This window comes from Lactococcus sp. S47 (assembly GCF_016517475.1).
In the GTDB taxonomy this organism is placed as follows: domain Bacteria; phylum Bacillota; class Bacilli; order Lactobacillales; family Streptococcaceae; genus Lactococcus; species Lactococcus lactis.
Map to the genome: position 1 here is coordinate 288357 of NZ_JACVUB010000001.1, position 57671 is coordinate 346027.

General features: G+C 34.3%; 48 protein-coding genes (2 of these 48 cut by a window edge). 45 read left to right on the top strand and 3 right to left on the bottom strand.

Annotated elements, in window-relative coordinates:
- The 6 genes from IAE52_RS01385 to IAE52_RS01410 all read left to right on the top strand — a co-directional run.
- Positions 1 to 1328, top strand: the 3' portion of a protein-coding gene (locus IAE52_RS01385; RefSeq protein ID WP_109990873.1) for an NAD(P)/FAD-dependent oxidoreductase. 280 nt of this gene lie to the left of the window's left edge; only the last 1328 of its 1608 coding nucleotides appear in the window; the start codon falls outside the window, past its left edge; it ends in the stop codon at positions 1326 to 1328.
- A gap of 1 nt (position 1329) precedes the next feature.
- A complete protein-coding gene (locus IAE52_RS01390) occupies positions 1330 to 1950 on the top strand; it encodes a class I SAM-dependent methyltransferase (protein WP_033899551.1) in 621 nt (206 codons plus the stop codon).
- A gap of 65 nt (positions 1951 to 2015) precedes the next feature.
- Positions 2016 to 3188 carry an AI-2E family transporter gene (locus IAE52_RS01395; protein ID WP_153241470.1) on the top strand — a complete coding sequence of 391 codons (1173 nt, stop codon included), beginning with the start codon at positions 2016 to 2018 and terminating at the stop codon, positions 3186 to 3188.
- Positions 3189 to 3215: 27 nt separating this feature from the next.
- On the top strand, positions 3216 to 4472 hold the full coding sequence (locus tag IAE52_RS01400) for a tetratricopeptide repeat protein (protein ID WP_109990874.1): 1257 nt from the start codon (positions 3216 to 3218) through the stop codon (positions 4470 to 4472).
- Positions 4473 to 4627: 155 nt separating this feature from the next.
- Positions 4628 to 6292 carry an acetolactate synthase AlsS gene (alsS, locus tag IAE52_RS01405; protein ID WP_109990875.1) on the top strand — a complete coding sequence of 555 codons (1665 nt, stop codon included), beginning with the start codon at positions 4628 to 4630 and terminating at the stop codon, positions 6290 to 6292.
- A gap of 256 nt (positions 6293 to 6548) precedes the next feature.
- The gene (locus IAE52_RS01410) at positions 6549 to 7484 is read left to right on the top strand and encodes an AEC family transporter (protein ID WP_033899552.1); all 936 of its coding nucleotides are present in this window, start codon (positions 6549 to 6551) and stop codon (positions 7482 to 7484) included.
- Between the two features lie 186 nt (positions 7485 to 7670).
- On the opposite strand, the gene IAE52_RS01415 is transcribed toward IAE52_RS01410, so the two are convergent.
- Together IAE52_RS01415 and IAE52_RS01420 are read right to left on the bottom strand one after the other, a co-directional pair.
- The gene (locus tag IAE52_RS01415) at positions 7671 to 8261 is read right to left on the bottom strand and encodes a YoaK family protein (protein WP_200136630.1); all 591 of its coding nucleotides are present in this window, start codon (positions 8259 to 8261) and stop codon (positions 7671 to 7673) included.
- A 196-nt stretch (positions 8262 to 8457) separates the two neighbouring features.
- Complete coding sequence (locus tag IAE52_RS01420; RefSeq protein ID WP_109990876.1) at positions 8458 to 9927, bottom strand: helix-turn-helix domain-containing protein; 1470 nt, start codon at positions 9925 to 9927, stop codon at positions 8458 to 8460.
- A gap of 456 nt (positions 9928 to 10383) precedes the next feature.
- Between IAE52_RS01420 and IAE52_RS01425 the strand changes: the two genes are divergently transcribed.
- The 25 genes from IAE52_RS01425 (at position 10384) to IAE52_RS01545 (ending at position 40088) form a co-directional block, all read left to right on the top strand.
- The gene (locus IAE52_RS01425; RefSeq protein ID WP_162551441.1) at positions 10384 to 12675 is read left to right on the top strand and encodes a bacterial Ig-like domain-containing protein; all 2292 of its coding nucleotides are present in this window, start codon (positions 10384 to 10386) and stop codon (positions 12673 to 12675) included.
- Between the two features lie 36 nt (positions 12676 to 12711).
- On the top strand, positions 12712 to 13047 hold the full coding sequence (locus IAE52_RS01430; protein WP_058203812.1) for a hypothetical protein: 336 nt from the start codon (positions 12712 to 12714) through the stop codon (positions 13045 to 13047).
- The gene (locus IAE52_RS01435; RefSeq protein ID WP_058203811.1) at positions 13044 to 13571 is read left to right on the top strand and encodes a hypothetical protein; all 528 of its coding nucleotides are present in this window, start codon (positions 13044 to 13046) and stop codon (positions 13569 to 13571) included. Before IAE52_RS01430 ends, IAE52_RS01435 begins: the two co-directional genes overlap by 4 nt.
- A 75-nt stretch (positions 13572 to 13646) precedes the next feature.
- Entirely contained in the window at positions 13647 to 14657 is a 1011-nt protein-coding gene (locus IAE52_RS01440; protein WP_162551442.1) for a DUF916 and DUF3324 domain-containing protein, read from the top strand.
- A 350-nt stretch (positions 14658 to 15007) separates the two neighbouring features.
- Complete coding sequence (locus IAE52_RS01445; RefSeq protein WP_109990878.1) at positions 15008 to 17476, top strand: Cna B-type domain-containing protein; 2469 nt, start codon at positions 15008 to 15010, stop codon at positions 17474 to 17476.
- Between the two features lie 287 nt (positions 17477 to 17763).
- Positions 17764 to 20394 (top strand): sensor histidine kinase KdpD, encoded by a 2631-nt coding sequence (locus IAE52_RS01450; RefSeq protein ID WP_109990879.1) that lies wholly within the window; start codon positions 17764 to 17766, stop codon positions 20392 to 20394.
- Positions 20384 to 21094 (top strand): response regulator transcription factor, encoded by a 711-nt coding sequence (locus IAE52_RS01455; RefSeq protein WP_109990880.1) that lies wholly within the window; start codon positions 20384 to 20386, stop codon positions 21092 to 21094. Before IAE52_RS01450 ends, IAE52_RS01455 begins: the two co-directional genes overlap by 11 nt.
- Before the next feature lie 246 nt (positions 21095 to 21340).
- Entirely contained in the window at positions 21341 to 21421 is an 81-nt protein-coding gene (kdpF, locus tag IAE52_RS11670) for a K(+)-transporting ATPase subunit F (RefSeq protein ID WP_072285303.1), read from the top strand.
- A 9-nt stretch (positions 21422 to 21430) separates the two neighbouring features.
- A complete protein-coding gene (locus IAE52_RS01465; protein WP_109990881.1) occupies positions 21431 to 23158 on the top strand; it encodes a potassium-transporting ATPase subunit KdpA in 1728 nt (575 codons plus the stop codon).
- A gap of 8 nt (positions 23159 to 23166) precedes the next feature.
- Entirely contained in the window at positions 23167 to 25233 is a 2067-nt protein-coding gene (gene kdpB, locus IAE52_RS01470; protein ID WP_103054739.1) for a potassium-transporting ATPase subunit KdpB, read from the top strand.
- Between the two features lie 17 nt (positions 25234 to 25250).
- Complete coding sequence (locus IAE52_RS01475; RefSeq protein WP_033899568.1) at positions 25251 to 25880, top strand: K(+)-transporting ATPase subunit C; 630 nt, start codon at positions 25251 to 25253, stop codon at positions 25878 to 25880.
- Positions 25881 to 26687: 807 nt separating this feature from the next.
- Positions 26688 to 27032, top strand: coding sequence for a helix-turn-helix transcriptional regulator (locus tag IAE52_RS01480; RefSeq protein WP_021721680.1), 345 nt, complete (start codon positions 26688 to 26690; stop codon positions 27030 to 27032).
- A gap of 34 nt (positions 27033 to 27066) precedes the next feature.
- Positions 27067 to 28587 carry a MucBP domain-containing protein gene (locus tag IAE52_RS01485; RefSeq protein ID WP_058206567.1) on the top strand — a complete coding sequence of 507 codons (1521 nt, stop codon included), beginning with the start codon at positions 27067 to 27069 and terminating at the stop codon, positions 28585 to 28587.
- A 100-nt stretch (positions 28588 to 28687) separates the two neighbouring features.
- Positions 28688 to 30685 (top strand): ribonuclease R, encoded by a 1998-nt coding sequence (rnr, locus tag IAE52_RS01490; protein WP_033899574.1) that lies wholly within the window; start codon positions 28688 to 28690, stop codon positions 30683 to 30685.
- Positions 30686 to 31155: 470 nt separating this feature from the next.
- Entirely contained in the window at positions 31156 to 32238 is a 1083-nt protein-coding gene (gene hisC / locus IAE52_RS01495; RefSeq protein ID WP_003131105.1) for a histidinol-phosphate transaminase, read from the top strand.
- Positions 32226 to 33212 (top strand): ATP phosphoribosyltransferase regulatory subunit, encoded by a 987-nt coding sequence (locus IAE52_RS01500; protein WP_200136631.1) that lies wholly within the window; start codon positions 32226 to 32228, stop codon positions 33210 to 33212. The genes hisC and IAE52_RS01500 overlap by 13 nt, the downstream gene beginning before the upstream one ends.
- Complete coding sequence (gene hisG, locus IAE52_RS01505) at positions 33205 to 33831, top strand: ATP phosphoribosyltransferase (protein WP_200136632.1); 627 nt, start codon at positions 33205 to 33207, stop codon at positions 33829 to 33831. Before IAE52_RS01500 ends, hisG begins: the two co-directional genes overlap by 8 nt.
- Entirely contained in the window at positions 33815 to 35110 is a 1296-nt protein-coding gene (hisD, locus tag IAE52_RS01510) for a histidinol dehydrogenase (protein ID WP_200136633.1), read from the top strand. Before hisG ends, hisD begins: the two co-directional genes overlap by 17 nt.
- A 95-nt stretch (positions 35111 to 35205) precedes the next feature.
- On the top strand, positions 35206 to 35952 hold the full coding sequence (locus IAE52_RS01515; protein WP_233610935.1) for a bifunctional 2-polyprenyl-6-hydroxyphenol methylase/3-demethylubiquinol 3-O-methyltransferase UbiG: 747 nt from the start codon (positions 35206 to 35208) through the stop codon (positions 35950 to 35952).
- Positions 35949 to 36551, top strand: a complete 603-nt coding sequence (gene hisB, locus IAE52_RS01520; protein ID WP_109990883.1) for an imidazoleglycerol-phosphate dehydratase HisB — start codon at positions 35949 to 35951, stop codon at positions 36549 to 36551. The genes IAE52_RS01515 and hisB overlap by 4 nt, the downstream gene beginning before the upstream one ends.
- Positions 36552 to 37154 (top strand): imidazole glycerol phosphate synthase subunit HisH, encoded by a 603-nt coding sequence (gene hisH, locus IAE52_RS01525; RefSeq protein WP_033899582.1) that lies wholly within the window; start codon positions 36552 to 36554, stop codon positions 37152 to 37154. It begins immediately after the preceding gene.
- The gene (gene hisA, locus IAE52_RS01530) at positions 37155 to 37874 is read left to right on the top strand and encodes a 1-(5-phosphoribosyl)-5-[(5-phosphoribosylamino)methylideneamino]imidazole-4-carboxamide isomerase (RefSeq protein ID WP_012897810.1); all 720 of its coding nucleotides are present in this window, start codon (positions 37155 to 37157) and stop codon (positions 37872 to 37874) included.
- Positions 37864 to 38643, top strand: a complete 780-nt coding sequence (gene hisF / locus IAE52_RS01535) for an imidazole glycerol phosphate synthase subunit HisF (RefSeq protein WP_012897811.1) — start codon at positions 37864 to 37866, stop codon at positions 38641 to 38643. Before hisA ends, hisF begins: the two co-directional genes overlap by 11 nt.
- A complete protein-coding gene (gene hisIE, locus IAE52_RS01540) occupies positions 38640 to 39278 on the top strand; it encodes a bifunctional phosphoribosyl-AMP cyclohydrolase/phosphoribosyl-ATP diphosphatase HisIE (RefSeq protein WP_017864485.1) in 639 nt (212 codons plus the stop codon). Before hisF ends, hisIE begins: the two co-directional genes overlap by 4 nt.
- Entirely contained in the window at positions 39279 to 40088 is an 810-nt protein-coding gene (locus tag IAE52_RS01545) for a histidinol-phosphatase (RefSeq protein WP_033899588.1), read from the top strand.
- Positions 40089 to 40101: 13 nt separating this feature from the next.
- Here the strand turns inward: IAE52_RS01545 and IAE52_RS01550 are convergent, their stop codons facing one another.
- Positions 40102 to 41061 (bottom strand): rhodanese-related sulfurtransferase, encoded by a 960-nt coding sequence (locus IAE52_RS01550; protein ID WP_033899590.1) that lies wholly within the window; start codon positions 41059 to 41061, stop codon positions 40102 to 40104.
- A 426-nt stretch (positions 41062 to 41487) separates the two neighbouring features.
- Here IAE52_RS01550 and IAE52_RS01555 point away from each other — a divergent pair, with 426 nt between their 5' ends.
- The 14 genes from IAE52_RS01555 to topA all read left to right on the top strand — a co-directional run.
- Positions 41488 to 43029, top strand: a complete 1542-nt coding sequence (locus IAE52_RS01555) for a 2-isopropylmalate synthase (protein ID WP_109990885.1) — start codon at positions 41488 to 41490, stop codon at positions 43027 to 43029.
- Between the two features lie 11 nt (positions 43030 to 43040).
- On the top strand, positions 43041 to 44078 hold the full coding sequence (gene leuB / locus IAE52_RS01560; protein ID WP_109990886.1) for a 3-isopropylmalate dehydrogenase: 1038 nt from the start codon (positions 43041 to 43043) through the stop codon (positions 44076 to 44078).
- Positions 44079 to 44231: 153 nt separating this feature from the next.
- Complete coding sequence (gene leuC / locus IAE52_RS01565) at positions 44232 to 45614, top strand: 3-isopropylmalate dehydratase large subunit (RefSeq protein ID WP_017864490.1); 1383 nt, start codon at positions 44232 to 44234, stop codon at positions 45612 to 45614.
- 19 nt (positions 45615 to 45633) lie between these two features.
- Positions 45634 to 46209, top strand: a complete 576-nt coding sequence (leuD, locus tag IAE52_RS01570; protein ID WP_003131129.1) for a 3-isopropylmalate dehydratase small subunit — start codon at positions 45634 to 45636, stop codon at positions 46207 to 46209.
- A 13-nt stretch (positions 46210 to 46222) separates the two neighbouring features.
- The gene (locus IAE52_RS01575; RefSeq protein ID WP_017864491.1) at positions 46223 to 47002 is read left to right on the top strand and encodes an ABC transporter ATP-binding protein; all 780 of its coding nucleotides are present in this window, start codon (positions 46223 to 46225) and stop codon (positions 47000 to 47002) included.
- A 121-nt stretch (positions 47003 to 47123) separates the two neighbouring features.
- Positions 47124 to 48836: a dihydroxy-acid dehydratase gene (gene ilvD, locus IAE52_RS01580; RefSeq protein WP_014570601.1), complete on the top strand. Its 1713-nt coding sequence runs from the start codon at positions 47124 to 47126 to the stop codon at positions 48834 to 48836.
- A gap of 10 nt (positions 48837 to 48846) precedes the next feature.
- Positions 48847 to 50574 carry an acetolactate synthase large subunit gene (locus IAE52_RS01585; protein WP_109990887.1) on the top strand — a complete coding sequence of 576 codons (1728 nt, stop codon included), beginning with the start codon at positions 48847 to 48849 and terminating at the stop codon, positions 50572 to 50574.
- Entirely contained in the window at positions 50567 to 51043 is a 477-nt protein-coding gene (ilvN, locus tag IAE52_RS01590; protein ID WP_010905839.1) for an acetolactate synthase small subunit, read from the top strand. Before IAE52_RS01585 ends, ilvN begins: the two co-directional genes overlap by 8 nt.
- Positions 51044 to 51088: 45 nt before the next feature.
- Positions 51089 to 52111, top strand: coding sequence for a ketol-acid reductoisomerase (gene ilvC / locus IAE52_RS01595; protein ID WP_017864494.1), 1023 nt, complete (start codon positions 51089 to 51091; stop codon positions 52109 to 52111).
- A gap of 55 nt (positions 52112 to 52166) precedes the next feature.
- Complete coding sequence (ilvA, locus tag IAE52_RS01600; protein WP_033899597.1) at positions 52167 to 53417, top strand: threonine ammonia-lyase IlvA; 1251 nt, start codon at positions 52167 to 52169, stop codon at positions 53415 to 53417.
- 115 nt (positions 53418 to 53532) lie between these two features.
- Positions 53533 to 54243, top strand: coding sequence for an acetolactate decarboxylase (budA, locus tag IAE52_RS01605; protein WP_033899624.1), 711 nt, complete (start codon positions 53533 to 53535; stop codon positions 54241 to 54243).
- Positions 54244 to 54283: 40 nt separating this feature from the next.
- On the top strand, positions 54284 to 54664 hold the full coding sequence (locus IAE52_RS01610) for a RidA family protein (RefSeq protein ID WP_033899622.1): 381 nt from the start codon (positions 54284 to 54286) through the stop codon (positions 54662 to 54664).
- Positions 54665 to 54809: 145 nt separating this feature from the next.
- Positions 54810 to 55658 carry a DNA-processing protein DprA gene (gene dprA / locus IAE52_RS01615; RefSeq protein ID WP_200136634.1) on the top strand — a complete coding sequence of 283 codons (849 nt, stop codon included), beginning with the start codon at positions 54810 to 54812 and terminating at the stop codon, positions 55656 to 55658.
- Between the two features lie 260 nt (positions 55659 to 55918).
- Positions 55919 to 57671, top strand: the 5' portion of a protein-coding gene (gene topA / locus IAE52_RS01620; RefSeq protein ID WP_033899618.1) for a type I DNA topoisomerase. The gene runs 380 nt beyond the window's last position; 1753 of the gene's 2133 nt are visible here — the first part of the coding sequence; its start codon is at positions 55919 to 55921; the stop codon falls past the right edge of the window.

Sequence of the window (57671 nt, forward strand, 5' to 3'; positions counted from 1 at the left end):
TTCATCGGCCTGTAGTCATTGGATTTGGTCCCGCAGGAATGTTTGCGGCTTTATTATTGGCTCAAAATGGTTATCGACCAATTATTCTTGAAAGAGGTCAAGCTGTTGATGAGCGTGTAAAATCAATTGATAAGTTTTGGCTTGAAGGAAAACTTAATCCAAAATCGAATGTTCAATTTGGTGAAGGTGGAGCAGGAACTTTTTCTGACGGTAAATTAACGAGTCGTGTTCGTGATTTGCGTGGTCGTAAGGTTTTGGAGGAATTTGTACAAGCTGGTGCCCCAGAAGATATTCTTTATAAGGCACATCCTCATGTCGGAACCGACTTACTTCGTGATATTGTTAAAAATATCCGAAAACAAATTATTGAGTTGGGCGGAGAAGTTCATTTTGATGCTCAAGTTGAAGAATTTTTAATTGAAGATGAAGAATTACAGGCTGTAAAACTTGCTGACGGAAATATTATTAAAACAAATCAGGCTATTTTAGCCATTGGTCATTCGGCACGTGATACTTTCTCAGAACTTTATGATAAAGGGGTAACGATTACAGCTAAACCCTTTGCTGTTGGAGTCAGAATTGAACATCCCCAATCTTTAATCAATAAAGCACAATATAAAGAATTTGCTGACCATCCACGTCTTGGAGCAGCAGAATATCGCTTAACTTATAAGGCATCATCAGGGCGTGGCGTTTATACTTTCTGTATGTGTCCAGGAGGACTGGTTGTCCCAGCTGCATCAGAAGAAGGTGGCCTTGTAACTAATGGGATGTCTGAACATGCTAGAAACCAAAAAAATGCAAATTCTGGACTTTTAGTCCAAGTTTTTCCAGAAGATTTCCCAACTGACCATCCACTTGCTGGAGTAGAGTTCCAAAAGGAATTAGAACATAAAGCCTTTGAATTAGGTGGTTCTAATTATCAAGCACCAGCTCAACTTGTTGGAGACTTTCTTGATGGAAAAGCCTCTAAAGCAATGGGAACAGTTGAACCTAGTTATGCTTTAGGAGTCAAACCAACTAATCTTGAATCGCTATTCCCAGACTATGTTACACAATCTATGCGTGAAGCGATTGTTGGATTAGATAAAAAAATGCATGGCTTTGCCCTTTCTGATGCTGTAATGACAGGGGTTGAATCTCGTTCATCTTCACCGGTCAGAATTAATCGTGATGAAGAAAATTATCAATCTGTTTCGACAAAAGGAATCTATCCTTCAGGTGAAGGGGCTGGTTTTGCTGGCGGAATTGTCTCAGCCGGTATTGACGGTTTAAAATGTGCTGAGAGCATGATTGCAGAATTCGCTAAACCTTTGATGGAGGACTAAAATGGCTCAAAAGACTCATGATTACGAAAGAGAATCTGAAGACTTTTATGACCATATTGCGAGTCGTTTTGATTATAGTTTTGATGGATTTTTAGCCAGTTTTTTCAAGAGATTTATTATAAAACATTTAAAAGTTGAAAAAAATTCAAGAATCTTAGATGTTGGTTGTGCTAATGGAAATCTTTTGGCAATGTTAAATCGAAAAGAGAAAATTTTTGGAAGTGGCTTAGATATTTCGTCAGAAATGATAAAAATTGCTCAAGTTAAGCATCCTAATTTTACTTTTAAGCAAGGCTCTGCTCAAAAAATTCCCTTTGAGGATGCTAATTTTGATTTGATTATTTGTTCAGCGAGCTTTCATCATTTTCCTTTGCCTGAAGTTTTTTTAGCAGAGGCTAAACGACTGCTGGCGCCGGAGGGGAAATTGGTCATCGCTGAGATTCATATTCCATTTATTACAAAAGCCTATAATTGGCGACTTAATAAATTTTCAACAGAAGGAGATGTAAAAGTCTATCAGCCAAAAGAACTGACAAGAATTTTTAATCACAACGGTTGGAAAATTACTGACAAAAAGTTTTTTTTACAGATTCAATATTATGAACTAGAAAAAAATTACTGACAGAAAAACAAAAAGACTTGAACAATATCTGTCAGTAATTCTAAAAAAAGAATTAGGAAAAAAATATGGAACAAGAACAACACCGAGGTTTCAAAGCCTCTTGGTTTTTCAAGTGGTTTATTAATAATAAAGTAGTTGCAGCTTTAGCAATCGTCCTTCTCTTATTACTGAATATTCTCTTACTCAATAAAGTTGGATTTATTTTTAAACCTGTAGGAGAATTTATAACGGTTATCTCGCTGCCCGTTATTTTGGCAGCTGTATTTTATTATCTTCTTAACCCAATTGTTGATTTTTTGGAAAAGAAAAGAGTCCCACGAGTTGTTACGATTATTGTTCTTTTCTTAATAATTGCAGCTTTGATTGCTTGGGGCTTAATTGTTGCTATTCCTAATATTATCAGTGGAGTAGATAATTTTGCTTCGTCAGTCCCTCACTATGTAAATACTGCTCAAAAAGAGATTAATGCTTTAGCAAAAAATCCACATTTTGAACAATTTCGACCACAAGTTGACCAGTTTGCTAAGTCAATTGGTAATCAATTGATTGATTGGTCAAAAGCTTTCTCTGTTAATGCTGTTACGACTCTTTCACATCTCATCAGTAAAACAACAAGTATCTTAATTTCATTAATTGTATTCCCTTTTGTTCTTTTTTACTTATTGAGAGATGGTCAAAGATTAAATGGATTTGTCACTCATTTATTGCCAAATGATTGGCGTAAAGAAACTTCAAAAGTTTTGCACGAAATTAATAGTCAGCTTTCAAATTATGTCCGTGGCCAAGTTTTGGTCGCAATTGCGGTTGCTATCATGTTTATGATTGGTTTACCTATTATTGGTTTGCGTTATGCTGTTGCTTTAGCAATCACCGCTGGATTTTTGAATTTAGTTCCATTTTTAGGCTCATTTTTAGCTGCTATCCCAATGGTAATTGTTGGTTTAGCAATTGGTGGACCTTTGATGCTTGTAAAAGTAATCATTGTCCTTATTATTGAGCAAACACTTGAAGGAAGATTTATTTCTCCTTTAGTTCTTGGAAAACAAATGTCAATTCATCCAATTACAATATTATTTGTTTTACTGACAGCAGGTCAAATTCTGGGTGTCTGGGGAGTATTACTTGCTATCCCATTCTATGCAACTTTGAAAGTTATTATTGTCCATGTTTACGAATGGTATCGTGAAATTTCAGTTCTTTATCGTGAAGAAACGACTACAGAAGAAGCAAATGAGTAATTAATAGAATAAAAAATAAGGAGAAAAATGTCTTATTCAGAAGATACAATTGATTTCTTACATCAGGGAGATCTGATTGGAATGCAAAATTCACTTGCTAAAGCATTAAAAAATGATAATAGTGAAATGTTGGCTGACCTAGCCGAATATTTGCAAATGATGGGTTTCATTGATGAAAGTCAAAAAATTTATGATCAAATTATGTCAGAAGATCCGGAAACAACTGATTACCTGATTAACTTAGCAGAAATTGCAGAAGATAACGGTAATTTGGATGAAGCATTAAATTACCTTTATCAAATACCGGTGAATGATGAAAATTATATTGCTGCTTTAGTCAAAATTGCTGACTTATACCAATTTGAAGGTGATTTTGAAACAGCAATTTCTAAGTTAGAAGAAGCAAGAGAATTATCGGATTCTCCTCTGATTACTTTTGCTTTGGCTGAGTCCTACTTTGAACAAGGTGATTATTCAGCTGCCATTACCGAATATGCAAAACTTTCAGAACGCAAAATTTTACATGAAACAAAAATTTCTATTTACCAAAGAATTGGTGACTCTTATGCCCAATTAGGTAATTTTGAGAATGCCATATCATTTCTTGAAAAATCACTTGAATTTGATGAAAAACCGGAAACCTTGTATAAAATTGCTCTTCTTTATGGAGAAACTCATAATGAAACAAGAGCCATTGCTAATTTCAAATGGTTAGAAAAAATGGATGTTGAATTTTTGAACTATGAATTAGCCTATGCCCAAACCCTAGAAGCTAATCAAGAATTTGAAGCTGCACTAGAAATGGCAAAGAAAGGGATGAAAAAAAATCCTAATGCCGTTCCTCTCTTACACTTCGCTTCAAAAATTAGTTTCAAACTTAAGGACAAAGCTGCAGCAGAACGTTATCTCATGGATGCTTTGAATTTACCAGAATTACATGACGAAACAGTCTTTTTGCTTGCTAATTTATACTTCAACGAAGAAGATTTTGAAGCTGTCATTAATCTTGAAGAGCTTTTAGAAGATGAACATTTATTAGCGAAATGGCTTTTTGCAGGAGCACATAAAGCTTTGGAAAATGATTCTGAAGCGGCTGCTTTGTATGAAGAACTCATTCAAACCAATCTGTCAGAGAATCCAGAGTTTTTAGAAGACTATATTGATTTTCTTAAAGAAATTGGTCAAATTTCTAAAACAGAACCAATTATTGAACAATATTTGGAACTTGTTCCAGATGATGAAAATATGAGAAATTTACTGATAGACTTAAAAAATAATTACTGACAAAGCTGTCAGTAATTATTTTTTATTGTAAGCTAGAAAATTCACAAACTTGCGTCAAAATAATTGTAAAAGGTTCTATTATCTGATAAAATGATTGTGAAGTAATCCAAGAGATTATGAAATATGAATTAGAACAAATAGAGGTAAAATAAAAAATGTCTGAGAAACAATTTGGGGCGAACTTGGTTGTCGATAGTTTGATTAACCATAAAGTGAAGTATGTATTTGGGATTCCAGGAGCAAAAATTGACCGGGTTTTTGATTTATTAGAAAATGAAGAAGGCCCTCAAATGGTCGTGACTCGTCATGAGCAAGGAGCTGCTTTCATGGCTCAAGCTGTTGGTCGTTTGACTGGCGAACCTGGTGTAGTAGTTGTTACGAGTGGGCCTGGTGTATCAAACCTTGCGACTCCGCTTTTGACCGCGACTTCAGAAGGTGATGCTATTTTGGCTATCGGTGGACAAGTTAAACGAAGTGACCGTCTTAAACGTGCGCACCAATCAATGGATAATGCTGGAATGATGCAATCAGCAACAAAATATTCAGCAGAAGTTCTTGACCCTGATACACTTTCTGAATCAATTGCCAACGCTTATCGTATTGCAAAATCAGGACATCCAGGTGCAACTTTCTTATCAATCCCCCAAGATGTAACGGATGCCGAAGTATCAATCAAAGCCATTCAACCACTTTCAGACCCTAAAATGGGGAATGCCTCTATTGATGACATTAATTATTTAGCACAAGCAATTAAAAATGCTGTATTGCCAGTAATTTTGGTTGGAGCTGGTGCTTCAGATGCTAAAGTCGCTTCATCATTGCGTAATCTATTGACTCATGTTAATATTCCTGTCGTTGAAACATTCCAAGGTGCAGGGGTTATTTCACATGATTTAGAACATACTTTTTATGGACGTATCGGACTTTTCCGCAATCAACCAGGAGATATGCTTTTGAAGCGTTCTGACCTTGTTATTGCTGTTGGTTACGACCCAATTGAATATGAAGCTCGTAACTGGAATGCAGAAATTGATAGTCGAATTATCGTTATTGATAATGCCATTGCTGAAATTGATACTTACTACCAACCAGAGCGTGAATTAATTGGTGATATCGCAGCAACATTGGATAATCTTTTACCGGCTGTTCGTGGCTACAAAATTCCAAAAGGAACAAAAGATTATCTCGATGGGCTTCATGAAGTTGCTGAGCAACACGAATTTGATACTGAAAATACTGAAGAAGGTAGAATCCACCCTCTTGATTTGGTCAGCACTTTCCAAGAAATCGTCAAAGATGATGAAACAGTAACCGTTGACGTAGGTTCACTCTACATTTGGATGGCACGTCATTTCAAATCATACGAACCACGTCATCTCCTCTTCTCAAACGGAATGCAAACACTTGGAGTTGCACTTCCTTGGGCAATTACAGCCGCATTGTTGCGCCCAGGTAAAAAAGTTTATTCACACTCTGGTGATGGAGGTTTCCTTTTCACAGGGCAAGAATTGGAAACAGCTGTACGTTTGAATCTTCCAATCGTTCAAATTATCTGGAATGACGGCCATTATGATATGGTTAAATTCCAAGAAGAAATGAAATATGGTCGTTCAGCAGCCGTTGATTTTGGCTATGTTGATTACGTAAAATATGCTGAAGCAATGGGAGCAAAAGGTTACCGTGCACACAGCAAAGAAGAACTTGCTGAAATTCTTAAATCAATCCCAGATACTACTGGACCAGTAGTAATTGACGTTCCTTTGGACTATTCTGATAACATTAAATTAGCAGAAAAATTATTGCCAGAAGAATTTTACTGATAAGAATCAAATAGTTTGTAAAAAAATAAAAAACCTTGAACCTTTAAGAATTCAAGGTTTTTTTATTACGTATATTAGGTTTAAACATTAGAATAGTTTTAAGTTTGGTATAATAAATTTTTAAAAAAAAGATAAATAACAAGTATCGTTGTACATTATTTGTATATTGCTATGTCATATTATTTCCTCTATCATATTATTATATAGAAAATGAATTTCTATTCAGTAAATAAGAATTCATATTTAGGAGGTAATATTGTTTTTAACAAATTTATTATTGCAAATTATTATTATTTTTATTTTAATGCTGGTTGGTGTATTTTTAAAAAAAATTGGCTTTCTCAGAGATACAACTAATACTGATTTAACAAAAATTATTTTATATTTTATCTCTCCATGTGTAATCATTAAAGCTTTTGAGCAAAAATTTACTGCGGATCGTATGATAACCTTTTTGATAACTAGTATCGGTGTTTTCGCTATTTATATTATTTCCATAATTATTTCAAAACTCATCTTTTCTAAAGTAAAGGATAAAAACTTACAACGAACTTTAAAATATGGAAGTGTATACCCAAATTCAGGATTCATGGGAATTCCATTAGCTCAGGCACTTTTTGGAAGCCAAGGTGTATTTTTTAGTGTTATCTCAGTTTTAGCTTTTAACATATTTTCTTGGAGCCATGGTGTAAGTCTATTTAACGAGCAAAAAGGTTGGAAAGAGTTATCACGTGATATTTTGATGAATCCCAATATTATAGCTATTTTACTAGGGATTTTTGTATTTGTTTTTTCAATACCTATCCCTAACGTAGTTAACCAATTACTAGATTATATAGCTGCGATGTTTGCACCCCTGTCCATGATTATAATAGGTTGTAGTTTAGCAGATATTCAGTTAAAAGCTTTAAGTTTTAATCGATTATTAATTTTAGCTATCCTTTTGAAAAATTTTATATACCCAATTTTTTCTATATTTATTTTAATATCATTGGGAGTCACGGGTACCTCACTTTTAACAACAGTAATATTGACTTCTTGTCCAGTTGCTGGCTTAGTTGTTTTATTTACATTGGAATCGAAAGGTGATGCAGAACCAGGAATACTCTTGGTTAGTTTGTCTACGATTTTATCATTAATAACAATCCCATTCATCATTTTTTTCCTTAATTTTTTGCATCTAAATTCCTAATGTTGAACCTCTACAATTGTGATATAATATTATATTCTAAAGCAGTCTGCTAACGGTTTGAAAAAATAGTTCTTATAAAAAATATAAATAGAAATACTCCCTGATAACTCTCCGGGAGTATTATATTTTAGAAATATAGATTAAGTACTTAAAACTAGCTCCGTATTTGTAAACCTATATAATAAATTATTTTCTATAAAACTGATCATAAACAGATTTAATGGCTAAAGAAGCAAATAACAAACTAATGAAAAAACATGATTTAACAGCAAATATTTGGAAAAAAAAGAGTGATAATATTGCTCCAATAAAGAAACACAAAATTAATTTTATAAAAAATTTGATCTTTTTTAAAGATTTGATTTCAGGGTTATTTATATAATTGATCAAGTTAAGACCTAATCCTTTTATATTACCACTAACATATAAATTGATATAAGAATGACCTTCTACAGTATTAAATAGAACCCATTGAATTGAAACAGTAAAAGCAATTAGTGCAATCACCATACTGGGATGGTTGTAAAATATTGGAAATCCAATTAAAGAAAATATAATTGCTTCAAAAAATAAAGTATATACTTCCCAACCGGGTAATTTCTGTAGCAAATTCTGCATTAGTCTTGCAAATAAAACCCCTAAAAAAAAGCATAATACGGCCAGCCCCTTTTTTATGGCTAAATCATAATGATGTGTATATATATTTGATAATGCAAGTATTAGATTCCCACTATGAGCTACTGGAAATGCATTATACTTTAAGAAAGTATAATGCATTTCCAGTAGCTCCTCCTATAAATGTTAGATACATTGCAAAATGGATTTTTTCATAAAATGCTAAATTCATATAAACTTCCCTTTCGTTGATAACCAGACAAAACTTCTTTTAAAAATTTAAATCTAATACTATTTTTGGCTAATTAATTCTTCCATTAAGGTTTAACAGAAGAAATCTATAATAAAAAATATAAAACTAATTATTTCTTAATTTCTCTCTATATTTGATTCTAATCAATTCGTTCAACTCATTTAGAATTAGCTCATCCTCAATTGAATCCAGATAAAATATTTCTTTACCACTTGATTTATTAAATCTTTCATACGTGTCAGTTATAACAATATCAGCTTCGTCATAGCTATCAGTAATATAGATATTTTGTTTGTTATAGAAACTAGTTAATCTATTTCTAATAAAAATTTCTGTTGTAAATGATTTAATGACTTGAATATATATACTCAATTGGCCTTTTTTCTCAGAAATAGATAATGAACATATTAGATTACTTAGAAGATTAGTGTGTTTTCTATCGTTTACTACCGATAATATTTCTTCTTTAATTTTAGAAAACAACAACGTATTTTGGGGCAATTCAAAATGTGTAAAAGGAATATAAAAACTAAGTACATCCTTGTTCTCATCATTGAGCAGACACCAAGCATTAAAAATTACAATGTAATAAAGGTATAAGTACTTTCGTTCATCATTTTCTAACCCATTAACATTAATTAAAGAAGCTATTTTAGTAAATATCTTTTTAGCAAGTATACAAAATGGATGTTCAGAAGTAGAAAAATATTTTCCTAATTTCTTTTTTTGTTCCATCGAAAAAATATAAGGAAGGAATATCCTAGACAAAAAACTAAAGTATAACATTTCTATTTTTTTACTTTTTCCAAGTTTAATAATTGAAAAAAAGTTTGGATGAATTAGAGAGGAAATATCAAAGTCTTGATAAATAATTTCAAAGAAGGACATCATATCTTTGGAAAATGGTGCTATTAAAAATTTATTATCAGCTACTCTAATTGATAAGACAGTATATAGTAAATACAAAGCCCTCTTTTTAGTACTGGCCCATTTGTCAGAATTTTGTAATATTTTCTGAGGTTTTGGAATGTCTTCAAATGGCCAATCCACTTCCTGAAATGCGTCTTGTAAAAAAAGGTATGAAAAAAGTCGAATAGACAGTTCATTGCCCTCCAAACAATAAATTCCTTGATTATTTAAGATCGTTATTCCAAATTCTTCAAAAAATATATTAAGTTTATGTATTAGTTTAGGTAGATAGTATTCTGATATAAAAAGAGAACGAATCAAATGTTCTCTACTTATTTTAGAGTGAGTAACCAGCTTAACGCAGCAATTAAATAAGACATTACTCTTTAAAAGATATAGTCGTAAATTATAAGCATATTCTAATGAGCAGTACTTATAATTTGAATTTACGCAAATACTTCCAAAATTATTTGAAACAATAAAGCCAATTACTGAAAAATAATCTTCCATAGAAGTATTAATCTTTATTATATTTTCTTTTACAATTCTCTTCGAAACCCCTAAGCTAGCAGAAACATCGTTAAGAGTTGTTGATTTCTTTTTAATTATATAGAATAAAACCTCTATTTCAATATTTAAATAACAGGGAATAATATTTTTTAACATGGATAAATTTTTATACTGGTGATTGTACTTTCCTTTCTTATTTATTAGGTAAATATATGATTAATAACACATATAAGTGTCTTATTTTTTATACGACTAATTATATATTTATCTTCAATTAATTACAACGAAAGGTAAAAGTTAATGTACTGATATTCTTACAAAAAAAAGAGAAAAGGTTGATAGAAAGCCATACGTGTACCTTTATACACAAACGATGTATAACGATATACAGCATTTATGTATTGTTTATGATGCGCAATATATTATAAAATATAAATATAATAAATATAGTTCTATTTGATAAAGGAGGTATTATTTTTCGAGATACCAAAAAATTTTTAAATGATATATGAGGTATGAAACCTAAAACTCTTTTCAATACTTTCAACAAGCTTAATGTAAAAATCTTAAATATCATACCAAAAATTATATGGTTACTGAGGAGAAATTTTAATGAAAAAAATAGTTAATTCCTTTTTACTAGGTATTTTGCTTGTTATGGGGATAGCACTAATAAATGTAAAAACATGTGAAGCATATGAACCTGGAGGCGTTAAAGTAAAACTTTTACCAACACCTAAGCCAACTATTAATGCAGACATTTCAAATATATATTCAAGTTCTAGTCAAGTTATCCCTGTCTTTCTACAGGGAACTTGTGATAATTCAGATACTAGCATTACCGACTTCCCTCTTATTGCACAAACTGGCCTTTCTTTTATATGTGATGTTAACTTTTCAAGCTTATCCAGTGAGGAAGATATAACACCGGAAACGTTGAAAGCAGCAGTGGACAAAGGCTTTGCCTTATCTCCTTCTTCATTTAAATTAACACTAGATAATTATCCTGGACATGATACAACCATAGTCAATACGAATGGATTTAATGTAGTTAATGCTCCATCAGGAGAAAAAGTGCTTCGTATAACTATGAGGGGTGATTCAGAAACCGGGGTAGCTAGTATGTTATGGAACTATATATTTGACAGTGGTCTACCAAAAGATAATGTTCCAAACCATATATCAATGGCTTTTGACAAGCATGTGTTGTTGTCTGCGGAAGGATTACCTTTTGATGAAAGTCCAAATAAAGTTAATACCAAAGGATGGATATTTCCCTCACAAGACAATAAAATTGTTGGAAAAGCAACTTTTTACGATTGGGATCAGTGCCAAACTGAATTTTTGCATAGGTCTAAGATTTCTTTAATAGATGGAGCTAAACCATCTAATACCATGGAAATAGATATTCCTACATGGTCAACTTATATTTCTCCGTGGGACAGTAAAAATGAATATAATATAGAGCATGCATCCTTTGATGAAGTCAAAGGAGTTAATACTCAACTTCCAGGCGGATATCTCACTCCAACAATACAATGGAATTTAAGGAAAGATGGGTTCCCAACAGCAGAGATGGTGGCTAAAAGATTCGGTAGAGTTGTTAATATCTTTAATAAAACAGTTGACACTCAGCCTAAAGTACAAGCAACTGCACAAAAGACATCCCAAGGGGAAAATTTTGTTTTAAGTTCTAGCGAACAAAATGTGCTCCAACGCCCGATAACGCTCCAAACACTATTTAAGGCTGAAAAGCCACAACTACTAATGGCTACAATGGGGAGTGAAAGTTACGGAAGTCAACAACCAATTGATCTTAAGTTTTCTTTTGATGCGCCAACAAGCCAAAAGGTAACACTATGGGAATCTGTCGACCAAGGCGATTTTAAGCAAGTTCAAACCTATGACTTAAGTGATTCAAGCGAATCCGGGGCAACAAAACAAGCTTCTTTACCTCCTATTAATCAAACGGGAAAACATACCTTACGTTTTAAATTAACGGATTCAAACGACCTCGAATCTAACTCTATTGATTCAATAGTTACTATTGACCAGCGTGAACTAAAGACTCAAAACAGTGTAATTTATCAATACAATCCATGGGATAAAAGCTCAAATATTTTAACTGTAACAGATCGAGATGGAAACCCTGTTAAGGATGATCAAGTAATAGTTAATGGAGAAGTTGATACAAAAAAAGTAGGTGTATATCCACTAACCTTCACATACGATGGCATGGTAACGCATAATGAAGTAAAAGTTTTAGAAACTAAAAGTAGCCTTGATGTTCAGGATATTGTTTTAACCGTCGGTGATTCATTAGATATTAGTAAAGGATTTTTGTCAGCAACGGACAATGCCGGGAATCCATTAAAGTTTGATAAGGTGTCAGTATTGGGGGCAGATAAAGTGGATACTCATAAAGTAGGTGATTATTCATTAACATACTCTTTAAAACCTATTTCTCCTATAGAAAAAGTAGTACATGTTCATGTTAAATCTGGAGCATTGACACTATCAAGTTTACCTAGTATTGATTTTAATAACATTATTTTAAATGGAAGTAGTCAAACTTCAAAGCCTAAAATAGAAGATATATCATTGAACTTGCGGGATCGTCGAGGGTTATCTGATGGGTGGGATTTACAGGCAAGCTATCTAAAGGGAGCCTCCTTGGGAGGAGGGATGACTTTAAGCCTTGCTCCTACTTCTGATCAAGGGAAGGTTGCGGCAGTTTCATTGAATGGAAGCGCCCAAAATATTGATGTTCTAGAAAAAGCAGATGTTAACAAACCAGATACAAACATTATTTTGAACCCTACTATTGATGTCCCTGCTCATGTGACTCCTAATAGCTATACTGCAACCATTGTCTGGAATTTGCAAGAAGTTCCTGCTTCTTAATAAAAGTTGACATATAGATATAGAAAGGGACAGAAGATGAAAACCCAGATCACGTGTTTGCTATTAACTTCAGTTTTAGCTTTAGGTGGAGGAACGAATACCTGGGCGGATACGACCTCAAGTCAAACTGATGTTACGATTACAGTTAAAGCCTCCCCTTCAGTAGTTCCTGCTCCCAATCAAATTATTCCCTTAAATCAGTCTTATACACCTATCCGTGTGACACCTGTTCAAGGATTACTTCCACAGACTAATGACCGATACGACCCTTTTAAGGAGGGGGTTCTAGGGTTATTTTGCTTACTTCTAGCAAGCTTAATTTCAGGACTTAATTTATCAAAAAATAAAGAGAAAAAGGAAATGATGAAATGATAAAAACAACAACAGTTGCAACGACAGCTTTACTCACAATGCTCGGAGGAACCTTTTTATTTCAAGGGGTAGCCCACGCAGATTCAACAACTAATACCAACGCAACTATTTCAGTAACAAGTGGTGGATTAAACATTGATCCCCTTGCCAGTATTGATTTTAATGCGATTACTTTAAATGGGCAGGCACAAACATCGACGCCTAAAACGACAGGAGTAGCTTTAAATTTACATGACTATCGTGGTTCTACTACTGGTTGGTATCTACAAGCAAACTATAAAAAAGACGCAACTTTAGGGGGAGGGATGACATTAAAACTTGCTCCTACTTCTGATCAAGGGAAGGTTGCGGCCGTTTCATTGAATGGAAGCGCCCAAAATATTGATGTTCTAGATAAAGCAGATGCAACTAAACCAGATACAAAAATTACTTTGAGTCCAAGTATTGAGGTTCCAGCCAAAACTACTCCTAACCAATATACCGCAACCATTGTTTGGAATGTGGTTGATGGAGCTCCTAGCTGATGACACTTCAGGTGTAAAAACAAGAAAAGAGACCACTCTCTTAAAAGAGTGGCTTTTTTAACTAAGGAATCTCAAATGAAAAAATATTTTATGCTCTTTTTCTCTCTCCTACTTTTCATAAGCTTTGGGAGTCAGGGTTTTGTGAATGCTCAAGAGAGCTCATCTTCTGAAAAGCCAGGAAATTATACGGTTACTCCTAACTTTGGTATCTCTCAAAAGAAAGAGACTTCTAATTTTTATGATATGAAATTAGCCCCTAAAGCAAGTGATAATTTTGAATTAACGCTTAATAATGAATCTAACCAGCCTCAAACATTTCAAATTGAAATTAATAACGCGACAACCAATTGCAATGGGATTGTCGACTATACTCAATCAAAATTTAAGAAAGATCCTTCTATGAAGTTAGATCTAAAGGACTTGATTAAGAATGACAGCCCACAACTTACAGTAGGTGGACACCAATCGCATACAGTTCGTTTTCATTTAACAATGCCCGATCAAGCTATTAATGGGATTTTATTAGGAGGAATCGTTGTTCGTCCAGTCCAAGAAAAAAAAGAAGGTAAAGGCATACAAAACGTCTTTATCCATACGATTGCGCTTCGGATTTCCGAAAATGATACACCTGTTCACTCCGAACTGATTGGGGGCGATGTCAAAATCGGACAGGAAAATTTACACAACCAGGTCAGTATGGCCATTCGCAATCCTCAAGCTAAATTAATGTCTCAGCTGAATGGGGATTTTATCATCACTAAAAAAGGAGAAACAAAACCATTAGTTAATATCCAAAAGCAGAACCTGAGTATTGCGCCTAATAGTGCTTTTGAACTCCCTGTATCACTTAATGATCACTTTAAACCAGGAACCTATACTTATAAGATCGTCTTGAAGAATGATCATGAAGACTGGCAATTTTCAAAAGACTTTACTATTAAAGAAAGCGAAGCTAACATGTATAATCAGACGTCTGTAGATTACACAAAAAAAACAGACTTAAATTGGTTACATTATATGTTGGTAGGAATAACTTTGTTTTTATTGCTAATATTATTCTATTTTTTGGGAAAGCGAAGTAAGTAAAACAAAACACATACATACATACATACATACATATACATTCATATTCAGCTTTTTTATTTCGAACTTAAAAAAGCTAGTTAATTAAACTAGGAATATTAAAATGTATAAATTAAATAGAAAAAGTCGCTTATTATTATAAATATTCAGCGACTTTTTCTATAAAATAATGAAATAAAAAGGTTTAAATAATTATTAATAAAGTTTTGCCAAAGAATAATCGGTATTAAAAATATCGGATAATGTACTTAGGATATTATTTTGGGGCAAAAATAATTAATGATATAATGAAAACGAATACAACGATGCAGGTGCAGTAATAAATTAAATACAAAATAGAAAGCAGGTGAAGAATGATTCTAAACAAAAAAGGAACTGTAATAGTCTCTCTAATTGGTCTAATATTTATTAGCTTACTAACATTGCTATCAGTTCAAACTAAACAGACTAATGCTGAAGAAGTAGTTACTGTTAATTCAACTGATGTTGATACGGGAGCTACAACACTTACTAGGAGTGATTTCAATGATAATTTTACTTTATCAGGTACTGTTGGCATGCGTTATCAAGTCGGTGGAGCTTTTAATCCTTTTGGTCCTGCACTAACTGATGACGAAACGAAAGCTAGATATGATGAAGAAACAGGAATTATCACCTTAACCCCTAATCGAAATGACTGGTCAGGCAATTTCACGCTTAATAATCGAATTTCAACAGAACAACCTTTTAAACTTAAAGGCGCTATTTATTTGGGAGATAGAACTGATGAAGACTGGAGAGATAAAGAAGATGCTGGCGAAAATGGAGGAACTCCAAGTGGAGGTGCGGACGGGATAGGTTTTGCTTTTCATCCTGAAGAAGTAGGAAAGGTTGGTTTTACAGGGGCTAACATGGGGATTGGCGGTCTTAAAGGTGCGATTGGTTATAAGTTTGATACCTACTGGAATACTGCGCAGCAAAGTAATGGTGATGACAACCATCGCTTAGGCTGGGAAGAGGATCCTGGAAGTAAAGCACCTCACCAAGGTAACCCTTTCGGATCTTTTATCGAGACGACAACTGAACCTACTCCGGCCAACACTCCCCTTTTGAATTCAGGCCGAACGGTACCTTTTGCAACTGGTGCAGGATTTGGTGTAGCCGATTGGAATCAAGTTGCTTGGCTAGACACAAGTAAGATACTACAAAATTCAGGTATAAGTCGCCGTGGTGAAATTGGTGATGATACCGACGGCAACCCTGTACAAGGGGAAAGTAGAAGATTAACTTCCGATTATGGGTATGATGCTAATGATGATTTACTAAGTGGTTCAACTAAAGATAACACCACAGGTTTTCAAAATGTCATCTATGATTATAAACCTGGAGATTCAGGAAAAGGAACGCTTAGCATTTATTTGCTCCATGGCATAACAACTAATCCAATCTCATCAGGAACATTGACGGAAGATGGCATTGTTTATGATTTAATTGGTCAAAAAGAAATTGATTCATCTGATTCGCTAGCTTTAGCTGTATCTGCATCAACAGGTGCCTTTCGTAATCTTCAACAATTTAGATTTGATTCTTTTGAATACTCAGCGGTAAAAAGATTGACAATCGATAAAATTTGGGAAGATGAGAGCGATATAAACGGTCTAAGGCCCGATACCATTGAAGTTCAAATTTGGGCAAATCTTAAAGCAACGAATAATAAAGAAGAAGTTCGACTTCCTTATAAGACCCCAATAGAAATAAGAGCTACAGATAATTGGACCTATGTTTATGATAATCTACCAAAATATAATAACGAAGGGCGTGAAATTTTCTATGACGTGACAGAAATTCCCGTAGCTGGTTATGAGTCAACAAGCCAAAGATTAAATGACGAAAATGATTCAGAAATTCAATTTAAACTTTCTAATAAGATTCAAAACCCACTTACCATTTCGGGCGAAAAAATCTGGTTGGATGATGGAAATATTACTTCACGACCAGCTCATATCACAGTTCAACTATGGAGAAAAGATGGTGAGCAAGAACGTCAGGTTCAATTCAATGAATTAGCAACCGGTTATCAAAGCTTTTATGGACAAGTAAATTCTAATGATTTTGTGACACAAGAGACAAATTCAAATAAGAACTGGGAATATACTTTCTCTCACTTGCATGGAATGGAGGAGATAGAAGGAGTTGAACAAGGAATTCAGTATTTCTTAAAAGAAGAGTTATCAACTGACTATAAATATCGCTATGAGTCACAAGTTATAGGACGAGATATTGTCAATACAGCTATTGAAGTAGAAAAAATGAGCTTGATTGTTAATAAAGATTGGGATGATAAGGGCTATGAATCTATCAGACCAGAAACAATTACAATTCAACTATTGGCAAATAATAAGTTGCAAGGGAATCCAGTCACTATTGGAGTCAGTGAAAAATGGACTTGGGAATTTACCGATTTAGCCATAAGAGATGAACTGGGCAATGATATTTTATATTCAATTAAAGAAATTGACGTACCTAAGCATTATCAAGTTGATCAAATTCAAGAAAATAATAAAATTACTTTGATTAATAAATTTGTGAAGGAAGAGCCTAATCCTGAAGAAGAGGAGGAGGACAACAACAACATTAATAATGACGGTGACAACGAACCTACTAATAATAATGATGGTAACTCAAATCATTCAGAAGAAGCACACAACGATGCTAAAAAAGAAACCACAGAAAATCTCCCTGTGGTGGGGCAATATTCAGGATTTTGGTTGATACTTGTTGGTGCCGCATTACTATTTGGAGTTGTATTGTTAGTGAAGCATAAACAAGAAAGAAAAAAATGATAAACTAAAAAAGAACCAAAGCATTATATAAATTCTGGCCAGTTCTGTTAAAAGCAAAAAAACTCTATTTTCATGGAATCTGAAGATACTATGAAAATAGAGTTTTTTTGTTGAAAAATTAAAGTATACTTAGTTGTGAGGCCAAGTCTTGTTTCTTTAACTAAGCAGAAATTTCAAAATTGAATTATTTTGAAGATTGTAAAATTGGAAGGGTTAGAAAGTTTATGTCATTAATGGACTACGTTTTTTTATGCTATAATATGGACAAGAAAATTTAGAGGCAATCAATGAAAAAGGGAAAACTAAAGATATATTTTGGCTATGCTGCTGGTGTTGGAAAAACATTTGCTATGCTCGAAGGGGCGCGTGAGGTTCAGAAATCTGGAATTGATGTTGTTTCAGGCTACATTGAACCTCATAATCGACCAGAGACCTCAAAATTAATTGAAGGGCTCGAAACCTTACCTTTAAAAAAAATAAATTATAAAGGAATTCAATTAAAAGAGTTCAATTTAGAAGAAGCTTTGATTCGTAGACCTCAGGTTATCCTAGTTGATGAATTAGCCCACACAAATTGCCATGGTTCAAGAAATAAGAAGAGATTTCAAGATATTGAAGAACTTTTGAAAGCAGGAATAGATGTTTTTACAACAATAAATATTCAGCATCTTGAAGGTCTAAATGATGTAATTGAAAAAATAACTGGGATTATTGTAAATGAAAAAATTCCTGATTACATATTTGAAGAGGCTGATCAAATTGAGCTAATTGATATTGAACCCGTTGATTTATTAGAACGACTAGATAAAGGAAAAATTTATCAGTTAAACAAAGTAAATCAAGCAAAAGAAAATTTTTTTACATTAGAAAAACTTATCGCCCTTCGGGAAATTGCTTTACGAAAAACTGCTGACCAAGTCAATAAGAGCGCTATTCGTAAAGCTCAAAATAAAAAAAGTATTTATGCAAAAGAACATGTTTTAGTATGTGTTTCAGCTTCACCCTCAGCCTCTCATGTTATTCATGCAGCTGCGAGACTTGCAGTTGCATTTAAAGCAGAATTTACGGCATTATATATCGGTGATTTAGAAAATTCTTCCAAAGAAGAAAAAGATAGACTGAGACAGAATTTACGTTTGGCTGAACAGTTAGGCGCAAAACTATCTGTCCTTTATGGAGATAATGTTTCTAAGCAAATTGTCGAATATGCTAAAATTAGTCAAATATCAAAGTTGGTAATTGGTAAAAGTGTACAAAGTTCATTTTGGAGTAGGGAAAATATTGTAGATCTTATAAGTCTGGAAGCGCCAGAGCTTGATATCTATGTCATTCCAAATGCAAGGGGACAACAAAAAAATACTTCTGGAACTTTGTATAATTTTAAAAAAATCCGGTTTTCATTAAGTGATTTATTGAAAACAATACTGATGCTAGCTCTTGTCACTTCGTGTGGGTTAGCCTTCAAATACTGGAACTTCAATGTTGCTAATATAATTATGCTTTATATTTTAGGAGTTCAGATTAATGCTATTTTTACAAAAGGAAGAATTTTTAGTCTCATTTCCTCAGTCTTATCTGTACTTTGCTTTAATTATTTTTTCACAGAACCTTATTACACTTTTGTAGCCTTTAGCTCTAATTATCCAATTACTTTCTTAATTATGTTGGCTGCTGGATTAATTACGTCGACATTAATCAAAAGAATTCAAGAACAAGTTCGAGTCTCTGCGGAAAAATCATATCGAACAGAAGTACTTTTACAAACGAATAAAGATTTAGCACAGGTTGATTCGGTAGTAGAAATTCTAGAAGCAACAGTTCAACAGTTAAAAAAATTACTTGATCGAGATATTGTGATTTATCCAATCAAAGATAAAGTTTTAGGAGATGAATCATATTTTTCAACTGAGTCTTCTAAGTATAATTTAGAAAAATACCAGAATTTTAATGAGAGAGGTGTAGCTGAGTGGGTAATGCACAATAATAAACGTGCAGGAGCAACGACCAATACATTATCAGCTGCTAATTACTTATATTTGTCAATTCGTGGGAAAAATCAATCTTTTGCGGTGATTGGTATCCTAATGAAGGACAAAAATGAGTTGGAAACATTTGAAAAATCTATAATTCTGGCTATATTAGGTGAAGCAGGATTAGCTTTAGAAAAAGAAATTCTTCGAGAAGTCCAACAAAAAAACGAAATTCAAATTGAGCAAGAACAGTTACGTGTAAATTTGTTACGTGCTATTTCACATGATTTAAGAACTCCACTTACTAGTATTTCTGGACATGCAAAATTACTGATGAAAAATGATAGCACAATAAATAAACTTCAAATTCAAGAATTATCAGCTTATATCTATGATGATTCAATGTGGTTGATTAATTTAGTTGAAAATCTTTTATCTATCACAAGATTGGATGAAAAAATAGAATTAAAGTTGGAAGCAAATATTATTGATGAAGTAGTTGAAGAAGCCCTTAAACATGTAGACAGGCATTTGGAACAGCATGAATTTAGTTTAAATTTAGCCGACGAACTCTTAATGGCAAAAATGGATGTGGCTCTTATGATACAAGTGATTGTAAACTTGATTAATAATGCAGTGAAATATACACAAATTAATTCTAAAATAGAACTACAAACCAAAAAAATTAATGATGAGTTAGTTCTTGAAGTTTCTGATAATGGGCCTGGGATTACTGATAAAGCCAAAGAAAAAATATTTGATTTATTTTATACTGACGAAAATCGGCAAGTTGATTCTAAGCGTGGTTTAGGTTTAGGACTTTCTTTGTGTAAAAGTATTATTTTAGCACATGGAGGACAAATTTATGTTAAAGATAATCAGCCAAATGGAGCAATTATTGGTTTCAAATTACCTTTAGAGGAGGTTTTAATTTCTGATGAACAATGATGATATAAAAATATTGATTTGTGAAGATGATTTGTCAATTAATAAACTCTTATCTTTGACAATGGAGGTTGAAGACTATACTTATGTAGCCGTTCAAAATGGAAAGGAAGCGTTAAGAAAAATTATCTCTCAGCGCCCAGATTTACTAATTTTAGATTTAGGCTTACCGGATATGGACGGAAAAGAGATTATTTCTAAAGTTCGTGGATTCTCTCAACTTCCAATTATCGTAGTCAGCGCCAGAGGAGAAGATGCTGATAAAATAGCAGCTTTAGATGCTGGTGCGGATGATTATTTGACAAAACCATTTAGTACTGATGAACTTTTGGCTCGACTTAGGGTAAGTTTGAGAAGAGCTAAGTTTTCTGGGAATAATCAAAATTTACTGACAGAAGTAACAACTTTTACTAATGGCTGGTTGAAAATAAATTATTTATCAAAGTGTGTTTTTGTAAATGAAAAAGAGATACATCTCACTCCTATTGAGTACAAACTTCTTTGTTTATTAGCAGAAAATTTGGACCGGGTGATGACCTACAACTATCTTGTCAAAGAAATTTGGGGGTATTATGAGGAAGATTTTTCAGCACTTAGAGTATTTGCAAATACGCTACGTAAGAAGATTGAACTTGATTCCAATTATCCAAAGATGATACAGACACATATTGGTGTCGGCTATCGAATGATAAAAATTGACTAAAAAGTACTGACAGATTCGTCAGTACTTTTTTTATGAGAATCTTTAGATTATCTTTATACGAACAACCCAATCTTTACACTCTTTTTATTTTTCAAGTGTTAAAATAATTTCAACATCAAGGAGGAGGAAAATATTTTGATGGATTTATTGATGCTTGGAGGATTAGTAGTAAGTTTTCTACTAATTCTGGCTCTAATAGCTTGGTGTGACAAGCAAATTAAAGAAATTTAGAAAGAAGTTTTTAAAATGTTTATTATTTTAGGGATTATTATCATGTTATTGGCGATTTATCTCTTTTATGCTCTGATTTATCCAGAGAGGTTTTAGGGGGAACAGATGTTACAAATTATTTTCGTATTGGCAGTGGCCATATTATTAATGATACCTACAGGTAAATACCTTTATCACATAGCAACAGATCAAAAGACCTTTGCAGATCCGGTCATGGATAAATTTGATGGCTTTATATATAAATTGATTGCTATGAAAAAACAGCCCATGACTTGGAAAAAATACGCGCTATCTCTAGTATTAACAAATGCTGTAATGGTTTTTATTGGTTATTTAATTTTGAGAATTCAAGAAATTCCCTTTCTAAATCCTAACCACATTGGGGCAATGGAGCAAAGTCTAAGTTTTAATACAGTAATTTCATTTATCACTAATACTAACTTACAAAACTATTCTGGAGAGTCTGCCCTTTCCTATATGAGTCAAATGATTGTCATTACCTTTATGATGTTTACATCAGCAGCTTCTGGTTTTGCAGCCTCAATGGCTTTCATTCGAGGACTGTCTGGAAAATACAAAGATATGGAAAATTTCTATTATGATTTTGTACGAGTGATTACTCGTGTATTACTTCCATTTTCTATTATTGGCGCTTTATTATTGATATCACAAGGCGTTCCTCAGACATTAGTACATAATTTAACAATTACAACCCTTGAAGGGAAAATGCAAGATATTGCTCTAGGCCCAGTGGCAGCACTTGAAATCATCAAACATTTGGGAACAAATGGCGGCGGCTTTTTTGCAGCAAATTCAGCAATGCCCTTTGAAAATCCAAATATTATTACAAATATAATTGAAATGCTATCAATGATGTTATTACCTGGTTCGATATTATTTGCGTTTGGATATATGGTTTCAGATAGTCATCAAGAAAATAAATTATTAAATTCTCAATTAAAAAGTAAAAGAAGATTTTTCTTAGGAAAAGAGGCTCGACCATTATTTATCGTGATGAGTGTTTTATTTTTAATCGGGCTTACAATAATTATTTGGGCTGAGTCCAAAGGTAATCCTATTTTACAGCACCTAGGCTTAAGTCAAGCTATGGGTAACATGGAAGGGAAAGAAACTAGATTTGGCACAAATATGTCAGCTTTATTTACCGAAATTACTACTGCTTTCACAACAGGTTCTGTAAATAACATGCATGATAGTCTGGCACCATTAAGTGGTGGTATTGCCATGATTAATATGATGCTTAATCTTGTTTTTGGAGGAAAAGGCGTTGGATTAATGAATATGATTCTCTACGTTCTTTTGACAGTATTCATCTGTGGTTTAATGATTGGCCGAACTCCTGTTTACTTAGGGAAAAAAATTGAAGGAAAAGAAATGAAATTGACTGCTCTAGCAATTATCATACACCCTTTAATTATTTTAAGTTTTACGGCACTAGCCGTTTCTGTTTCCGCGGGTATTGCTGGAGTATCCAATCCTGGTTTTCACGGTTTATCGCAAATTGTTTATCAGTATACATCTTCGGCGGCGAACAACGGTTCGGGTTTTGAGGGGTTAAAAGATAATACCGCTTTTTGGAATATTACGACAGGAGTTGCTATATTTTTAGGCCGATATCTCATTTTAATTATTCAACTTGCGATTGCTTCATCATTAATGATGAAAAGGTCGGTAAATAATTCTGTAGGTTCACTTAAAACAGATAGTGGAACTTTCACCGTCGTTCTATTTGTAATAGTGATTGTAATATCAGCATTAACATTTTTACCAGTTTTGGTTCTTGGACCAATCGCTGAATCTTTAACATTATGAGGCTTATGATGATTTCTAAAAATAAAAAACTATTGAATCAAGAGATTCTAAAAAGTTCTATCAAAGGAGCTTTTATCAAACTTAATCCAGCATATATGATGAAAAATCCAGTCATGTTTGTCGTTGAGGTTGGATTTACTATTACATTAATTCTATCTATTTTTCCTAACTTATTTGGGACAGTTCAATCGTCAAGTCAAATTTATAATATAATTGTGACTTTAATCTTATTCTTAACAATTCTTTTTGCTAATTTTGCAGAATCTGTCGCTGAAGGCAGAGGAAAAGCTCAGGCGGAGAGCTTGAAAAAAACGCAAAAAAATATGAAAGCAAGAATTATTAATAAAGATAAAGCTACTAATCAGATTAAGGAAACTATTATTGATGCAATTGAGTTAAAAAAAGATGATTTAGTTCTAGTTAAAGCAGGTGAATTGATACCAAGTGATGGAGAAGTGATTGAAGGAATTGCTTCCGTCGATGAATCGGCAATAACAGGAGAATCTGCTCCTGTTGTAAAAGAATCTGGTGGTGACTTTGCCTCAGTAACAGGAGGAACAACTGTTTCAAGCGACTGGCTCAAGATAAAAATCACTTCTAGTTCAGGAGAATCATTTCTTGATAAAATGATTTCTCTTGTTGAAGGAGCCTCACGGAAAAAAACGCCAAATGAAATAGCATTAAATACTCTACTTGTGAGTTTAACTATTATTTTCTTAATAGTTATTGTGACACTCTACCCCATTGCTTCTTTTGTTCATGTGAAGTTAAGTGTAACGACACTCATTGCCTTAACGGTCTGCTTAATTCCAACAACAATTGGTGGCTTACTATCGGCAATTGGGATCGCTGGAATGGATAGAGTGACACGTTTTAATGTGATTGCAATGTCTGGTAAAGCAGTTGAAGCCAGTGGTGATGTGGATACTATGATTTTAGATAAAACGGGAACAATTACATTTGGTAATAGAATGGCCGCAAAATTTCTTCCAGTAAACGGTGTTTCTTTAGAAGAATTGACAGAAAATGCTGTTTTAACTTCATTGAAAGATGAAACACCAGAAGGCAAGTCTATTATTAGATTAGCAGAAGAACAAGAAGATAAGGACTTTATGACTCCAGCTGAAATGACTTTTGTAGAGTTCACCGCTCAAACAAGAATGAGTGGAGTTGATTTTCCGACAGGAAAGACAATTCGCAAAGGAGCAACAGATGCTGTGATTGATTATATTCAACAACAAGGAGGGGGAGTTCCTAATGATTTGAAGAGAATTACCGATGAAATATCTTCGGTAGGCGGCACCCCATTGGTAGTTTCAGAAGATTCAAAGATTCTGGGAGTTATCTATTTAAAAGATACAATAAAGCCAGGATTGGTAGAACGGTTTGCTCGTTTACGTGAAATGGGAATTAAAACAATTATGTGTACTGGTGATAATCCTTTGACGGCCGCAACGATTGCTCAAGAAGCTGGGGTTGATAGTTATATCGCTGAATGTAAGCCAGAGGATAAAATCAAAGCAATAAAAGTTGAACAAAACGATGGAAAAGTTGTTGCAATGACAGGGGATGGAACTAATGATGCACCAGCACTAGCACAAGCTGACGTTGGTATTGCAATGAATTCAGGGACAAGTGCGGCCAAAGAAGCAGCAAATATGGTAGATTTAGACAGTGATCCGACTAAAATTCTTGATATTGTAGAGATTGGTAAACAACTTTTAATTACAAGAGGAGCACTAACAACATTTTCTATTGCCAATGATATCGCCAAATATTTTGCGATTATTCCCGCAATGTTTATGCTTGCTATTCCACAAATTCATATTTTAAATATTATGAATCTTGCAACGCCTTCCAGTGCAATATTATCAGCATTAATTTTTAATGCAATAATCATTCCACTTTTAATCCCTCTAGCGATGAAGGGCGTAAAATATAAACCACAGCATTCGGATAAAATGCTGACACATAATATGTTAGTTTATGGTTTAGGGGGAGTTATTGCTCCATTCATTGGAATAAAAATTATTGACTTAATCATTGCTCCGTTATTGCACATGATTGGTCTTTAATGCTAAAAGGAGAAGTGATGAGAAAAATATTTAAAGAATTAAAAACACCTTTTCTAGTTACAGTGGTTTTTACAGTGATTTGTGGTCTTTTCTATCCATTGCTCATAACAGGTCTGGGACAAAGTATCTTTCCCTATCAGGCTAATGGTAGTCTTATCGTTAATAAGGGGAAAGTGATAGGATCTGAATTAATTGGGCAACAATTTTCTGATGAAGGGTTCATGAAGGGACGTCCCTCAGCTGTTAATTATAATACTTATACTGCAAAAGAAAAATCTGAGGGTAAATATTTGGGAGTGGCTTCAGGCTCACAAAATTTATCACCTAGTAATCCCTTACTAAAAAAACGAGTAGAGAGTGATTTACAAAACTTTCTAAATAATAATCCGAGCATAAATAAAAAAGATATTCCTACAGATTTATTGACATCATCAGGTTCAGGCCTTGATCCTAGCATTAGCCAACAGAGTGCCCTGATTCAAATTCCTCAAATTTCGAAGTCTACAGGTATAAGCGTAGATAATTTGAAAAAAATTATTGATAAAAATACTCAAAATAAAACTTTAGGATTTCTAGGTGAAAAAACAGTCAATGTATTAAAAGTTAATCTTGAAATTTACAATCAATTAAGTGAAAAAAGTGATTAATAACGTAAAAAAAGAAAAAACTATAAATCACTATGATTTATAGTTTTTTTAGATATTCTCTTTTTATAAAAATAGTATGGAAAGATTTTAAGACTATCTTTCCAATTGTATACTTCTAAAAATAAGCATTTACTGATGGTAACATAAAAAGTAAGAAGTTTTAAATTAGCGATAAATTAAACCAAAAATGATTTAGAATACACAATTAGATAACAGAAAATCAACGGTCCTGGTTTATGAGAAATATTTTGGTGAGAATTATTCTAAGGAACCCTTTCAAAGAAGCTAAAAAATACCAGTGAAGTATTAACAATTTTTGAAATTTCTATCGAAAAAATTAATGGATTAGGACATGAAATGGAATAAAATCGTTTGGTTCAATTAACATATATATAAAACATGTTGGCAAAAAAATTAAAAAAATGTATAATATAGAGTACATGTAATTAATGTAACATTTTTATAATTAAAAAAAGTCTGATGAATAAGGTATTTAAACAGTTAGTTGTTTAAATATCATGATGTTCCGTAACATATTATAATAAGACTCCGAAAAATTAAGATTTTTCGGAGTCTTTTTGTGCTGAAAAATACATAATATGCCACTTATGATTCGTTACGATTCCCATACCATGACTTTTATTTACTTAATTGTTTTATTTTAAATACCTTTTTTTTTTCAGTATTTTTGTAAATGCTGTTTTAAGCGAATTGTTCATATATAAGTATAACAGAACAGTCACAGTACTTTCCGAAAAATCTTAATTTTTCTGAAAATTAGATTTTGATATTTTGAAAGGAAAAGCGATGGAAGAAAGTATATTTTATAAGAGAGTTAGAAAGCTAGCGACTGATTTAGGAAAATCATTTAATCAAATCGAAAAAGAATTAGGATATTCTCGAAATGCCTTAAGTAATTATAAAACACAAACCATGCCATCAGCCATTCGGTTATTAGAGTTAGCAGAGTATTTTGATGTAACACCAAGATATTTACTAGGGATGGATAAAATTTGTTCAAAAAATCATGAAGAAAGAGATTTTGCAGAGTTTCTTTTTAAAAGTCTTGATAAAAATCAAAAAATTGAAATATGTAAGTTTTCGCAAAACTGGATGTTGCAAGAATTAAAGGAGGAACAATCTCACAATTAAAAAGAATTTAGAGATTGTATGGAGTTTATTTATTATGATAATAAAAAATAAGATGGTAAAAAGACTTATAAGTACTTTTTTAATGTCATTATTGCTTGCATCAATGATGTTAGTAATTGGAGCTGGAAAGGTTTATGCTCAAGGTTCAGTTTCGAGTACGAGTCTACAGGTCTCTGCCGATGGTTCTGATTACTATATCATAGGTTCTGACTTTTATAATCACTTCGTTAGGCCTACAACCGTTGACTTAGCGAAAAATAAAGTTGTTTATAATAAACAGATACTAACAGTATATAATGGCAGAATAGATAAATGGAAAATGTCTTTCTTGAATCAGGATTCATCAGGAAAATCCTGGTTCAAATTTTTATCTTATCCAGAAGCAACTAAAGGAGACATAAAAATTACTTATACAACGGATGGGATTAACTATTCTGATAGTAAACCAAGTCTAGAACAGCTCAAAGGCTACATGGTCGAGCTTCTTAAACCAATTGTATATCCAGATGATGCAAATAACCAAGAGAATGATATAGAGGTTTCTTTTCAACTTTCTCCTGATACTGATTACATATTGAGCAATTCCAATTTAAATAAACAGTTTATTCCTTTTAGCGGAGAGTACTGGTTACAAAATTATAGTCCTTATCCCTTTTTTACTGATCGAAATCAACTCCAATTCGTATACCCAGATTATTCTAAAGGAGTAATGGTGAAGTATGTTGATGAGGAAGGAAATGAAATTCATGATCCGCAAACTATTAGTGGTTCAAAAGGAGATGTTTATGACGCCAGTACAGATCAGTACAAATTGGTCTTAGATGGTTACACATTAGACACATCTAAACTACCACAAAATAGTATAGGAAATTTTAAAGAAGCGCTTCAAACAGTCACTTATGTTTATTCTAAAAATCCAGTGGTTGCAGCTGATGTGACAGTAAGATATGTAGATATAGAGAATAATCCTATTTCAGAAGATATCATTTTACAAGGAAATATTGGTGAAAACTATTATACTGATAAAAAAAATATTAAAGATTATACTCTAAAAGAAGTTCAAGGAAATTCATCAGGTCAGTTTTCAGAAAAGGCACAAACAGTTACTTATATATACAAAAAAAATGAGTTACCTATTGCTACAGGAAAAGTTGTTGTAAAATATATAGATACAGATGGAAAATCAATTTTAAAAGATGTTGTTAGAACTGGAACTGTTGGGGAAGATTATATAACTGAAGAAAAAAATATTTCTGGTTATACTTTTCAAGGAATTCGAGGTAATTCAAAAGGTAAATATACGGATAAAATTCAGACCATAACTTATGTTTATACTAAAAATCATATTATAAAACCAAAAGATGAATTAGTAAATTCTGGAACAAAAATAATAAATAAAACTAATCCAAAAGTTAAAAACTCCAGTTCTGAAAAATCCCAAAAACTACCTGAAACTGGTGAAAACAAAAAAAGGAGTATATTGTTTTTCATTAGTGGACTCACTCTTATAACTTTAGGGTCAACTATTATAGTATTTCGACATAAAAAAGAATAAATAAAAGGCTATCAAAGGCCTTTTTATTATTAATAGTCGAATATTGCTTACTGATTATGTTATGATAGAAAGATACAATTGGAGGAAGAAATAAATATATATGGTTCAGCTATCAGAATTAGCATCAGCACTTAATCAAACAGAAAGTAAGGGAGTATTTTCTAAACATCCTAAAGGTTTCGGATTTGTTCATCCAGAAGACTCAACAGATAAAACAAATGATATCTATATCGGTAAAAATGATACTAAATTTGCGATGGATGGGGATAAAGTTACCGTTAAAGTTACCTATCCTAAAACTGAAAAACGCGGTGCAAGTGGACAAATTACTAAAATAAATGAACGAGCCGTAGTTGATACGGTCGGGACTTACCGTTCTTTGTCAAATCGTCAAGTCAAAGCATTAGGATACAAAGGAAGAATAGAACTCTATAATGATCGAATTTCTGATACTTTATATATCAAACAACCTTTATCAGGGGTTCAAGAAGAAGATGTAGTAAGTCTTAAAATAACCCAATATCCAACCGATACCAAGACATTTGAAGGAAAAATTACAGGTATTATTGGACATAAAGGCGAAGTAGGACTAGATATTTTAGAAGTGCTTTGTGCTATGAAAATTCCACAAGAGTTCTCTTCTGAAACTTTAGCTGAGGCTGAGGCATTTTCCGAAAAATTAACTGATTCAGATTTGCAAGATCGTGAAGATTATCGGAATGAAATTACCTATACCATTGATGGAGATGATTCTAAGGATTTGGATGATGCCATCCACGTTAAAAAATTATCAAATGGACATTTTGAATTAGGAGTCCATATCGCTGACGTAAGTCATTATGTGACTGAGGGTTCTTCTTTAGATGAAGAAGCCTACTCACGCGCAACATCAGTCTATGTAACTGACCGAGTTGTTCCGATGTTGCCTGTTAAGTTATCCAATAATTTGTGTTCACTCAATGAAGCTCAAGAACGACTGACAATGTCTTGTCTAATGGAAATTGATGACAAAGGTAATATTGTCAGTTATAAAATATCACCTTCAGTCATAAAAACAACTTATCGAATGACTTATAATAATGTCAATAAAATGATTCATCAAGGACAAGAAGGTCATAGAGAAGCCCTTGAAAACTTCTATAAAATTACCGATTCGATTAAAGTAGCCGTTGAACTTCATGAAATTCTTGAAACAATGCGAAAAGACAGAGGAATGATTGAATTTGACGAGAGTGAAGCAAAAATTATTTTAGATGAAAAAGGTCATCCAATCGAAATTGTAAAACGTGATCGTGATACTGCAGAACGAATGATTGAATCCTTTATGCTGATGGCAAATGAAACTGTTGCCCTAGATTTTCAAAAGAAAAAACTACCTTCCTTATATCGAGTTCACGATAACCCTAAAGAGAAAGCTTTTGCTAAATTGATGGAAGCTGCTGCTAATGCTGGCTTTTCCTTAAATTCAGATTCTCATCAAGCCATTAATTTCTTTGCTGATGAGATTAAAGGAACAAGTTCTGAAAAGGCATTGACTTATCAACTTCGACATACGATGTCAACAGCGGTTTACTCTGAAAAAAATACAAAACATTTTGGGCTCGCAGCGACTAACTATACGCATTTCACAAGCCCAATTAGGCGTTATCCTGATTTAATTATCCATCGTTTATTACATTTATATCCTTCTGACCATTCTAACCGTACTAAAGACGAATGGAAAGAACGTTTACCTGAAATTGCTAGCCATTCTTCTGATATGGAACACCGTGCGGTCGTCACTGAACGAATTATTGATGCAATGAAAAAAGCAGAATATATGTCAGAGCGGATTGGAGAAGTTTACACTGGTACAATTACAGGCCTGCAAAAATTTGGAATCTTTGTTGCATTAGATAATACAGTTGAAGGTTTAATTCGTGTACCTAATTTACATACTGGGACTACAGAAGAACTTGAATTTGATGAAGAAGCAAGTATTTTTACAGGAAAAAAATCAGAAACAGTCTATCAAATAGGACAAGAAATAAAAATTCGTGTTATTGCTGCTAATAAACGAAAAGGAACAGTTGATTTTGAACAAATTGCTCCTGAATAAAGCCAGTCTACTATTATGTCGAATAAATAAAGGACTAATAAGATAAATTAAACTATTGAAATTTAAATATTTTCGAGTAAAATACCAGTATTTACTGGTATTTTTATTATGCTAAATAACAAGATAGATATTTTGTTAAAATAAATGTTGACTTTTAAAAATATAAGTATTATAATTCAGATAATTAAGAATTAACAAACAAGAGATGAAAGAGTAGTCTTAGGTATCAGTTGAGAGAGCCTTGTTGCTGAGAAAAGGTCTGATAATGGGATGAACCACACTCATCGCTATCTTACTCACATTATTATGTGAGCGTTAGCTGCGTTAATGCTAAGTTGTTATAACTTACCGAGGTCACTTTTGTGAAAAAGTGATAAATTAAGGTGGAACCACGATTAAACCGTCCTTTAAGCCAAGTGCTTTTAGGCGTTTTTTTTATATTATCTTTCTATTCTCGAAAGGAGAAATCTATGAGTTGGCAAAATAACCTTCGGTCAGTAAGTCCCTATATTGCAGGTGAACAACCTGAACTTACTGACATGATCAAATTAAACACTAACGAAAATCCATATCCGCCCACTAGTGTAGCTCAATTATTTAATGAACGTTATAAGACAAAAAATTTGCGTCTTTACCCAAGTACTGACGCGAAAAGTTTAAGAAAAAAATTGGCCGACTATCATCATTTAGAAGTTGAACAGGTTTTTATTGGAAATGGCTCTGACGAAGTTTTGTCACTTAGTTTTCTGACCTTTTTTAATAGTCAAAGCCCTTTATTAATGCCTGACATTACTTATTCTTTTTACCCTATTTATTGCGAACTCTATCGAATTCCCTTTCAAAAAGTCCCTGTGGATGATGATTTTAAAGTTTCAATAAAAGATTATTGTATTGAAAATGGCGGAATTGTGATTGCAAATCCTAATGCTCCAACGGCTTTGGCGCTAAATCTTAAAGATATAGAAGAAATTCTGAAAAAAAATCAAAAATCAATTGTCTTGATTGATGAAGCCTATATTGATTTTGGTGGTGAAACATGTCTTCCTTTGCTTAAAAAATACGATAATTTAGTAGTGGTTCAAACTTTTTCTAAATCACGGAGTTTGGCAGGAATTCGTTTGGGTGTAGCTTATGGCTCTGCTGAAGCAATTTCTCATTTGTATGATGTGAAAAATTCATTTAATTCCTATCCAATTGATAGTTTGGCACAAATTATTGGAGAAGCAAGTTTAATGGATGAACATTATTTTCAAAAAAACATTCAGAAAATCATTAAGACAAGAGAAGTTTTTAAAGATAATCTGGTTAATTTAGGATTTGAAGTGACTGATTCAAAGGCTAACTTTGTTTTTGTTCATCATCCAAAAGTAAAAGCAGAAGAACTTTTTAAGGCGCTTTATGAGGCAAAAATTATTGTCAGGCATTGGAATCAACCACGGATTGATGATTGGTTACGGATAACTATTGGAACTAATAAAGAAATGAACAAAGTGATTGAATTTTTAAAAGGCTATTTAAAAAAGAATGAGGAAATTGACGAATGGAAAAAATAAATTATCTGCTTCCTGAAGAATCGGCAGAAATGACCTTGAATCAAGTTAAAAGTCTACGGCAGATAGAAGGTCGTTTAAGGAAATTATTTGGCTTGAAGAATTATCAGGAAGTCATGCCTCCAAGCTTTGAATATACACAACTCTATACAGCACTTGAAAGTAATGGAAAAACTTTTAATCAAGAAAAAATGTTTCAGTTTATCAATCATGAGGGACAATCAATTACACTCCGTTATGATTTTACACTTCCTTTAGTTAGACTTTATTCGCAAATCAAGGATTCTACTAGTGCTCGTTATTCCTATTTTGGAAAAATATTTAGAAAAGAAAAACGGCATAAAGGTCGTTCAACGGAAAATTATCAGATTGGTACTGAACTTTTTGGTGAATCAGCCGATAAGTCAGAATTAGAAATTCTTAGTTTAGCCCTTCAAGTGATTGAACAGTTAGGTTTGAATAAAACGGTCTTTGAAATAGGCTCAGCAAAATTTTTTCAACGTTTATGTAATTTAGCTGACGGTTCAACAGAGTTACTTACAGAACTTTTACTCAAGAAAGATTTGAGTGGTCTTAATGCTTTTATCGAAAAAAATAATTTTTCTAAGGAATTAAGAGAACTTTTGAAAGAAATATTTATTACTAATGAGTTATCAAGGTTGGAAAATTTAGTGACAAATACAAAAGATGATGTGCTCATTTCTTCCTTTAAACAGCTTAAAGAGTTTTCAGAAAAACTTTCAATGATTAAACCGATTATCATTGATTTGGGAATGGTTCCTAAAATGGATTATTATACTGATTTAATGTTTAAAGCTTACAGTTCAGCAGCGAATCAACCTATTTTATCAGGAGGAAGATATGACCAACTATTAAGTAATTTTCAAGAAGAGGCGGTTGCCATTGGTTTTTGTTGTCATATGGACACCATTCTAAAGGCTCTGGAAAGACAAGAATTGGAGGAAGACAATGATTAAAATCGCCATAACTAAAGGACGAATCCAAAAACAAGTCACAAATTTATTGGAAAATGCAAACTATGATGTTGAACCAATTCTAAATCTAGGACGTGAATTACAAATTAAAACGAAAGATGATTTACAAATCATTTTTGGAAAAGCTAATGATGTCATTACTTTTTTAGAACATGGAATTGTTGATATTGGCTTTGTTGGTAAAGATACGCTTGATGAAAATGATTTTGATGATTATTATGAATTATTGGATTTAAAAATTGGGCAGTGTATTTTTGCCCTTGCTTCCTATCCTGACTTTTCAAATAAAAATTTTCAAAGACGTAAACGAATTGCTTCAAAATATCCAAGAGTGACAAAAAAATATTTTGCTCAAAAGCAAGAAGATATTGAAATTATCAAGTTGGAAGGCTCTGTTGAGCTTGGACCAGTTGTTGGTTTAGCCGATGCAATTGTTGACATTGTCGAAACAGGAAATACTTTATCTGCAAATGGTTTAGAGGTCATTGAAAAAATCAGTGACATTTCAACACGGATGATTGTCAATAAATCTAGTTTCAAATTTAAAAAAGATAAAATTATAGAAATGGTGGAGAGGTTAGAAGATGATCAAACAAATTGATTATCAAGGAAAGCTTGAAGAAATTGCTGAAAAATTTCAAGGTCGAAAAACAGAAGTATCAAAAGAAGTTAATAAAACTGTTCAACAGATTGTAGAAGACATTCAAAAAAGTGGAGATACTGCCTTATTTAACTATGCTAAAAAGTTCGATGGTTATGATGTGAATACTAGTAATTTACTCGTCACGCCCATGGAACGTGAAACAGGACTAGAACAAATTGATGAGGATTATTTTAGAATTCTTAGACGCACCAAATCACAAATCGAAGAATTTCATAAGCACCAACTGGGAAATTCATGGAATATTTTTAAGGAAAATGGTGTTATCATGGGACAAATTGCGCGTCCTCTGGAACGTGTTGCTCTCTATGTTCCCGGAGGAACGGCTGCATATCCCTCAACAGTCATTATGAATGCTGTTCCAGCGCTTTTAGCAGGCGTCAAAGAAATTATTATGATTACCCCAGTTAAAGCTGATGGAAAAGTAAATCCAAATATTTTAGCAGCTGCTGAAGTTTGTGGAATAGAAACAATCTATAAAGTGGGTGGAGCACAAGGTGTTGCCGCCGTTGCGTATGGGACAGAATCTATTCCCAAAGTTGATAAGATTGTCGGACCCGGAAATATTTTTGTGGCTACAGCTAAGAAAATCTGTTATGGGGTGGTAGATATTGATATGATAGCCGGTCCGTCAGAAGTTCTAGTTATTGCTGACAAAACTGCCAATCCAAAATATATCGCTGCTGATTTAATGGCTCAAGCAGAACATGATAAACTTGCGTCAGCGATTCTAGTGACGACTTCTGAAAAACTTGTTCAAGAAGTAGATGAGGAATTAAATAGACAAGTTCAAAATTTGGAACGTCGTGAAATCATTGAAAGTTCCATCAGGAATTACGGTGGAGCCATTGTTGTAAAAAATATTGATGAAGCCTTTGATGTTTCCAATCAGCTGGCTCCAGAACATTTAGAAGTTTTGACTAGTGAACCTTTAACCCAACTTCCAAAAATCAAAAATGCTGGCTCAATTTTTATTGGAGAGTATACGCCAGAACCGTTAGGCGACTATATGTCAGGAAGCAATCATGTCTTACCAACTGGAGGAACAGCCAAATTTTACTCTGGTTTGGGTGTTTATAATTTTATAAAATATTTGACTTATAGCTATTATCCTAAAGAAGTTTTGGGTGCCTTTAAAGAGGATGTTGAGACATTTGCAAAATCAGAAGGATTGACGGCTCATGCTAACTCAATTTCTGTGAGATTTGATGAAATGTAATACTTGAGACAAGATTTTCAAAATTTATTGGTCAAGGCGTGAGGAGCCACATGGATTTTAAAATATTGAATAAGAAAAATAGTAGGGAGAAAAACATGACAAAACAAGAAAATTATTACGCAGAAGTTTTCGAAAAACCATGGGGTCGGATGTTCTATGACTTACTTTTTCCACAGCTCCTACCAAATTTGACAAAAGATTCAAAAATTCTGAGTTTCGGCTCTGGATTTGGACGGACGGAAACATTTTTGGAGGAAAAGGGATTTGAAGTCACGGGCTATGAGCCTGATGTAGAAAAGCTCGAGATGATGTCTGACCAAACTTTTCGTCAGTTGACAGGAACTTTTGACGACTTTGCAGAAACTGTTAAAAATGAGCGTTACGACGTGATTCTCATTCACAATGTTTTAGAATACGTCCTCGACCGAAAAGTCGTGTTGGAATTACTCTTGTCACTTTTGACAGATGGCGGCACGCTTTCTATTGTCAAGCACAGTAAGTACGGTAGCATGATAGAAATGGCAGCAGGACGTGATAATCCGCAGGCAGCGCTTGATGTTTATGAAAATGAAGCTGTCACTTCTCACAACCACGGCGATATCCTAGTTTATGACGATGATTGGCTGACAGATTTTGTGGCAAATTACAAACTGAAACTCCAAGAAAAATTTGGAATTCGTCATTTCTACGGTATTTCACAAAACGCAGAAATCAAAGAAACAGACAACTGGTATCAACCCATGCTTAAGTTAGAGCAAAAAGTAGCGAAAGACCAAACGCTGTATCCAGTCGCACGATTACATCATTTGATATTTAAAAAAACTAAGGAGAATCTGTTATGACACGCATATCACACATCACGCGTAATACCAAAGAAACACAAATCGAACTTTCCATCAATCTTGACGGCACAGGTCAAGCGGACATTAGTACAGGTATTGGTTTTCTCGACCACATGCTGACACTTCTCACCTTTCACAGCGATTTTGACTTAAAAATCATAGGACATGGGGATCATGAAACAGTAGGGATGGACCCCCACCATCTCATTGAAGATGTTGCGATTGCTCTTGGAAAATGTATCAGCAAAGCATTAGGTAATAAGCTCGGTATTCGACGTTATGGAAGTTTTACCATTCCAATGGATGAAGCTTTGGTGACTTGTGATTTAGATATTAGTGGACGACCTTATTTGGTATTTCATGCTGATTTATCAGGAAATCAAAAACTTGGTGGCTATGATACAGAAATGACTGAAGAATTTTTTCGTGCCCTTGCTTTTAATGCTGGGATTACGTTACATCTGAACGAAAATTATGGGCAAAATACGCATCATATTATTGAAGGCATGTTTAAATCTACAGCGAGGGCGCTAAAACAAGCTGTAAGTATTGATGAAGCGAAAGTTAATTTAATTCCGTCATCGAAAGGATTACTATAAATGATTGTTATCATCGACTACAATATTGGAAATCTTCAAAGTGTACAGGCCGCATTTTTACGATTGGGACAAGAAACAGTGATTTCAAGAGATTTAGAGGAAATTCGTAAAGCAGATGCACTTATTCTTCCAGGAGTTGGGGCTTTTCCTACAGCAATGAATAATCTAAAAAAGTTTAATTTGATTGAACTTATACAAGAACGAGCTGCTGCTGGAATACCAATATTGGGAATTTGTTTAGGAATGCAAGTGCTTTTTGAAAAAGGATACGAGATAGAAGAAAGACAAGGTCTTGGACTTTTAAAGGGAGAGGTAATTCCAATCAAAACTAATGAGAAAATTCCGCATATGGGATGGAATCAATTAAACCTGGCTAAAACCAGTCCAACAACTCATTATTTGTCTGATAATGATGAGGTCTATTTTGTCCATTCTTATCAGGCGACTTGTCCTGATGATGAACTCATTGCCTACACCACTTATGGCGAAGTAAAAATTCCGGCAATTGTTGGAAAAAATAATGTGATAGGCTGTCAATTTCACCCTGAAAAGAGTGGAGAAATTGGCAGAAAGATACTAAAAGCATTCTTGGAGGAAATTTAAATGAAGATTATTCCAGCAATTGATTTGCAAAATGGTGAAGCCGTGCGTCTCTACAAAGGAGATTATGATAAGAAAACGGTCTATTCAAAAAATCCCCTTGAAATTGCTCAAAAATTTGAAAGAATGGGAGCGACTGACCTCCATTTGGTTGATTTAGATGGTGCTAAGATAGGACAAACTCGTAATTTAGAGCTTGTGCGAAAAATAAAAGATGAAACAAGATTGAAAATCGAAATTGGTGGTGGAATTAGAGATTTCGATACAGTTAGAATGTATCTTGAACAAATTGGTGTGGAACGAGTGATTTTAGGAACCGCAGCGGTAGAAAAGCCTGATTTTCTTAAGGAATTATTAATTAAATATGGTCCAAGCAGAATCGTTGTTGGAGTTGATATTAGAGAGGGTTTTGTATCAACAAGTGGTTGGTTAGAAAAAACAAGTCTTCCTTACCTGTCATTTTTAAAAAAATTAGAGAGAATAGGGGTTAAAACCACTATTATTACTGATATCTCCAAAGACGGAACACTGACAGGTCCAAATTTTAAACTTTATGATGAAATTTCAAAGGAAAATTCCCTAAACGTGATTATTTCTGGAGGTGTAAAGGATAATTCTGATATTCAACGTGCAACTCGTTCTGACTTCTATGGAATTATCGTTGGGAAAGCTTACTATGAGGGGAAAATTAATCTTGAAAAGGAGTTCAGGAATGCTAACTAAAAGAATCATCCCTTGTCTTGATATTAAAAATGGTAAGGTTGTTAAAGGAATCAATTTTGTGGGTTTAAGAGAAATAGGTGATCCAGTGGAATTGGCCAAAATATATGAAGAACAGTGTGCAGATGAAATTGTTTTTCTTGATATTACAGCATCTTTTGAAGAACGTGAAATTATTGGTGAATTAATTGGTCGGGCGGCGCGTGAACTTTCAATTCCATTAACCGTTGGTGGAGGAATTCGTTCAATTGACGATTTTAGAAGAATTCTTGCTAGAGGAGCTGATAAAGTATCCGTCAACTCAGCTGCAATTGAAAATCCTGAACTTATTCGTCAAGCGGCTAACGAATTTGGCGTTCAATGTGTTGTTGTTGCTATTGATGCTAAAAAACGAGCAGACCATAGGGGATATGATGTCTATATCAAAGGTGGGCGTGAAAATGCAGGTCTTGACTTAGTTGATTGGGCTAAAAAGTGTGAAAGATTAGGAGCAGGCGAAATTTTACTAACCTCAATGGATAAGGATGGAACAAAGACAGGCTACGATTTGGAAATGCTGAATGACGTTTGTACTGCTGTTAATATTCCTGTTGTAGCAAGTGGCGGTTGTGGGAAGATTTCGGACATTGTTGAAGTTTTTCAAAATACAAGAAGCGATGCTGCCCTTGTTGCTTCATTATTTCATTATGGCGAAGCAACAGTTGATGAAGTTAAAGACGAACTTATAAAAAATAATATTCCAGCAAGAATTATTAAGAAGGAGACATTATGAGACCAGATTTTCATAAGCAGGAACTTATTCCTGTTGTTGTTCAAGATTATCAAACAAATCAAGTATTAATGCTTGCCTATACAAATGAAGTGGCTTTTGAGAAAATGCTTGAAACTGGTGAAACTTGGTTTTGGTCACGTTCACGACAAAAACTTTGGCACAAAGGAGAAGAATCAGGTCATTTTCAAAAAATAAAAGGAATGCGTTTGGATTGCGACCAAGATACTTTATTGGTTTTTGTTGAACAAATTGGTAATGCTTGCCATACCGGAACTTACTCTTGTTTTTATGATGAAATTATTCCTTTTGATGACTCTGATATTTTTAGTGAGTTGGAGAAGCAAATCATCGACCGAAAGTTACATCCAGTCGAAAAATCTTATACGAATTATTTGCTTGGAGAGGGCATTGATAAAGTATTAAAAAAAGTTGGTGAAGAAGCAAGTGAAGTGATTATTGCTAGTAAAAATTCAGATAAAGGAGAACTTTTAGGAGAAATTGATGATTTACTTTATCACTTGTTTGTATTAATGAATCAGCAAGGTATTTCTCTAGAAGAAGTACGGCAAAAAGCAAAAGAACGGCATCAGCTAGAGGGAAATAAGAAGGAATTTCATACAAGGACGGCAGATTAAATGAAAAAATTAGATTATCATTTCCACTCTCATTTTTCGGCTGATAGTGAGGAGCTTCCTAGAAAGCATGTGACAGAAGCTATAGCACATGGTTTAGAAGAAATTTGTTTTACAGAGCATCGAGATTTTTATTTTCCAGGAATGGATTTTTCATTAAATCTACCTGAATATTTTCAAGAAATTAATCAATTGCAAGCGGAATTTAAAGATAAAATTAAAATAAAAATTGGTTTGGAAATGGGAATTGATTTACGTTTTAAATCAGAAATTAATCAGTTTATTGATTCGGCTTCTTTTGATTTTGTGATTGCCTCTGTTCATGAAATTGGAGATATTGAAGTTTATGACGGAACAGAATTTTATCTACAGAAAACAAAAGAAGAAGCACAAAGAGAATATCTTTTAGCTTGTTTAGATGTTGTTCAAAATTTTGAGACTTATAATTCATTTGGTCATTTAGATTATGTTGCTAGATATGGGCCTTACACGGATAAATCAATAAAGTTTGCAGAGAATCGGGAGATTTTATTTGAAATCTTGCGGGCTTTAGCTTCAAAAGAAAAAGCCTTAGAAATAAATACTAGATTGTTTGATGATCCGAAAACTGAACAATTTTATAGTGATTTATTGATTAATTTTAAAAGATTAGGTGGAAAATTTATAACTTTAGGAACGGACAGTCATATAGCAAAGCGTGATTGGCTTTCAATTCGTAAAGCAAGAACTCTAATTAAAAAAGCTGGTTTTCACGAACTAGCAACTTTTAATGGGATGAAAATTGATAAAAATAAAAAGTCTATTAAAGAATAATAGACTTTTTATATTATGATGCTAAATCTTTCTCAAGTAGCGCAAGACGTTCTTGAACTTCTTGATTTGATAGTTGGTGGGCTTTGATGTAACGGTTATTGGGATGAACTCGACATTCATGTGAACAAGCACCAAGATATTTTGCTTCGTTTTCCTCTGAAGCTAACATTTGTCTGTTACATTCTGGATTTCCGCAATTGATGTAACGTTCACATGGGCTTCCATCAAACCAATCACGTCCGACAATGACATGTTCTTTTTGGTTGATTGGAACTGCGATTCGGTTATCAAAAACATACATTTGTCCGTCCCAGAGATCTCCTTGAACTTCTGGGTCTTTTCCGTATGTGGCAATTCCTCCGTGAAGTTGACCAACGTCTTTGAAGCCTTCACGAACGAGCCATCCTGAAAATTTTTCACAACGTATTCCACCGGTACAGTAGGTTAAAACACGTTTTTCCATGAATTGTTCTTTGTTATCTCGAATCCACTGAGGGAGTTCTCTAAAACTTCTTATTTCTGGACGAATGGCGCCACGAAAATGTCCTAAGTCAAATTCATAATCATTTCGTGCATCAATTACTACTGTATTTTCATCAAGCATGGCCTCACGAAACTCTTTTGGATCAAGATAAGCCCCAGTAAGTTCCAAGGGATTGACGTCATCTTCTAAACTTAAATTGACTAATTCAGGGCGATAACGGACATGCATTTTCTTAAAAGCATTTTGCTCGGCTTCATCAATTTTGAAAATTGTTGAGCTAAAGCGAGGGTCATTTTTCATCAATTCCATGTAGGCATTTGTTTGCTCGATAGTACCAGAAACAGTTCCGTTGATACCTTCGTCAGCAACTAAAATGCGTCCTTTTAAACCTAATTCTTTACAGTCTGCGAGGTGTTTTTGGGCAAAAGTTTCTCCATCTTCAATTGGGACATATTGGTAATATAATAAAACTCGATAATCTTGAGTCATAATTTCTCCTTAATCTTATTAGTACATTAGAATCCATTATAATTTAATCATTTTATGTCTACCTAAAGCAACAAAATTGCTTGTATATTTTCTAACAAGCTTAATTATTGTGGATTTAATTGAATATTAAAGGGAGAAGTTGTAATCTATTTGTTGTTAAATTCTTGTTAATACAAATAAATGCATTAAATATTATTATTTTATTGACAATTTAAAATATTAAGAGTATTATAATGTAAATTAACAAAAAAAGAGGAACTTGAAATGACATACACACAATTTTCATTGTTGTTGATCAAGGTGGACCTACATTAGCTTTTGTGGCTAAAATATGTGGGTCCTGTTTGGCGATAGTCATTTCGAGGACCGAGAGACGTCCTCACGGGCGTCTTTTTTGTTTCTTAATAAAAAAATAGAGGTAATATTATGCGAAAAATTGAATTCTTTGACACAAGTTTGAGAGATGGCGAACAGACACCGGGCGTTAGTTTCTCCATTTCAGAAAAAGTAACGATTGCTAAACAACTGGAAAAATGGGGGATTTCTGTCATAGAGGCTGGTTTTCCTGCGGCAAGTCCAGATAGTTTTGAAGCAGTAAAGCAAATTGCTGATTCTTTGAATGATACGGCTGTCACTGCATTAGCTCGTTGTGTTATCTCAGATATCGATAAAGCGGTTGAAGCGGTAAAGGGGGCTAAATATCCGCAAATTCATGTTTTCATTGCCACTTCACCTATTCACATGAAATATAAACTTAAAATCAGTCCCGAAGAAGTTTTGAAAAATATTGATAAATGTGTGAAATACGCACGTGAACGGGTTGAGGTTGTTGAGTTTTCTCCAGAGGATGCAACAAGAACGGAGTTGAATTTTCTTTTAGAGGCTGTTCAAACGGCTGTCGATGCTGGAGCAACTTATATTAATATTCCTGACACTGTCGGTTATACGACGCCAGAAGAATATGGAAAAATTTTTAAATTTTTGATTGATAATACTAAGTCTGAGAGAGAAATTATTTTTAGTCCACATTGTCATGATGATTTAGGAATGGCTGTAGCTAATTCATTAGCTGCAATTAAAGCTGGGGCTGGGAGAATTGAAGGAACTGTCAATGGTATTGGAGAGCGAGCTGGGAATGCTGCTCTTGAAGAAATTGCTGTGGCACTACATATTCGTAAAGATTTTTATCAGGCACAAAGTCCTTTAAAACTTTCAGAAACTGCTGCAACGGCAGAACTAATTTCACAATTTTCAGGAATTGCTATTCCAAAAAATAAAGCAATTGTTGGTGCTAATGCTTTTGCACACGAATCAGGAATTCATCAAGATGGTGTCCTTAAAAATGCTGAAACTTATGAAATTATTACACCAGAACTTGTCGGAATAAAGCATAATTCGTTGCCTTTAGGTAAACTTTCTGGTCGTCATGCTTTTAGTGAAAAATTGACGGAACTTAATATTGCTTATGACGATGAAAGTCTTGCAATTTTATTTGAAAAATTTAAAAAGTTAGCTGACAAGAAAAAAGAAATTACTGACGCAGATATTCATGCCTTGTTTACAGGAGAAACGGTAAAAAATCTAGCTGGATTTATACTTGATAATGTTCAAATTGATGGGCACAAAGCACTGGTGCAACTAAAAAATCAAGAAGAGGAAATTTATGTTAGCCAAGGAGAGGGGTCAGGTTCAGTGGATGCAATTTTTAAAGCTATTGATAAAGTCTTTAATCATCAACTAAAATTAATTTCCTATTCAGTTGATGCTGTAACTGATGGAATTGATGCACAAGCAACGACTTTGGTTTCTGTTGAAAATCTATCTACAGGCACTATATTTAATGCTAAAGGTGTTGATTATGATGTATTGAAAGGAAGCGCCATTGCTTACATGAACGCTAATGTTTTAGTTCAAAAAGAAAATTTACAAGGAAAGGTTGAACAAATTTCAGCTCATGATGGAATTTAAGGTGAAAAATATTGTCTAAAAAAATTGTGACACTTGCGGGAGATGGAATTGGGCCAGAAATTATGTCAGCTGGTTTAAGTGTTTTAAAAGCTGTCAGTAAAAAAATTGATTTTGAGTATGAATTAGAAGCTAAAGATTTTGGAGGAATTGCAATTGATAAGCATGGTCATCCTTTACCAGAAGAAACTTTGCAAGCAGTTAAAAATGCTGACGCAATCTTGCTCGCTGCAATTGGTCATCCTAAATACAACAATGCAAAAGTTAGACCAGAACAAGGGCTACTTACTTTACGAAAAGAATTAGGACTGTATGCTAATGTTCGTCCATTAAAAATTTATCCGGCTCTAAAAAAACTTTCTCCCATCCGAAATGTTGAAAATGTTGATTTCCTAGTGATTCGCGAACTGACAGGGGGAATCTATTTCGGTCAGCATGAATTGGCAGATGATAAAGCACGAGATGTCAATGATTATTCTGCTGATGAAATAAGAAGAATTCTTCATTTTGCTTTCAAAAGTGCTCAAAGTCGGCCCAGAAAATTACTGACTTCGGTTGATAAACAAAATGTCCTTGCAACTTCTAAATTATGGCGAAAAATGGCAGATGAAATTGCTGACGAATATCCTGATGTACGATTAGAGCACCAATTGGTCGATTCTTGTGCGATGTTACTGATTACTAATTCGCAACAATTTGATGTGATAGTCACTGAAAATCTATTTGGTGATATTCTCTCTGATGAAGCAAGTAGTTTGGCCGGTAGCTTAGGAGTGATGCCTTCGAGTTCGCATGGATTTAACGGTTTAGCACTCTATGAGCCAATTCATGGTTCGGCACCAGATATTGCAGGAAAAGGAATTGCGAACCCTGTTTCGATGATTCTATCAATTGCCATGATGCTAAGAGAATCTTTTGGGCAAGAAGATGGGGCTGCGATGATTGAGAAAGCCGTAACCCAAACTTTTACTGACGGAATTTTGACTAAAGATTTAGGTGGGACTGCAACAACTAAAGAAATGACAGAAGCAATCCTGAAAAATTGTCAGTAAAATGCGATTGAATAGTGAGCATTTTAGTTGTAGATAAAAGAACCGTCAGCGCAGCTGACAATTCTGTCAGTAATTGCGATTGAATAGTGAGCATTTTATACAAAATTACTGACAGAATTTGTCAGAATAAATTTTTAAAAAAGGAAATAAAAAATGTCAGGTAAAACAATATTTGATAAACTTTGGGATCAGCATGTGATTGCTGGAAATGAGGGAGAACCTCAACTGCTTTATATTGACCTTCATGTTATTCATGAGGTTACGAGTCCGCAAGCATTTCAGGGCTTACGCGAAGCAGGACGTCGTGTTCGGAGAAAAGATTTGACATACGGAACTCTTGACCACAATGTTCCAACACAAGATATTTTTAATATTCAAGATTTGATTTCTAAAAAACAAATTGATACTTTTACTAAAAATGTCAAAGAATTTGATGTTCCAGCGGAGACTCATGGTGGAAAAGGACAAGGAATTGTTCACATGGTAGCACCTGAATCTGGCAGAACTCAACCGGGAAAAACAATTGTTTGTGGCGATAGTCATACCGCAACAAATGGAGCATTTGGTGCAATTGCTTTTGGAATTGGTACAAGTGAAGTTGAACATGTTCTTGCAACTCAAACCATTTGGCAAGTTAAACCCAAGCGTATGAAAATTGAATTTCAAGGTCATCCACAAAAAGGAATTTATAGCAAAGACTTTATCCTCGCATTAATTGCTAAATATGGTGTGGATGCAGGTGTAGGTTATGCGGTTGAATATAGTGGGGATGCTATCAGTGATTTAAGCATGGAAGAACGGATGACAATCTGTAACATGTCAATTGAATTTGGGGCAAAAATTGGCCTGATGAATCCTGATGAAAAAACTTATGACTATGTCAAAGGGCGTGAACATGCACCTAAAAACTTTGATGAAGCTGTCAGTAAATGGGAAAAACTTGTCAGTGATTCTGATGCACAATACGATAAGATTTTAAGTCTTGATGTCAGCCAGTTGAAACCAATGGTGACATGGGGAACAAATCCCGGAATGGGCCTAGAATTTGGCGAAAAGTTTCCGGAAATTAACAATGATTTGAATTATGAACGTGCTTATCAGTACATGGATTTAAAGCCAGGCCAAACTGCTTCTGATATTGATTTAGGCTATATTTTCATTGGTTCTTGTACGAATGCTAGACTTGGTGATTTAGAAGAAGCTGCAAAAATTATTGGAGACAGACATATTGCTGATGGACTAACAGGAATTGTCGTCCCTGGAAGCAGACCTGTGAAAGAAGCGGCTGAAGCACAAGGGCTTGATAAAATTTTTAAAGAAGCTGGTTTTGAATGGCGGGAACCGGGTTGCTCAGCCTGTCTTGGAATGAATCCTGACCAAATTCCAGAATACGTTCATTGTGCTTCAACCTCTAATCGAAATTTTGAAGGACGTCAAGGACATAATGCAAGAACGCACCTGTGCTCTCCAGCTATGGCCGCTGCCGCCGCAATCGCTGGTAAATTTGTAGATGTTAGAACGCTCGTAACAGATTAGTCTGTAGAAAGAAAAAAAGATGGAAAAATTCACGATTTACAAAGGGACAAGTGTTCCAGTCATGAACGATAATATTGACACAGACCAAATTATTCCTAAACAATTTTTGAAAGCAATCGATAAAAAGGGCTTTGGGAAAAATTTATTTTATGAATGGCGTTATCTTAAAGATTACGATGAGAATCCTGATTTTATTTTGAATGCTCCAAAATACAAAAAAGCTTCTCTGTTAATTTCAGGAGATAATTTTGGTTCTGGTTCTTCAAGAGAACATGCGGCATGGGCCTTATCAGATTACGGCTTTCGGGCAATTATTGCTGGCTCTTACTCAGATATTTTTTATAATAATGCTTTAAAAAATGGCTTGTTACCAATTAAACAACCAAGAGAAGTTCTAAATCAACTGACAAAACTGTCAAGTCAAGAAGAAATTACAATTGATTTACCCCATCAGCTAATCATCACAAGCCTTGGTGACTTTCATTTTGAGATTGACCCCATTTGGAAAGATAAATTAATTAATGGCTTAGATGATATTGGAATAACCTTGCAATATGAAGAAGCAATCTCAGCTTACGAACAAAAAAATCAATAAGAGCGAGCCTAAAATGACAATTATTAATTTAAAGAATGTAAATCTTACTCGAAATAAAAAAGAAATTCTTAAAGATATTACTTGGAAAGTAAATCCCGGCGAAAATTGGGTTATTCTGGGCCTCAACGGCTCTGGAAAATCAAGTCTTTTGAAATTGATTTTAGCAGAAGAATGGAAAACTTCTGGCGAAATCACTGTTTTAAATACTCAATTTGGAAATGGAGAAATTCCTAAGTTGAGAAAAAGAATCAGCGTAGTTGGCTCATTTATTGCTGAAAGATTTCAACCAAATATTAAGGCTGAAAACCTTGTTTATACTGGGAAATTTAATTCGAGCATGCTCTATAAACCCTACACAGATCAGGAACTTGATGAGGCCCGTCAGCTTTTAAGACAAATGGGCGCAAAATCACTTATTGGCCGAAATTATGCCAGCCTTTCTCAAGGGGAAAAGCAAGTTCTTCTTATTGCTAGGAGCTTAATTTTAAAGCCTGAGCTTTTAATTTTGGACGAAGCAACGAACGGTTTAGATTTATTTGCTAAAGAAAAATTATTAAAGCAACTGCAGCAGATTAATCAATTAAAAACCGCACCAACACTCATTTATATTTCTCATCATCCCGATGAAATCACTGATATTTTTACTCACCTTTTACTTTTAAGAGAAGGAAAAGTGATTCAATCAGGGAAAAAAGAAAACTTATTAAATGAAAAGATACTTACTGATTTTTATCAAGAAAAAGTAGAAGTTCACCGTTTTGAGCAGAAATATTTTGTAATTCCTGCTAACTGAGAAAGGAAAGCAAAAGTATTTTATAGACTATATAGAATATTCTGACAAATTATTGTATTTTCATTTTTTTAGTGATAAAATAGCTCTATGTAAATTTACGGGGAGGTCAAAAAGATAACATATGGAATTCAAATATAACGGAAAAGTTGAATCAGTGGAACTCAATAAATATTCTAAGACATTGACTCAAGATCCAACACAACCAGCGACTCAAGCGATGTACTACGGCATTGGTTTTAAAGATGAGGATTTCAAAAAAGCTCAGGTCGGAATCGTCAGCATGGATTGGGACGGAAATCCATGTAATATGCACTTGGGAACACTTGGGAGTAAAATCAAAAGTTCTGTCAACCAAACTGACGGATTGATTGGACTTCAATTTCATACTATTGGAGTTTCTGATGGAATTGCTAACGGAAAGCTTGGCATGAGATATTCTTTGGTCAGTCGTGAAGTGATTGCTGACAGCATCGAAACCAACGCTGGCGCAGAATATTATGATGCCATCGTTGCCATTCCCGGTTGTGATAAAAATATGCCAGGGTCAATCATCGGAATGGCTCGCTTAAATCGTCCGTCAATTATGGTCTATGGTGGAACGATTGAACATGGCGAATATAAAGGTGAAAAATTAAATATTGTTTCGGCCTTTGAAGCTCTGGGGCAAAAAATCACTGGAAATATTTCTGATGAAGATTATCATGGCGTTATTTGCAATGCCATTCCAGGACAAGGGGCTTGCGGAGGAATGTACACTGCCAATACCCTGGCTGCTGCTATTGAAACTTTAGGAATGAGTTTACCTTATTCCTCTTCCAATCCAGCAGTCAGTCAAGAAAAACAAGAAGAGTGTGATGAAATTGGTTTAGCCATCAAAAATTTATTAGAAAAAGATATTAAACCAAGTGATATCATGACCAAAGAAGCTTTTGAAAATGCCATAACAATTGTCATGGTCCTTGGAGGCTCAACCAATGCTGTGCTTCATATCATTGCAATGGCAAATGCCATTGGTGTAGAAATTACGCAAGATGATTTCCAACGAATTTCAGATATTACCCCTGTTCTTGGCGATTTCAAACCGAGCGGAAAATATATGATGGAAGATCTGCACAAAATTGGTGGCCTTCCTGCTGTTTTGAAATACCTACTTAAAGAAGGAAAACTTCACGGTGATTGTTTGACCGTCACAGGTAAAACTTTGGCTGAAAATGTTGAAACAGCATTAGATTTGGACTTTGACAGCCAAGATATTATGCGACCACTAAAAAATCCAATTAAAGCTACTGGACATTTACAAATCTTGTACGGTAATCTTGCCCAAGGGGGTTCTGTTGCAAAAATTTCTGGTAAAGAAGGCGAATTTTTCAAAGGAACTGCTCGTGTTTTTGACGGAGAACAACACTTTATCGATGGCATTGAGTCTGGCCGATTGCATGCCGGTGATGTTGCGGTCATTAGAAATATTGGCCCAGTCGGAGGTCCGGGAATGCCAGAGATGTTAAAACCAACTTCAGCATTAATTGGAGCCGGACTTGGAAAATCTTGTGCCCTAATTACTGACGGAAGATTTTCTGGTGGCACACACGGCTTTGTTGTGGGTCATATCGTCCCTGAAGCAGTTGAAGGTGGGTTGATTGGTTTAGTTGAAGATGATGATATTATCGAAATTGATGCGGTGAATAATAGTATTAGTTTAAAAGTTTCTGATGAAGAAATTGCTAAACGACGTGCCAATTATCAAAAACCAACCCCTAAAGCAACGCGTGGTGTCCTTGCAAAATTTGCCAAACTTACACGCCCCGCTAGTGAAGGTTGCGTTACAGATTTATAGAAAGGTTTGAATGAAAAAAATAAAGTTAGAAAAACCTACTTCCGGTTCCCAACTTGTTCTCCAAACCTTAAAAGAACTTGGAGTAGAAATTATTTTTGGTTATCCTGGTGGGGCCATGCTCCCCTTGTATGATGCGATTCATAATTTTGAAGGAATTCAACATATTTTAGCCCGTCATGAGCAAGGAGCAACGCATGAAGCCGAAGGTTACGCTAAATCGTCTGGTAAAGTTGGTGTCGTCGTTGTTACGTCTGGACCGGGAGCGACTAATGCAGTAACCGGAATTGCTGACGCTTATCTTGATTCAGTCCCATTGTTAGTTTTCACAGGTCAAGTTGGCCGTCAGTCAATTGGTAAAGATGCTTTTCAAGAAGCAGATACTGTTGGAATTACAGCCCCAATTACAAAATATAATTATCAAATTAGGGAAACTGCAGATATTCCAAGAATTGTTACAGAAGCCTATTATTTGGCAAGGACAGGACGTCCTGGACCAGTAGAAATTGATTTACCAAAAGATGTTTCCACCCTTGAAGTCACTGAAATTAATGACCCAAGCTTGAATCTTCCTCATTATCACGAAAGTGAAAAAGCGACTGATGAACAATTGCAAGAATTACTGACAGAACTTTCTGTCAGTAAAAAACCAGTCATTATTGCTGGCGGAGGAATTAATTATTCTGGCTCAATTGATATTTTCAGAGCATTTGTCGAAAAATATCAAATTCCAGTTGTTTCTACATTGCTTGGCTTAGGAACATTACCAATCAGCCACGAATTGCAACTAGGAATGGCAGGAATGCACGGTTCATACGCTGCAAATATGGCTTTAGTTGAAGCTGACTATATTATTAATTTGGGATCACGTTTTGACGATAGAGTTGTATCCAATCCTGCAAAATTCGCTAAAAATGCTGTCGTTGCTCATATTGATATTGACGCTGCTGAACTTGGCAAAATTGTAAAAACCGATATTCCAATCCTTTCTGATTTGAAAGCGGCTTTAAGCAGACTTTTGCAATTAAATAAGGTCAGGACTGACTTTAATGATTGGATTAAAACTGTCACTAAAAATAAAGAGAAAGTACCATTTACTTATGAGCCACAAAACCATGATATCCGTCCACAGGAAACAATTAAATTAATTGGAGAATACACTCAAGGAGATGCAATCATTGTAACTGACGTTGGGCAACATCAAATGTGGGTGGCGCAATATTATCCTTATAAAAATGCAAGGCAACTTATTACTTCTGGGGGAATGGGAACGATGGGCTTTGGCATTCCTGCAGCAATCGGTGCAAAGCTGGCACAGCCAAATAAAAATGTCATTGTTTTTGTTGGCGATGGTGGCTTTCAAATGACTAATCAAGAATTAGCATTACTTAATGGCTACGGTATTGCAATCAAAGTTGTTCTGATTAATAATCATTCATTGGGAATGGTACGTCAATGGCAAGAATCATTCTATGAAGAACGACGTTCACAATCGGTTTTTGATGTTGAACCCAATTTTCAATTGTTAGCCGAAGCTTATGGCATCAAACATGTTAAGTTAGATAATCCAAAAACTTTGGCTGATGATTTAAAAATTATTACAGAAGATGAGCCAATGCTTATTGAAGTTCTAATTTCAAAATCTGAACATGTTTTACCAATGATACCAGCTGGATTACACAATGACGAAATGATTGGACTTCATTTTACTGATAATAATGAGGAGGTAGATAATGCGTAGAATGATTATCGCAAAACTTCATAATGTAACAGGAATTATGAATCGATTTACCGCCGTTCTCAATCGAAGGCAAGTGAATATTCTCTCAATTACCGCTGGAGTTACAGAAAGTCAAGACTTAACTCATACCACTTTTGTTATTGAAGTTGATCATCTTGATGAAGTAGAACAAATCATTAAACAATTAAATCGCTTAATAGATGTGATTGAAGTAGCTGATATTACAGATTTGCCTCATGTAGAACGTGAAGTCGTCTTGATTAAAGTATCAGCTCCACCGACCATTAGGGCAGAAATTTTTACAATGATTGAACCTTTTAGAGTAAATGTAGTTGATGTCAATCTGGAAAATGTCACCATTCAATTAACGGGTGATTCAGCAAAAATCGAAGCACTTATTGATGTTGTTAGTCCTTATGGCATTCTAAATATGGCTCGGACAGGTAGTGCAGGTTTTGAGCGTGGCTAAATTTAAATAAGTTAACAAATAAATAGAAAAATAGAGGAAACAAAAATGGCAGTTACAATGTATTATGAAGATGATGTAGAAGTATCAGCACTTGCTGGAAAGCAAATTGCAGTAATCGGTTATGGTTCACAAGGACATGCTCACGCACAGAATTTGCGTGATTCTGGTCACAACGTTATCATTGGTGTGCGCCACGGAAAATCTTTTGATAAAGCAAAAGAAGATGGCTTTGAAACATTTGAAGTAGGAGAAGCGGTAGCTAAAGCTGATGTTATTATGGTTTTGGCGCCAGATGAACTTCAACAATCCATTTATGAAGAGGACATCAAACCAAACTTGAAAGCAGGTTCAGCACTTGGTTTTGCTCACGGATTTAATATCCATTTTGGCTATATTAAAGTACCAGAAGACGTTGACGTCTTTATGGTTGCACCTAAGGCTCCAGGTCACCTTGTCCGTCGGACTTATACTGAAGGTTTTGGTACACCAGCTTTGTTTGTTTCACACCAAAATGCAAGTGGTCATGCGCGTGAAATCGCAATGGATTGGGCCAAAGGAATTGGTTGTGCTCGAGTGGGAATTATTGAAACAACTTTTAAAGAAGAAACAGAAGAAGATTTGTTTGGAGAACAAGCTGTTCTATGTGGAGGTTTGACAGCGCTTGTTGAAGCCGGTTTTGAAACACTGACAGAAGCTGGATACGCTGGCGAATTGGCTTACTTTGAAGTTTTACACGAAATGAAATTGATTGTTGACCTCATGTATGAAGGGGGTTTTACTAAAATGCGTCAATCCATCTCAAATACTGCTGAGTTTGGCGATTATGTGACTGGTCCACGGATTATTACTGACGAAGTTAAAAAGAATATGAAGCTTGTTTTGGCTGATATTCAATCTGGAAAATTTGCTCAAGATTTCGTTGATGACTTCAAAGCGGGGCGTCCAAAATTAACAGCCTATCGCGAAGCTGCTAAAAATCTTGAAATTGAAAAAATTGGGGCAGAACTACGTAAAGCAATGCCATTCACACAATCTGGTGATGACGATGCCTTTAAAATCTATCAGTAATTTCTCTTATTGATTGAACAAAAACATAAAAGCATTTTATGGAGGAATGACATAAATGATAAGTGCCAAAGAGGTTGAAGATGCCTATGATTTGTTAAAAGCAGTTGTCACTAAAACACCTTTACAATTAGACCCTTACCTTTCCAATAAATATCAAGCAAATATTTACTTAAAAGAAGAAAACTTACAGAAAGTTCGTTCTTTTAAATTACGAGGAGCTTATTATTCTATCAGTAAATTATCTGATGAGCAACGCTCTAAAGGAGTGGTTTGTGCCTCCGCAGGAAATCATGCACAAGGAGTTGCTTTTGCTGCAAATCAATTAAATATTTCTGCGACAATTTTTATGCCCGTTACCACACCTAACCAAAAAATTTCACAAGTTAAATTTTTTGGCGAAAGACATGTAACAATTCGTTTAATTGGTGATACTTTTGATGAATCAGCCAGAGCAGCAAAAGCTTTTTCTCAAGATAATGACAAACCATTTATAGACCCTTTTGATGATGAAAATGTAATTGCTGGTCAAGGGACAGTGGCTTTAGAAATTTTTGCGCAAGCTAAAAAACAAGGAATAAGTTTAGATAAGATTTTTGTACAGATTGGTGGAGGTGGTTTAATTGCAGGAATTACGGCCTACAGTAAGGAGCGCTATCCCCAAACTGAAATTATCGGAGTTGAAGCAAAAGGGGCAACAAGTATGAAAGCTGCCTACTCTGCTGGTCAGCCCGTCACCTTGGAACACATTGATAAATTTGCTGACGGAATTGCGGTTGCGACTGTCGGTCAGAAAACTTACCAACTTATTAATGACAAAGTGAAACAATTGCTTGCGGTTGATGAAGGTTTAATTTCTCAAACCATACTCGAATTGTATTCAAAATTAGGTATTGTCGCCGAACCAGCAGGTGCAACATCTGTTGCCGCACTTGAACTTATTAAAGATGAAATCAAGGGTAAAAATATTGTCTGTATCATCAGCGGCGGAAATAATGATATTAGTCGAATGCAAGAAATTGAAGAAAGAGCTTTGGTTTATGAAGGTCTAAAACATTATTTTGTCATTAACTTTCCTCAAAGACCAGGAGCCTTACGAACTTTTGTCAGTGATATTTTAGGGCCAAATGATGATATTACCCGATTTGAGTACATCAAAAGGGCTGATAAAGGTAAAGGACCTTGTCTTGTTGGGATTTTACTTTCAGATGCTAGTGATTATGATTCATTGATTAATCGGATTGAAAGATTTGATAATCGTTATGTTAACTTACATGGAAATGATAGTTTATACGAACTTTTGGTCTAACTAACCAATTGGTTTGAGCCATTTTCTAGTTTCAATTCTCTTTAAATCACTAGAAATTTGATATAATTTAATTAATAAATTATTTAAATTTAATGAGATAGAAAAGAGAAATATCATGACAGAAATCACACAACTTTTTCAATATAATACCCTTGGAGCTTTAATGGCAGGCCTTTACGAGGGGACAATGACAATTGGTGAACTTCTGAAACATGGTGATTTAGGAATTGGAACTTTAGATTCTGTTGATGGAGAATTGATTGTTTTGGACGGCAAAGCCTACCAAGCTAAAGGTGATAAAACTATCGTCGAATTAACTGATGACATCAAAGTTCCTTATGCTGCGGTTGTTCCCCATCAGGCAGAGGTAGTTTTTAAACAAAAATTTACAGCCAGTGATAAGGAATTAGAAGACCGAATTGAAAGCTATTTTGATGGGCAAAACTTATTTCGCTCAATCAAAATAACAGGTGAATTTCCAAAAATGCACGTTCGTATGATTCCACGGGCTAAATCAGGGACAAGATTCGTAGAAGTTTCACAAAATCAACCCGAATACACTGAAGAAAATGTCAAAGGAACAATTGTTGGAATTTGGACTCCAGAAATGTTTCATGGTGTGAGTGTTGCTGGTTATCATCTTCATTTTATTAGTGATGATTTTACTTTTGGTGGACATGTCCTTGATTTTATTATTGATAATGGTACTGTTGAAATTGGCGCAATTGACCAATTGAACCAGTCATTCCCTGTTCAAGATCGCAAATTCTTGTTTGCTGACCTTGATATTGAAGCACTAAAAAAAGATATCGATGTAGCTGAATGATAATCACTAGATTTCTTTAGCTATATTAAAGGAGAAATCTATGAAAATTATTGCAACATCAGGTGCACCAGCCGCTATCGGTCCTTATGTTCAAGGCAAAATTGTCAATGGTTTACTCTATGCATCAGGCCAAATTCCGTTGAATCCAATAAATGGAGAGATTGTTGGAGATAGCATTGAGAATCAAACCGAACAGGTGATGAAAAATATTTCTGCTATTTTGAAAGAAGCTCATTCTGATTTTGACTTAGTCATCAAAACAACATGTTTCTTGAAAAATATTGAAGATTTTTCAAGATTTAATGCAATTTATTCAAAGTTTTTTGATAAGGAATTCCCAGCGCGTTCCGCTGTTGGAGTCGCAGGATTACCTAAAAATGTTCTTATTGAAATAGAAGTCATTGCAGAAGTTAAATCCTAAAATTAAAACATATTAGCTATAAAAATTACTGACAAGATTTCTGTCAGTAATTTTTTTGGTTACAAGTCAGTCTTTTTTACGTATAGAAAATTATAAACCAATTTTAAAATTGCTGACAAAGTTGTCAGTAAAAAATGGAGGAATTATGATAACAAATTTTGATTTATATCGTTGGAAAAAAGCTGGCATGACCAATTTAGGAGTAAATAAACTTTTAAAATTTTTTCATAGATATGATAAAAAAATAAGTTTAAGACAAATGGGACAAGTAGCACAACTTAAATCAATTCCCAACTTTATTGAACAATATAAAAATCAAGACGTAAGTAAACTGAGAGAAGAGTATAAAATATACCCATCATTTTCTCTTCTTGATGAAATTTATCCCGAAAGGCTCAAGGAAATTTACAATCCACCTGTTCTATTATTTTATCAAGGAGATATAGGACTCTTAAAAACTCCTAATTTAGCTTTTGTTGGTAGTCGACAAGCAAGCTCACAAGGAATTAAAGCCGTTCAAAAAATTGTGACAGAGTTGAACCAAAATTTTACGATTGTCAGCGGACTCGCTAAAGGAATTGATACAGCAAGTCATCTTTCTGCCATTAAAAATAAAATCCCTACAATTGCAGTTATCGGTACAGGCTTAGATATCTTTTATCCTTTAGAAAATCGAAAAATTCAAGAATATCTTGCTAAAAACCAACTCATACTATCAGAATATTCAGTCGGAGAAAAACCACTTCGCTATCATTTTCCTGAACGCAATCGTATCATTGCGGGACTTTCACATGGTGTAGTAGTGATAGAAGCAAAGTTACGAAGTGGTAGTTTAATTACTTGTGAGCGCGCTCTGGAAGAAGGAAGAGATATTTTCGCTGTACCAGGAAACATAGCAGATGGATTTTCAGATGGCTGTAATCATCTAATACAACAAGGAGCAAAATTAATCTATCAAGCCCAAGATATCTTAGAAGAATATTTGTATGATTAAAAAAGCCTTTATCACCTTGCACCACATGACTTAAGTCGGTTTTTATAGTACAAAAAAATATCAAGTTCTACTATAAGAAAACTAAATAGCTTGACATATTGAAGAAAAGCATTTATTATGAGAGAGTGAATTTAATGTAAATAAGAGTATTAACACCTCTTAAACTATTATTTTACTTCCACATTCGATATATACCTCTATGAATTAAGATACAATAACTAAAAGATAGTGGATACCCAAAAGAATAAATAGGAAAAATTATGCCAACTTCAACTAAAAGTAAAACAAAAACAACTACAAAGAAAAAAACAACACGAAAAAGAGTCACTCCAGGTAAAAATCTGGTTATTGTAGAATCGCCAGCAAAAGCTAAAACAATTGAAAAATATTTAGGGCGAAACTACAAAGTTGTGGCTTCAGTAGGTCATATTCGTGATTTGAAAAAATCAACCATGTCTGTTGATATAGAGAATGACTATGAACCCCAATATATTAATATTCGTGGGAAAGCCCCATTAATCAACTCTCTCAAAAAAGAAGCAAAGGCTGCCAAAGCCGTCTATCTCGCAAGTGACCCGGACCGTGAAGGTGAAGCAATTTCTTGGCACTTAGCACATATCTTAAATCTTCCACTTGAAGAAAAAAATCGAGTGGTCTTTAATGAAATCACTAAAGATGCTGTTAAAAATGCCTTTAAGGAGCCGCGTCAAATTGATGTGGACCTAGTTGATGCCCAACAAGCACGCCGAGTTCTTGACCGTTTGGTGGGTTATTCAATTAGTCCTATTCTATGGAAAAAAGTCAAAAAAGGACTTTCAGCAGGTCGAGTTCAATCTATTGCCTTAAAACTAATTGTTGACCGCGAGAATGAAATTAATGCTTTTATTCCAGAAGAGTATTGGTCAATTGATGGTGAATTTAAAAAAGGAACTAAAAAATTCAAAGCATCCTTCTGGGGAATTGACGGAAAAAAACATCCTTTAAAAACCAATGAAGATGTCACCAAAGTCATGGAACGTTTAGACGGTCCTGATTTTAACGTAGATAAAGTTGAAAAGAAAGAACGTCGCAGAAACGCTCCTCTTCCTTATACAACTAGCTCAATGCAACAAGACGCGGCTAATAAACTTAACTTTCGTACCCGTAAAACAATGATGGTTGCTCAACAGCTTTATGAAGGTCTTACTTTAGGAAGCCAGGGCCATCAAGGTTTAATTACCTATATGCGTACAGACTCAACACGTATTTCTCCTGTTGCACAAAGTGCAGCTCACAATTATATTGCTGATCAATTTGGAGAAAAATATAGTAAACACGGTTCAAAAGTTAAAAATGCCTCTGGAGCCCAAGATGCCCACGAAGCAATTCGACCTTCAAATGTCTTTAACACTCCAGACGCCATTGCTAAATATCTAGACAAAGATCAACTAAAACTTTACACACTCATCTGGAATCGTTTCGTTGCCAGTCAAATGGTCGCAGCTATTTTCGATACTGTTAAAGTAAATCTGTCTCAAAATGGTGTTATCTTTATTGCTAATGGTTCACAAGTGAAATTTGACGGTTATCTGCGAATCTACAATGATTCTGATAAATCAAATATGCTTCCAGAGATGGAAGAAAATGAAACTGTCAAAAAAGCGAATGTTAAACCAGAACAACATTTCACTCAACCACCAGCTAGATATTCCGAAGCAACACTCATCAAGACATTGGAAGAAAATGGAGTGGGACGTCCCTCAACCTATGCGCCTACACTAGAAACAATTCAAAAACGTTACTATGTGAGATTGTCAGCAAAACGTTTTGAACCTACAGAGCTTGGAGAAATTGTCAATAAGCTTATTGTTGAGTTCTTCCCTAACATTGTAAATACTGAATTTACAGCTGAAATGGAAAAAGATCTTGATGAAGTTGAAGAAGGAAAACGTCAATGGATTGAGGTTGTTGACCAATTTTACAAACCCTTTGCAAAAGAACTTGAAAATGCCGAAGAAGGTATGGAAAAAATTC

Coding starts and splice junctions, on each gene's coding strand:
- IAE52_RS01390 (WP_033899551.1), top strand. CDS start 1,330: ATGGCTCAAAAGACTCATGATTACGAAAGAGAATCTGAAGACTTTTAT.
- IAE52_RS01395 (WP_153241470.1), top strand. CDS start 2,016: ATGGAACAAGAACAACACCGAGGTTTCAAAGCCTCTTGGTTTTTCAAG.
- IAE52_RS01400 (WP_109990874.1), top strand. CDS start 3,216: ATGTCTTATTCAGAAGATACAATTGATTTCTTACATCAGGGAGATCTG.
- alsS (WP_109990875.1), top strand. CDS start 4,628: ATGTCTGAGAAACAATTTGGGGCGAACTTGGTTGTCGATAGTTTGATT.
- IAE52_RS01415 (WP_200136630.1), bottom strand. CDS start 8,261: ATGCATTATACTTTCTTAAAGTATAATGCATTTCCAGTAGCTCATAGT.
- IAE52_RS01420 (WP_109990876.1), bottom strand. CDS start 9,927: ATGTTAAAAAATATTATTCCCTGTTATTTAAATATTGAAATAGAGGTT.
- IAE52_RS01425 (WP_162551441.1), top strand. CDS start 10,384: ATGAAAAAAATAGTTAATTCCTTTTTACTAGGTATTTTGCTTGTTATG.
- IAE52_RS01430 (WP_058203812.1), top strand. CDS start 12,712: ATGAAAACCCAGATCACGTGTTTGCTATTAACTTCAGTTTTAGCTTTA.
- IAE52_RS01435 (WP_058203811.1), top strand. CDS start 13,044: ATGATAAAAACAACAACAGTTGCAACGACAGCTTTACTCACAATGCTC.
- IAE52_RS01440 (WP_162551442.1), top strand. CDS start 13,647: ATGAAAAAATATTTTATGCTCTTTTTCTCTCTCCTACTTTTCATAAGC.
- IAE52_RS01445 (WP_109990878.1), top strand. CDS start 15,008: ATGATTCTAAACAAAAAAGGAACTGTAATAGTCTCTCTAATTGGTCTA.
- IAE52_RS01450 (WP_109990879.1), top strand. CDS start 17,764: ATGAAAAAGGGAAAACTAAAGATATATTTTGGCTATGCTGCTGGTGTT.
- IAE52_RS01455 (WP_109990880.1), top strand. CDS start 20,384: ATGAACAATGATGATATAAAAATATTGATTTGTGAAGATGATTTGTCA.
- kdpF (WP_072285303.1), top strand. CDS start 21,341: ATGTTTATTATTTTAGGGATTATTATCATGTTATTGGCGATTTATCTC.
- IAE52_RS01465 (WP_109990881.1), top strand. CDS start 21,431: ATGTTACAAATTATTTTCGTATTGGCAGTGGCCATATTATTAATGATA.
- kdpB (WP_103054739.1), top strand. CDS start 23,167: ATGATTTCTAAAAATAAAAAACTATTGAATCAAGAGATTCTAAAAAGT.
- IAE52_RS01475 (WP_033899568.1), top strand. CDS start 25,251: ATGAGAAAAATATTTAAAGAATTAAAAACACCTTTTCTAGTTACAGTG.
- IAE52_RS01480 (WP_021721680.1), top strand. CDS start 26,688: ATGGAAGAAAGTATATTTTATAAGAGAGTTAGAAAGCTAGCGACTGAT.
- IAE52_RS01485 (WP_058206567.1), top strand. CDS start 27,067: ATGATAATAAAAAATAAGATGGTAAAAAGACTTATAAGTACTTTTTTA.
- rnr (WP_033899574.1), top strand. CDS start 28,688: ATGGTTCAGCTATCAGAATTAGCATCAGCACTTAATCAAACAGAAAGT.
- hisC (WP_003131105.1), top strand. CDS start 31,156: ATGAGTTGGCAAAATAACCTTCGGTCAGTAAGTCCCTATATTGCAGGT.
- IAE52_RS01500 (WP_200136631.1), top strand. CDS start 32,226: ATGGAAAAAATAAATTATCTGCTTCCTGAAGAATCGGCAGAAATGACC.
- hisG (WP_200136632.1), top strand. CDS start 33,205: ATGATTAAAATCGCCATAACTAAAGGACGAATCCAAAAACAAGTCACA.
- hisD (WP_200136633.1), top strand. CDS start 33,815: ATGATCAAACAAATTGATTATCAAGGAAAGCTTGAAGAAATTGCTGAA.
- IAE52_RS01515 (WP_233610935.1), top strand. CDS start 35,206: ATGACAAAACAAGAAAATTATTACGCAGAAGTTTTCGAAAAACCATGG.
- hisB (WP_109990883.1), top strand. CDS start 35,949: ATGACACGCATATCACACATCACGCGTAATACCAAAGAAACACAAATC.
- hisH (WP_033899582.1), top strand. CDS start 36,552: ATGATTGTTATCATCGACTACAATATTGGAAATCTTCAAAGTGTACAG.
- hisA (WP_012897810.1), top strand. CDS start 37,155: ATGAAGATTATTCCAGCAATTGATTTGCAAAATGGTGAAGCCGTGCGT.
- hisF (WP_012897811.1), top strand. CDS start 37,864: ATGCTAACTAAAAGAATCATCCCTTGTCTTGATATTAAAAATGGTAAG.
- hisIE (WP_017864485.1), top strand. CDS start 38,640: ATGAGACCAGATTTTCATAAGCAGGAACTTATTCCTGTTGTTGTTCAA.
- IAE52_RS01545 (WP_033899588.1), top strand. CDS start 39,279: ATGAAAAAATTAGATTATCATTTCCACTCTCATTTTTCGGCTGATAGT.
- IAE52_RS01550 (WP_033899590.1), bottom strand. CDS start 41,061: ATGACTCAAGATTATCGAGTTTTATTATATTACCAATATGTCCCAATT.
- IAE52_RS01555 (WP_109990885.1), top strand. CDS start 41,488: ATGCGAAAAATTGAATTCTTTGACACAAGTTTGAGAGATGGCGAACAG.
- leuC (WP_017864490.1), top strand. CDS start 44,232: ATGTCAGGTAAAACAATATTTGATAAACTTTGGGATCAGCATGTGATT.
- leuD (WP_003131129.1), top strand. CDS start 45,634: ATGGAAAAATTCACGATTTACAAAGGGACAAGTGTTCCAGTCATGAAC.
- IAE52_RS01575 (WP_017864491.1), top strand. CDS start 46,223: ATGACAATTATTAATTTAAAGAATGTAAATCTTACTCGAAATAAAAAA.
- ilvD (WP_014570601.1), top strand. CDS start 47,124: ATGGAATTCAAATATAACGGAAAAGTTGAATCAGTGGAACTCAATAAA.
- IAE52_RS01585 (WP_109990887.1), top strand. CDS start 48,847: ATGAAAAAAATAAAGTTAGAAAAACCTACTTCCGGTTCCCAACTTGTT.
- ilvN (WP_010905839.1), top strand. CDS start 50,567: ATGCGTAGAATGATTATCGCAAAACTTCATAATGTAACAGGAATTATG.
- ilvC (WP_017864494.1), top strand. CDS start 51,089: ATGGCAGTTACAATGTATTATGAAGATGATGTAGAAGTATCAGCACTT.
- ilvA (WP_033899597.1), top strand. CDS start 52,167: ATGATAAGTGCCAAAGAGGTTGAAGATGCCTATGATTTGTTAAAAGCA.
- budA (WP_033899624.1), top strand. CDS start 53,533: ATGACAGAAATCACACAACTTTTTCAATATAATACCCTTGGAGCTTTA.
- IAE52_RS01610 (WP_033899622.1), top strand. CDS start 54,284: ATGAAAATTATTGCAACATCAGGTGCACCAGCCGCTATCGGTCCTTAT.
- dprA (WP_200136634.1), top strand. CDS start 54,810: ATGATAACAAATTTTGATTTATATCGTTGGAAAAAAGCTGGCATGACC.